52 protein-coding genes, 1 other RNA gene and 1 pseudogene (2 of these 54 cut by a window edge) are annotated in these 57208 nt (G+C 63.1%); 20 read left to right on the forward strand and 34 right to left on the reverse strand.

Going from position 1 to position 57208, the window contains the following annotated elements; translation table 11 throughout:
• Positions 1-575: the 3' portion of a DMT family transporter gene (locus IB267_RS27535; protein ID WP_192450683.1), read on the forward strand. It extends 307 nt beyond the left edge of the window; 575 of the gene's 882 nt are visible here — the last part of the coding sequence; its start codon lies off the left edge, out of view; the stop codon is at positions 573-575.
• 125 nt (positions 576-700) lie between these two features.
• Positions 701-2515 (forward strand): methyl-accepting chemotaxis protein, encoded by a 1815-nt coding sequence (locus IB267_RS27540; protein WP_192450684.1) that lies wholly within the window; start codon positions 701-703, stop codon positions 2513-2515.
• A gap of 44 nt (positions 2516-2559) precedes the next feature.
• On the opposite strand, the gene IB267_RS27545 is transcribed toward IB267_RS27540, so the two are convergent.
• From IB267_RS27545 to tolQ, 14 genes are all read right to left on the reverse strand, one after another.
• The gene (locus tag IB267_RS27545; RefSeq protein ID WP_192450685.1) at positions 2560-3066 is read right to left on the reverse strand and encodes an N-acetyltransferase; all 507 of its coding nucleotides are present in this window, start codon (positions 3064-3066) and stop codon (positions 2560-2562) included.
• Between the two features lie 119 nt (positions 3067-3185).
• Positions 3186-4781: a phosphoglycerate dehydrogenase gene (gene serA / locus IB267_RS27550; RefSeq protein ID WP_192450686.1), complete on the reverse strand. Its 1596-nt coding sequence runs from the start codon at positions 4779-4781 to the stop codon at positions 3186-3188.
• 131 nt (positions 4782-4912) lie between these two features.
• Positions 4913-6091 carry a phosphoserine transaminase gene (locus IB267_RS27555; protein WP_192450687.1) on the reverse strand — a complete coding sequence of 393 codons (1179 nt, stop codon included), beginning with the start codon at positions 6089-6091 and terminating at the stop codon, positions 4913-4915.
• A 252-nt stretch (positions 6092-6343) separates the two neighbouring features.
• Positions 6344-7177: an outer membrane protein gene (locus IB267_RS27560; protein ID WP_192450688.1), complete on the reverse strand. Its 834-nt coding sequence runs from the start codon at positions 7175-7177 to the stop codon at positions 6344-6346.
• 187 nt (positions 7178-7364) lie between these two features.
• Positions 7365-8189 (reverse strand): outer membrane protein, encoded by an 825-nt coding sequence (locus IB267_RS27565; protein ID WP_192450689.1) that lies wholly within the window; start codon positions 8187-8189, stop codon positions 7365-7367.
• A gap of 373 nt (positions 8190-8562) precedes the next feature.
• A complete protein-coding gene (gene glmM, locus IB267_RS27570; RefSeq protein WP_192450881.1) occupies positions 8563-9915 on the reverse strand; it encodes a phosphoglucosamine mutase in 1353 nt (450 codons plus the stop codon).
• 316 nt (positions 9916-10231) lie between these two features.
• Positions 10232-12175, reverse strand: a complete 1944-nt coding sequence (gene ftsH / locus IB267_RS27575; protein WP_077959806.1) for an ATP-dependent zinc metalloprotease FtsH — start codon at positions 12173-12175, stop codon at positions 10232-10234.
• Between the two features lie 100 nt (positions 12176-12275).
• Positions 12276-13616: a tRNA lysidine(34) synthetase TilS gene (gene tilS, locus IB267_RS27580; protein ID WP_192450690.1), complete on the reverse strand. Its 1341-nt coding sequence runs from the start codon at positions 13614-13616 to the stop codon at positions 12276-12278.
• Positions 13606-14634 (reverse strand): tol-pal system protein YbgF, encoded by a 1029-nt coding sequence (gene ybgF, locus IB267_RS27585; protein WP_192450691.1) that lies wholly within the window; start codon positions 14632-14634, stop codon positions 13606-13608. Before ybgF ends, tilS begins: the two co-directional genes overlap by 11 nt.
• 263 nt (positions 14635-14897) lie before the next feature.
• Positions 14898-15431 (reverse strand): peptidoglycan-associated lipoprotein Pal, encoded by a 534-nt coding sequence (pal, locus tag IB267_RS27590; protein WP_034806256.1) that lies wholly within the window; start codon positions 15429-15431, stop codon positions 14898-14900.
• Between the two features lie 296 nt (positions 15432-15727).
• Positions 15728-17014 (reverse strand): Tol-Pal system beta propeller repeat protein TolB, encoded by a 1287-nt coding sequence (tolB, locus tag IB267_RS27595; RefSeq protein WP_245281720.1) that lies wholly within the window; start codon positions 17012-17014, stop codon positions 15728-15730.
• 106 nt (positions 17015-17120) lie between these two features.
• Positions 17121-18200 carry a hypothetical protein gene (locus IB267_RS27600; RefSeq protein ID WP_192450692.1) on the reverse strand — a complete coding sequence of 360 codons (1080 nt, stop codon included), beginning with the start codon at positions 18198-18200 and terminating at the stop codon, positions 17121-17123.
• Between the two features lie 9 nt (positions 18201-18209).
• On the reverse strand, positions 18210-18662 hold the full coding sequence (gene tolR / locus IB267_RS27605) for a protein TolR (protein ID WP_034806246.1): 453 nt from the start codon (positions 18660-18662) through the stop codon (positions 18210-18212).
• Positions 18663-18689: 27 nt separating this feature from the next.
• Positions 18690-19412 (reverse strand): protein TolQ, encoded by a 723-nt coding sequence (gene tolQ / locus IB267_RS27610; RefSeq protein WP_034806243.1) that lies wholly within the window; start codon positions 19410-19412, stop codon positions 18690-18692.
• Positions 19413-19847: 435 nt separating this feature from the next.
• Between tolQ and ligD the strand changes: the two are divergent.
• Positions 19848-20849: pseudogene (gene ligD, locus IB267_RS27615) on the forward strand (non-homologous end-joining DNA ligase); the annotation flags it as partial.
• 18 nt (positions 20850-20867) lie between these two features.
• On the opposite strand, the gene ybgC reads toward ligD, so the two are convergent.
• Complete coding sequence (gene ybgC / locus IB267_RS27620; protein ID WP_043624113.1) at positions 20868-21323, reverse strand: tol-pal system-associated acyl-CoA thioesterase; 456 nt, start codon at positions 21321-21323, stop codon at positions 20868-20870.
• Positions 21324-21447: 124 nt separating this feature from the next.
• On the opposite strand from ybgC, the gene IB267_RS27625 reads away from it, so the two are divergent.
• From IB267_RS27625 to IB267_RS27640, 4 genes are all read left to right on the forward strand, one after another.
• The gene (locus IB267_RS27625; protein ID WP_192450694.1) at positions 21448-22668 is read left to right on the forward strand and encodes an NAD-dependent epimerase/dehydratase family protein; all 1221 of its coding nucleotides are present in this window, start codon (positions 21448-21450) and stop codon (positions 22666-22668) included.
• Complete coding sequence (locus IB267_RS27630; protein ID WP_192450695.1) at positions 22665-23525, forward strand: glycosyltransferase; 861 nt, start codon at positions 22665-22667, stop codon at positions 23523-23525. Before IB267_RS27625 ends, IB267_RS27630 begins: the two co-directional genes overlap by 4 nt.
• Positions 23522-24412, forward strand: a complete 891-nt coding sequence (locus IB267_RS27635; protein ID WP_192450696.1) for an NAD(P)-dependent oxidoreductase — start codon at positions 23522-23524, stop codon at positions 24410-24412. The genes IB267_RS27630 and IB267_RS27635 overlap by 4 nt, the downstream gene beginning before the upstream one ends.
• A 179-nt stretch (positions 24413-24591) precedes the next feature.
• Entirely contained in the window at positions 24592-25800 is a 1209-nt protein-coding gene (locus IB267_RS27640) for a hypothetical protein (protein ID WP_043624101.1), read from the forward strand.
• A 123-nt stretch (positions 25801-25923) separates the two neighbouring features.
• Here IB267_RS27640 and IB267_RS27645 read toward each other — a convergent pair whose 3' ends face one another.
• The 4 genes from IB267_RS27645 to ruvC form a co-directional block, all read right to left on the reverse strand.
• On the reverse strand, positions 25924-26826 hold the full coding sequence (locus tag IB267_RS27645) for a metallophosphoesterase (RefSeq protein WP_192450697.1): 903 nt from the start codon (positions 26824-26826) through the stop codon (positions 25924-25926).
• The gene (ruvB, locus tag IB267_RS27650) at positions 26827-27870 is read right to left on the reverse strand and encodes a Holliday junction branch migration DNA helicase RuvB (RefSeq protein WP_192450698.1); all 1044 of its coding nucleotides are present in this window, start codon (positions 27868-27870) and stop codon (positions 26827-26829) included. It lies immediately after the preceding gene.
• A 96-nt stretch (positions 27871-27966) separates the two neighbouring features.
• Positions 27967-28584 (reverse strand): Holliday junction branch migration protein RuvA, encoded by a 618-nt coding sequence (gene ruvA / locus IB267_RS27655; RefSeq protein WP_192450699.1) that lies wholly within the window; start codon positions 28582-28584, stop codon positions 27967-27969.
• 66 nt (positions 28585-28650) lie between these two features.
• On the reverse strand, positions 28651-29163 hold the full coding sequence (gene ruvC / locus IB267_RS27660; RefSeq protein WP_043625534.1) for a crossover junction endodeoxyribonuclease RuvC: 513 nt from the start codon (positions 29161-29163) through the stop codon (positions 28651-28653).
• Between the two features lie 170 nt (positions 29164-29333).
• Between ruvC and IB267_RS27665 the strand changes: the two genes are divergently transcribed.
• Entirely contained in the window at positions 29334-30335 is a 1002-nt protein-coding gene (locus tag IB267_RS27665) for an LLM class flavin-dependent oxidoreductase (RefSeq protein WP_192450700.1), read from the forward strand.
• 10 nt (positions 30336-30345) lie between these two features.
• On the opposite strand, the gene IB267_RS27670 is transcribed toward IB267_RS27665, so the two are convergent.
• From IB267_RS27670 to IB267_RS27705, 8 genes are all read right to left on the reverse strand, one after another.
• A complete protein-coding gene (locus IB267_RS27670) occupies positions 30346-30975 on the reverse strand; it encodes an HAD hydrolase-like protein (protein WP_192450701.1) in 630 nt (209 codons plus the stop codon).
• 71 nt (positions 30976-31046) lie between these two features.
• Entirely contained in the window at positions 31047-31793 is a 747-nt protein-coding gene (locus tag IB267_RS27675; RefSeq protein ID WP_192450702.1) for a YebC/PmpR family DNA-binding transcriptional regulator, read from the reverse strand.
• Positions 31794-31878: 85 nt separating this feature from the next.
• Positions 31879-32361 (reverse strand): hypothetical protein, encoded by a 483-nt coding sequence (locus IB267_RS27680; RefSeq protein WP_246764953.1) that lies wholly within the window; start codon positions 32359-32361, stop codon positions 31879-31881.
• 18 nt (positions 32362-32379) lie between these two features.
• Entirely contained in the window at positions 32380-33216 is an 837-nt protein-coding gene (locus tag IB267_RS27685; RefSeq protein ID WP_192450883.1) for an MBL fold metallo-hydrolase, read from the reverse strand.
• Between the two features lie 284 nt (positions 33217-33500).
• A complete protein-coding gene (locus IB267_RS27690; RefSeq protein WP_192450703.1) occupies positions 33501-36677 on the reverse strand; it encodes an efflux RND transporter permease subunit in 3177 nt (1058 codons plus the stop codon).
• Positions 36674-37828, reverse strand: coding sequence for an efflux RND transporter periplasmic adaptor subunit (locus IB267_RS27695; protein WP_192450704.1), 1155 nt, complete (start codon positions 37826-37828; stop codon positions 36674-36676). Before IB267_RS27695 ends, IB267_RS27690 begins: the two co-directional genes overlap by 4 nt.
• Positions 37829-38310: 482 nt before the next feature.
• Positions 38311-39135, reverse strand: a complete 825-nt coding sequence (locus IB267_RS27700) for a YmdB family metallophosphoesterase (RefSeq protein ID WP_034806196.1) — start codon at positions 39133-39135, stop codon at positions 38311-38313.
• A 210-nt stretch (positions 39136-39345) separates the two neighbouring features.
• Positions 39346-39918, reverse strand: a complete 573-nt coding sequence (locus tag IB267_RS27705) for a 5-formyltetrahydrofolate cyclo-ligase (protein WP_043625555.1) — start codon at positions 39916-39918, stop codon at positions 39346-39348.
• Positions 39919-40280: 362 nt separating this feature from the next.
• Between IB267_RS27705 and IB267_RS27710 the strand changes: the two genes are divergently transcribed.
• Entirely contained in the window at positions 40281-40478 is a 198-nt protein-coding gene (locus tag IB267_RS27710) for a transcriptional regulator (protein WP_234798710.1), read from the forward strand.
• Between the two features lie 19 nt (positions 40479-40497).
• Here the strand turns inward: IB267_RS27710 and IB267_RS27715 are convergent, their stop codons facing one another.
• Positions 40498-40722 (reverse strand): hypothetical protein, encoded by a 225-nt coding sequence (locus tag IB267_RS27715; RefSeq protein ID WP_192450705.1) that lies wholly within the window; start codon positions 40720-40722, stop codon positions 40498-40500.
• A gap of 112 nt (positions 40723-40834) precedes the next feature.
• Here IB267_RS27715 and IB267_RS27720 point away from each other — a divergent pair, with 112 nt between their 5' ends.
• Positions 40835-41704: a LysR family transcriptional regulator gene (locus IB267_RS27720; RefSeq protein WP_192450706.1), complete on the forward strand. Its 870-nt coding sequence runs from the start codon at positions 40835-40837 to the stop codon at positions 41702-41704.
• 24 nt (positions 41705-41728) lie between these two features.
• On the opposite strand, the gene ssrS is transcribed toward IB267_RS27720, so the two are convergent.
• The 3 genes from ssrS to IB267_RS27735 all read right to left on the reverse strand — a co-directional run bounded on the left by ssrS (position 41729) and on the right by IB267_RS27735 (position 42601).
• Positions 41729-41886, reverse strand: a non-coding RNA gene (ssrS, locus tag IB267_RS27725) — 6S RNA.
• A 56-nt stretch (positions 41887-41942) separates the two neighbouring features.
• Positions 41943-42320: a cell division protein ZapA gene (locus IB267_RS27730; RefSeq protein ID WP_034806187.1), complete on the reverse strand. Its 378-nt coding sequence runs from the start codon at positions 42318-42320 to the stop codon at positions 41943-41945.
• Positions 42321-42331: 11 nt separating this feature from the next.
• Complete coding sequence (locus tag IB267_RS27735; RefSeq protein ID WP_034806184.1) at positions 42332-42601, reverse strand: DUF4164 domain-containing protein; 270 nt, start codon at positions 42599-42601, stop codon at positions 42332-42334.
• Between the two features lie 350 nt (positions 42602-42951).
• On the opposite strand from IB267_RS27735, the gene tkt reads away from it, so the two are divergent.
• The 6 genes from tkt (at position 42952) to IB267_RS27765 (ending at position 50231) form a co-directional block, all read left to right on the forward strand.
• Positions 42952-44934: a transketolase gene (gene tkt / locus IB267_RS27740; protein ID WP_043625569.1), complete on the forward strand. Its 1983-nt coding sequence runs from the start codon at positions 42952-42954 to the stop codon at positions 44932-44934.
• A 72-nt stretch (positions 44935-45006) separates the two neighbouring features.
• Positions 45007-46017, forward strand: coding sequence for a type I glyceraldehyde-3-phosphate dehydrogenase (gap, locus tag IB267_RS27745; protein ID WP_034806178.1), 1011 nt, complete (start codon positions 45007-45009; stop codon positions 46015-46017).
• 5 nt (positions 46018-46022) lie between these two features.
• Positions 46023-46613, forward strand: a complete 591-nt coding sequence (locus IB267_RS27750; protein ID WP_192450707.1) for a putative glycolipid-binding domain-containing protein — start codon at positions 46023-46025, stop codon at positions 46611-46613.
• Positions 46613-47809 (forward strand): phosphoglycerate kinase, encoded by a 1197-nt coding sequence (gene pgk / locus IB267_RS27755; RefSeq protein WP_192450708.1) that lies wholly within the window; start codon positions 46613-46615, stop codon positions 47807-47809. The genes IB267_RS27750 and pgk overlap by 1 nt, the downstream gene beginning before the upstream one ends.
• Positions 47810-48055: 246 nt before the next feature.
• A complete protein-coding gene (locus tag IB267_RS27760; protein ID WP_192450709.1) occupies positions 48056-49081 on the forward strand; it encodes a class I fructose-bisphosphate aldolase in 1026 nt (341 codons plus the stop codon).
• A 214-nt stretch (positions 49082-49295) separates the two neighbouring features.
• On the forward strand, positions 49296-50231 hold the full coding sequence (locus tag IB267_RS27765; protein ID WP_192450710.1) for a PhzF family phenazine biosynthesis protein: 936 nt from the start codon (positions 49296-49298) through the stop codon (positions 50229-50231).
• A gap of 14 nt (positions 50232-50245) precedes the next feature.
• Here the strand turns inward: IB267_RS27765 and IB267_RS27770 are convergent, their stop codons facing one another.
• Positions 50246-50797 (reverse strand): TetR/AcrR family transcriptional regulator, encoded by a 552-nt coding sequence (locus IB267_RS27770; protein WP_192450711.1) that lies wholly within the window; start codon positions 50795-50797, stop codon positions 50246-50248.
• A 109-nt stretch (positions 50798-50906) separates the two neighbouring features.
• Here IB267_RS27770 and IB267_RS27775 point away from each other — a divergent pair, with 109 nt between their 5' ends.
• Positions 50907-52421, forward strand: coding sequence for an MFS transporter (locus IB267_RS27775; RefSeq protein ID WP_192450712.1), 1515 nt, complete (start codon positions 50907-50909; stop codon positions 52419-52421).
• A gap of 40 nt (positions 52422-52461) precedes the next feature.
• Here the strand turns inward: IB267_RS27775 and IB267_RS27780 are convergent, their stop codons facing one another.
• Positions 52462-54399: a tetratricopeptide repeat protein gene (locus tag IB267_RS27780; protein ID WP_192450713.1), complete on the reverse strand. Its 1938-nt coding sequence runs from the start codon at positions 54397-54399 to the stop codon at positions 52462-52464.
• A gap of 111 nt (positions 54400-54510) precedes the next feature.
• The gene (locus IB267_RS27785) at positions 54511-54888 is read right to left on the reverse strand and encodes a hypothetical protein (RefSeq protein WP_192450898.1); all 378 of its coding nucleotides are present in this window, start codon (positions 54886-54888) and stop codon (positions 54511-54513) included.
• A 71-nt stretch (positions 54889-54959) separates the two neighbouring features.
• On the opposite strand from IB267_RS27785, the gene IB267_RS27790 reads away from it, so the two are divergent.
• The 3 genes from IB267_RS27790 to IB267_RS27800 all read left to right on the forward strand — a co-directional run.
• Positions 54960-56261, forward strand: coding sequence for an MFS transporter (locus IB267_RS27790; protein WP_192450884.1), 1302 nt, complete (start codon positions 54960-54962; stop codon positions 56259-56261).
• Positions 56248-56436: a DUF1192 domain-containing protein gene (locus IB267_RS27795; RefSeq protein ID WP_043610601.1), complete on the forward strand. Its 189-nt coding sequence runs from the start codon at positions 56248-56250 to the stop codon at positions 56434-56436. The genes IB267_RS27790 and IB267_RS27795 overlap by 14 nt, the downstream gene beginning before the upstream one ends.
• A 353-nt stretch (positions 56437-56789) precedes the next feature.
• Positions 56790-57208 carry the 5' portion of a DUF1465 family protein gene (locus IB267_RS27800; protein WP_043610604.1) on the forward strand. 100 nt of this gene lie beyond the right edge of the window, so 419 of the gene's 519 nt are visible here — the first part of the coding sequence; its start codon is at positions 56790-56792; its stop codon lies beyond the right edge, outside the window.

Below are 57208 nucleotides of genomic sequence, written 5' to 3' on the forward strand. Positions count from 1 at the left end.
TCCCGATGCTGATCTTCCTCTTCAACTTCGTGCTGTTTCGAACGAAGGCGTCGATCGCCCAGGTGATCGGCTTTACCGTCACCCTCGTCGGCGTTCTGGTGACCGCGGCCCATGGCGACGTCACCAGCCTGCTGTCGCTCGAATTCAACTTCGGCGATGCGCTGATGATCGCGGCCTGCGTCGTCTATGCCGGCTACACCGTGGCGCTTCGCTACAAGCCGACGATGCACTGGCAGAGCTTCATTGCAGCCCCCGCCTTCGGCGCGCTCTCGAGCGCCATCCCGCTGTTGTTCTGGGAGATCGGCACGGGCACCGCGATCGCGCCCGACACCACCGGCTGGATCATCGTTCTCTATGCCGCGATCTTCCCATCGCTGATGTCGCAGGTTCTTTATGTCCGCGGTGTCGAGATGATCGGTGCCAACCGCGCTGGCCTGTTCATCAACGCCATTCCCGTTTTCGGCACGCTGCTGTCGGTGATGCTGATCGGCGAGACCTTTCACCTCTTCCACCTTGTCGCGCTGCTCCTGGTGCTCGGCGGGATCGCGATCGCCGAAAAAGGTCGCCCGCGCTAGAGAAGTCTCGCGCCTGCCGGGCAAGTTTCGGGCGATGCAATCGCTAGAACTCGGGAGGCGACTTAAGGCTTGATTAGCAGATGGGTGTTTCTGTCGCCGCCAGGATTTTCCTTGGGGCTAAGGCAGTGAAAAATATTAGAATTTCGACACGTATCTACTTATTGACGGCGATGGCGCTGGTCTTCATGGCGGCCGCCATGGCCTACAAGACTCAAGTCGCCAACGCGGAAGTCAGCGACGAACGCCGGCAGATGCTGCGCAACGTCACCGAAGCGGCGATCTCGACGATCGCAAGCTTCGAGGAACAGGAGCGCAGTGGCACGCTCTCGCGTGAGGAGGCCCAGAGCCGCGCCATTTCCGCGGTCATGTCCATGCGCTTCGGCCAGGACGGCTACTTCTTCATCAACGGCTTCGACGGCATGATGATCGCCCACCCGCTCGCCAAGAAGCTCGTCGGCACCGACGTGCGCGGCCTCAAGGATACCAACGGCAAGGCCTTCAACGTCGAACTCATCGCGCTGGCGCAGAACCCGGGTAGCGGCATCGTCAACTACTACTGGGACAAGCCTGGCCACGAGGAGCCGGTCGAGAAGTACTCCTATATCCAGGGCTTCAAGCCCTGGGGTTGGGGCGTCGGCACCGGCGTCTACGCCGACGATCTCGCCGCCAAGTACAATGCGTCGCTGCTGATGACGATCATCACCACGGCGATCGCCGCGATCGCGACGCTTGCCGCCGCCATGGCGATCGGCCGCTCGATCAGCCGGCCGATCAACCGGCTGAAGGACGTGATGCTCGAAGTATCGAACAATGACACCCGTTCGGAAGTCCCCGATACCGACCGCCGCGACGAGATCGGCCACATGGCCGACGCGCTCGTCGTGCTGCGCGCCTCGGTGATCGAACGCAACGCGCTTGAGGTTCGCCAACGCGAACAGCAGGTGGCGCTCGACGGTGAGCGCAGCGCCAACGAGGAAATGCAGCAGGCGACCGCCCGCGTGCAGGCCCATGTCGTCAGCACCATTGGCGGTGCGCTCGAGCGGCTGGCGAGCGGCGACCTCACCACCCACGTGCCGGATCTCGGCGCCGACTACGAGAAGCTGCGCCAGGACTTCAACACCGCCGTTGCGGCCCTTCGCTCGACGGTGAGCGCGATCGCCGATTCCACCTCCGTCGTTACCGGCAATGCCAATGAGATCAGCCGGGCAGCCAACGACCTGTCGCAGCGCACCGAGCAGCAGGCAGCGTCGCTCGAAGAAACCGCAGCCGCCCTCGACGAGATCACCTCGGCGGTTCAGAACTCCACCAACCGCGCCGAGGAGGCGACCCGCATGGTCGCTGAGGCTCGCAAGGGGGCGGCCACCTCTAGCGAGGTCGTTCGCGACGCCATCACTGCCATGGGCCGCATCGAGAACTCGTCTTCGAAGATCGGCGAAATCATCGGCGTGATCGACGACATCGCCTTCCAGACGAACCTCCTAGCGCTGAACGCCGGCGTCGAGGCGGCGCGCGCGGGGGATGCCGGCAAGGGCTTTGCCGTCGTCGCGCAGGAGGTGCGGGAATTGGCGCAGCGCTCGGCAACGGCTGCCAAGGAGATCAAGGGCCTGATTACCGCGTCCGGCGTCGAGGTTTCGGCCGGCGTGCGCCTGGTCGAAGCGACCGGTTCGGCGCTCGGCGACATCGAGCGGCGGGTCAACGAGATCAACGACCGCATCGTCGCGATTGCGACGGCAGCGCGCGATCAGTCGGTCGGGCTGCGGGAGATCAACACCGCCGTAAACCAGATGGACCAGATGACCCAGCAGAATGCCGCCATGGTCGAGCAGACCTCGGCCGCAAGCCAGGCGCTCGCCGGCGAAAGCAACGTGCTTTCCGGCCGGCTTGCCCAGTTCACCGTCGAGGAAAAGGTATGGCGGCCCGCGACGCAGCGGGCGGCCTGATCCAGCACAAAATGAAAATGGCGCCGATCGGCGCCATTTTCATTTTAGACAAGGTGCCGCTCCATATAGAGCGCGTCGTCACCATAACTTGAGAGCTTCTGCGCCAGCCGTTCGTCCATGCGGACCTCAAAGCCCTGTCTTTCCCAGAAGCCGCGGGATCCGTTGACGGATACGAGCGACATCGACCGGAACCCTTCCGTGCGTGCGACATCCGCAAGCATCGGCAACACGCCGCCCCCTGCCCCGGAGCCCCGCATTTCCGGCAAGAGCGCGAGGTCATGGATGTACCACGTGTCGGCGGCCTCAGGGATTTCGCCAAGCATGCTGTTCAGCGACGGCGGCGCACCGCGAAGCCATGGATGGCTCAGCACATAACCGCGTGACAGACCTTTCGCATCCAGCATGAAGCAACCGGCAGGGCTGAGCGCGATGCGGTCGGCGAGAACGGCGTCATCCTCGGGAAAGGCCTGGTGAACCACGAGCTGGATCTCCGATACGGAGGCGAGGTCGGGCAGGCTTGCCTCGCGCCAGCGGAATGTCATTTCGGTCATTTCTCGTCACATGCGTTCGAAACAGGAAAACGCACCGGCGGTCGGCCGGTGCGTCCTCGATATGTCCCGTGAGTGGGTCGGCAAAGTGGCAGACGGTGCTGCCACTTGCTGGGCTGGTCTCAATCGATGTTGAAGACCAGCGGCTTTGCCTGGCGAATTGCCGGATTGGCACGCAGCTTGTCAAGCACATCGTCAGAAACCGCACCATCGACGTAGAGCAGCGCGATCGCGTCGCCGGCTTCCTTCTCGCGGCCGAGCTGGAAGTTCGCGATGTTGACGCCGGCATCACCGAGCGTCATGCCGATGAAACCGATCATGCCGGGGACGTCGGTGTTGGTGATGTAGACCATGTGGCTGCCGACATCCGCATCGAGGTTGATGCCCTTGATCTGGATGAAGCGCGGCTTGCCGTCCGAGAACACCGTGCCGGCAACCGAACGCGTCTGGTTCGCGGTCTTCACCGTCAGCTTGATGTAGCCGTCGAAGACACCGGTCTTGTCGCGCTTGACCTCGGACAGGATGATGCCCTTCTCCTTGATCATGACCGGCGCCGAAACCATGTTGACGTCGGCGACCTGCGGGCGGATCAGACCGGCAAGCACGGCACTCGTCAGCGCCTTGGTGTTCATGCCGGCGGTCGAGCCGTCATAAAGGATCTCGATTTCCTTGATCGCGCTTTCCGTCACCTGGCCGACGAAGGCGCCGAGAACGTCGGCAAGCCGGATGAACGGCTTCAGGATCGGCGCTTCCTCAGCAGTGATCGACGGCATGTTGATGGCGTTGGAAACGGCTCCCTTGACCAGGTAGTCCGACATCTGCTCAGCCACCTGCAGCGCGACGTTCTCCTGGGCTTCCGTGGTCGAAGCGCCGAGATGCGGCGTGCAGACGACGTTCGGCAGGCCGAAGAGCGGGCTTTCGGTCGCGGGCTCGACCTCGAAGACGTCGAAGCCGGCACCGGCGACATGGCCCGACTTGATCGCTTCGGCAAGCGCCTTCTCGTCGACGAGACCACCGCGAGCGCAGTTGACGATGCGCACACCCGGCTTGGCCTTGGCAAGCGCTTCGGCGCTCAGGATGTTGCGGGTCTTGTCGGTCAGAGGCACGTGCAGGGTGATGAAGTCGGCCTGGGCGAGCAGTTCGTCGAGCTCGACCTTGGTGACGCCCATTTCCTCGGCGCGCTCCTTGGAAAGGAACGGGTCGTAGGCGAGAACGTGCATCTTCAGGCCGATGGCGCGCGAGCAGACGATCGAGCCGATATTGCCGGCGCCGATGACGCCCAGCGTCTTGCCGGTGATTTCGACACCCATGAAGCGGGACTTTTCCCACTTGCCGGCCTGCGTCGAGGTATCGGCGGCCGGAAGCTGGCGGGCAACGGCAAAGAGCAGCGCAATCGCATGTTCGGCGGTCGTGATCGAATTGCCGAAGGGCGTGTTCATCACGATAATACCGCGGCGCGAAGCAGCCGGAATGTCGACATTGTCGACGCCGATGCCGGCGCGTCCGATGACCTTGAGATTGGTCGCAGCTGCGATCAGCTTTTCGGTCGCCTTGGTGGCCGAGCGGATGGCGAGGCCATCGTAGTTACCGATGATTTCGGCAAGCTTGTCCTTGTCCTTGCCGAGCTTCGGCTGGAAATCGACTTCGACGCCGCGATCGCGAAAAATCTGGACGGCGGTTTCCGACAGTTCGTCGGATACGAGAACGCGAGGTGCCATGGAAGGCCTCCTTAAAGATCAGGTCTGAATGGAAATGCAGTTAGCCAGGCTTCGCTCCCATCGGGAGCGAAGCGGATCACTCAAATCAGTGTGAGATGCGGGCGAAGTTCATTGTCCTCACCCTTGTCCGATCAGGCCGCGGCCTGTGCCAGCGTTGCCTTCTGGGTCTCGAAAGCCCAGGTCAGCCACGGCATCAGCGCCTTCATGTCGGCCGCCTCGATGGTGGCGCCGGCCCAGATACGAAGACCGGACGGTGCATCGCGGTAGTGGCCGATGTCGAAGGCAACGCCTTCCTTTTCGAGAAGCGCAACCACGCCCTTGGCAAAGGCTGCCTGTCCGTCGGCGTCGAGCGCGAGCACGTCCTTGTCGACGATCTTCAAGCAGACCGAGGTGTTGGAGCGGGTCTCGTCGCTGACCGCCAGGTTCGCGATCCAGTCATTGGCGGCAACAAAGTCGAAAATCGCCTGCGCGTTGGCATCGGCACGCGCCATCAGGCCCTTGAGCCCGCCGACCTGCTGCGCCCAGACGAGCGCATCAATGTAATCTTCGACGCAGAGCATCGATGGCGTGTTGATGGTTTCGCCGGTGAAGATGCCCTCGATCAGCTTGCCGCCCGAGGTCATGCGGAAGATCTTCGGCAGAGGCCAGGCCGGCACGTAGGTCAGCAGGCGTTCGACGGCGCGCGGCGACAGGATGATGACGCCATGGGCGCCCTCGCCGCCAAGAACCTTCTGCCAGGAGAAGGTAACGACGTCGAGCTTGGCGAAATCGAGGTTCTGCGCGAAAGCGGCCGAGGTCGCGTCGCAGATCGTCAGGCCCTTGCGGTCTGCCGGGATGAAGTCGCCGTTAGGCACACGCACACCCGAGGTCGTACCGTTCCAGGTGAAGACCACGTCGCGGTCGAAATCAACCTTGGAAAGATCGGGAAGTTCGCCGTAGGCGGCTTCGAACTTGCGAACGTCGGCGAGCTTCAGCTGCTTGACCACGTCGGTCACCCAGCCGGCGCCAAAGCTTTCCCAGGCGACCATGTCGACGCCGCGCGGACCGAGCAGCGACCAGAGCGCCATTTCGACGGCGCCGGTATCGGAAGCGGGCACGATACCGATGCGGTAATCAGCCGGCACTTCAAGAATGTCACGGGTAAGATCTATGGCCTGCTTCAGCTTCGTCTTGCCGATCTTGGCGCGGTGCGAACGACCGAGCGGAGCATCGGAGAGAGCGTCGAGCGTCCAACCGGGGCGCTTCGAGCAAGGGCCAGAAGAGAAATGGGTATTATTCGGACGGAGGTCCGGCTGTGCAGGCTTTGCCATGTGCTATCCTTCCAGATAGATAGCCCTTCGTTGGGGAAGGGTGTCCCGCCGTCGTCGATATTGAGGGCGGGACCGGAAGTCAAGCGCTTTGTCGCAATCGACAAAATTTATGGCGTCGCGAGCAACATATGAAAAGGCAGGCGACCACCGCAGAGCGATTGTTGCCGGACGCTGCCTTCATGTGGGCAACATGCTGAATCACCTGAGGACAGAACGCGGCAAACCTGCCCGATCTTTCCGTGGCCGATGGTTTTAGAACGAGAAGCGCAGGCCCCCCCGGATTTCGTGACGCGAAAGACCATCGTCAAAGCCCTTGTCGCCCCGCGCGCCGGCAAGCGCCTCAGTGCCAAAGCCGAACATCTCGCCATCGGCGATATGGGAGTAGCGGTAACCGACATCGAGCTTCAGCTGATCACTGAGATCGTAGGAAACGCCGGCCATCAGGGCGTAAGTAAACCGCCAGCTATCGCGCCCCGCGTAGGAGGTGGAGCCGGCCGCTCCGGCGCAGGCGCCGCCACCCGCAACGCAGGTCGCCCGTTCGACCGCCGTATCCCAATTGAGACGCGTCGCGCCGAGACCGGCGCCGACATAGGGGGTGAAGCCCGCGAGCGTGCCGAAATCGACATAGGCGTTCGCCATCAGGCCAAGAGCGGAATAATCAGCCCCGGTTGAAAATGCACAGGACGTACCCGCCCCCTGCCCCGCGCACGGGGCGGTCGACGATGACGAACCGTTGAACCGGCCCTCGAAATACTCCGCCGTCAGGTCGGCACGGAACGTGTCGGTAAACTGGTAGCCGACGCCAAGCGCCCCGGAGAACGGCTTGTCGAAACGGGCGTTGTCGAAAGTGGTGCTGTCGTATGTCGACGCGCCTGCATCGAAGGTTCGGGAATAGGGATCGCCCTCGCTACGCCAGGGCGCATAACCGATATCGCCGCGCAGGTAGATCGCGCTAGCGCCAGCGGCTTCTTTTTCGATGGTGATCTCCGGCGCATTCAGGAGCTCCTCATCGGCGGCGAATGCCGCACCGGAAAGCAGCAGGCCGGCACCAAAAGCGGCCCCGCAGAACCCGTTTCGCCAATCCATGCCCATGCCCTCTCACCACTGCTATCGGTGCGGGATGGCGCACTGCCGTCACCGCTTCGTTCAGCGTTAACTATTGGCAGCGACTGGTTAACCCCCGGTTAACCATGCCCGTTAGGAAACCAGCAAAGATTGGCGGCAACGAAAAAGGCCACCCGAAGGTGGCCTTTGTATCAACTGGTCTGGTCGATCACTTGTAGACGATCGGCTCCGGCTCGTAGGGAACTTCGCAGACACTGCCGAACGAGTAGCGCAGACCGGCGCGTGCCTCATGGATGTAGAAGCCCTTGTCGAAGCCCGGGCCGCCACCATTGGCGTAGCCGAACATGTCGCCATCGTCGACCTGGCGGAAGCGATAGCCGACGTCGGCCTTGAGGTTGCAAGTGAGGTCGATGGCCGTACCGGCCATCAGTGCATAGGTGAAGCGCCACTTGCTCTCGCCGTCATGACCCGTCGTCGGGTCGCATTGGCTGGGATCGGCGATGCTGCAGCTGGTGTTGCGCAGTTTGTCCCACTTGACGTGGGTGGCACCGATACCGGCACCGACGTAAGGCGTGAAGGCGCCGTAGGTGCCGATGTCGACATAGGCGTTGGCCATCAGGCTCCAGGCAGAAACCGAGGTCACGTCGCGCGACCGGCACGGACCGACCACGCTGCCGCAGTTGCCGAGTGTCGAGCCGGCGAAGTCGGCGCTGCCCCAGTAATCGGCGGTAACGTCGGCACGCAGGTAGTTGTTGAACTGGTAACCGACGCCGACGCCGGCGACCCAGGAATCATCGATATCGGCCGTTTCGAAATTGGTGATGGAGCCGCCGGGGCCTCCCTGGTAGTAGTTCGCACCGCGCAGGTCGTTCCAGGCGTAGCCGACGTCACCGCGCAGGTACCAGCCGCTGGTCTGGATGACCTCGACCGGCTGTTCCGGCACCGGCTCCATTGGCGGTTGATAGACATCTGCAGCGTAAGCTGCCGTGCCGCTGAGCAATATAGCAACAACGCCACTCAAAATTCTCTTCATGGCCCACTCCAATACATTTCGTTGCTTGGCTCACCATGAAACCGGTGCCCAAATCCCGTTGTTGGTTATGGATAATGAGGAGCAAAGGTTAAGTTCCGATTAACTACAATCGTTTACCGAGTTTGTTAAACATCGGATCTATTCTTGTAGTTGTCACGCGACGTTACTGTCGGCAACCGAGCATCCGTAAGGCACACCTAAATAATTTGGCAAGACAAAGCGCTAAGAGTGCGCATGGCTGGAAGCACATGCTCGGCAAGTGGGCGCCCGCACGGGGAAAAGTCTCCGACGCGGCGCATGGCTGACGCACCATCCGCACAAAAAAGAGGCCGGTGCAACGCACCGGCCCTGGAGGGAAGCCGAGGTCTGACGCTTAAGCGGCGTTGCGCACGCTGCCGATGACGTTGACCAGTTCGTCGACGATGCGCTCGACCTGGCCGCGATCGTCGCCTTCCGCCATCACGCGGATCAGCGGCTCGGTGCCGGACGGGCGGATCAATAGACGACCAGATTTCGCAAGCTCCGCCTCCGCGTCCGCAATCGCCTGGCGCACGGTCGCGTCTTCAAGCGGCTTGCCGGCGGAAACACGCACGTTCTTCAGCACCTGCGGCACCGGCTCGAAGCGATGGCAGACCTCGCTCACGGTCTTGCCCTGGCGCTTGATCACCGCAAGGATCTGCAAGGCCGCAACAAGGCCATCGCCCGTCGTGCCGAAATCCGAGAGCACGATGTGGCCCGACTGTTCGCCACCGACGTTCAATCCGTCCTGACGCATCTGTTCGACCACATAGCGGTCGCCGACCTTGGTGCGGCGCAGGTCGATGCCGCGCCCCTTGAGGTAACGTTCAAGACCGAGGTTCGACATGACCGTGGCCGCAACCGCGCCACCGCGCAGCACGCCGTCCTCGGCCCAGCTGTCGGCAATGACGGCCATCAGCTGGTCACCATCGATGACGGTGCCGTTCTCGTCGACGATCAGCACGCGGTCGGCGTCGCCGTCGAGCGCAATGCCGATATCGGCGCGCACTTCATGGACCTTCTTGGAAAGAGCAGCCGGATGCGTCGAGCCGCAGTCGAGGTTGATGTTGAGACCGTTCGGCTCGGTGCCGATGCTGACGACCTCGGCTCCCAGTTCCCAAAGGGCGGTCGGAGCCACCTTGTAGGCCGCGCCATTGGCGCAATCGATGGCGATCCTCAGACCTTGAAGGGTGACGTCGCGTGGCAGCGTGCGCTTTGCGTGTTCCAGGTAACGATAGATGTCGCCATCGACGCGCTTCGCCCGGCCGATGTCTTCGGACTTTGCCAGCTGTCCAGAGAGGTCCTGATCGAGCAACGCCTCGATCTTCTGTTCGATATCGTCGGAGAGCTTGTAGCCGTCAGGGCCGAAAAGCTTGATGCCGTTGTCCTGGAAGGGATTGTGGGACGCCGAGATCATCACGCCGATATCGGCACGCAGGGAGCGGGTGAGCATGGCCACGCCCGGCGTCGGGATCGGCCCGAGCAGGAAGACGTCGAGGCCGGCGGCGGTGAAGCCCGCCACCATCGCGTTTTCGAGCATGTAGCCGGAAAGACGCGTGTCCTTGCCGATCACCACCCGGTGGCGATGGGCGCCATTGCGAAAGATCGTACCGACGGCGATGCCGACCCGCATCGCCAGATCCGGAGTCATCGGAAACATGTTGGATTGGCCGCGAATACCGTCGGTGCCGAAATACTTGCGCTTCATAAGAGCTCCATCGTTCTGCCGGGTCAGCGCTGGCTTTGCCAGCTTCGCCTGTCTGCGGGGTGCGCGACTGGGTTTCATTGACCGGACCTCATTTCATATCGGCGGTTGCCGTACGCCTCGGATCGTCATGCCCACCCATGGCCATGCGATCGCAACACATGAGTCTTCTTTGACACAAAAGCGCAGCAAACGGCAGCGAGCCTAGCATCAGAAATCATTACATCCCGTTACCAAATGCCAGGTACAAAATCGCCAACGAAAAACCGCCGCTCCACTCAAGGAACGGCGGCTCCAATACATGGCCGACAGGCGTCGGTTATTGCGGTTGCGGCTCGAACCCGCCTTCGGACTCTTCGCCCTTGTTGCCCGCCGAGCCTTCCTTCTTGGCGCCGGCCGAGGGAACGGCCGAGCCACGATGCGGCGGCGTGTCGTCGCCGAGATCGCGTGCCGGCTTCTCTCCGCGGATCAGCGCCTTGATTTCTTCGCCGGTCAGCGTTTCGTATTCGAGCAGGCCTTCGGCAAGCGCCACGAACTCATGGTTCTTTTCCGTCAGGATCTTGCGGGCGGTCTCGTAGGCCTCATCGATCAGACGACGGATTTCGTTGTCGATCTTCTGGGCGGTCGCCTCCGACACGTTCTTCTGCTGGGCAACGGAGTGGCCGAGGAAGACTTCCTGCTGGTTCTCGCCGTAGGAAACCTGGCCGAGCTGGTCGGAGAAGCCCCATTGCGTCACCATCGCACGGGCAAGCTTGGTGGCCTGCTCGATATCCGACGATGCGCCAGAGGTGATGTTCTCCTTGCCGAAGGTCAGTTCTTCGGCGACGCGTCCACCCATCATGATGGCAAGACGCGAGACCATCCACTTGTAGCTCATCGAGTAGCGGTCGCCTTCCGGCAGCTGCATGACCATGCCGAGTGCGCGACCGCGCGGGATGATCGTCGCCTTGTGCAGCGGATCGGCCGAGGGAACGTTGAGCGCGAGGATCGCGTGACCGGCTTCGTGATAGGCGGTCAGCTTCTTCTCGGCCTCCGTCATCGCCGACGAACGACGCTCCGCGCCCATCATGATCTTGTCCTTGGCATCCTCGAACTCGAGCATGGTGACAAGACGCTTGTTGCGACGGGCGGCCATCAGGGCAGCCTCGTTGACGAGGTTCATGAGGTCGGCACCGGAGAAGCCGGGCGTACCACGTGCGAGCACCTTGAGGTCGACATTCGGCGCCAGCGGCACGTTGCGCACATGCACCTTGAGGATGCGTTCGCGGCCGTTGATATCCGGGTTCGGCACGACGACCTGGCGGTCGAAGCGGCCCGGACGCAGCAGCGCCGGGTCGAGAACGTCAGGACGGTTGGTCGCAGCGATCAGGATGATGCCTTCATTGGCTTCGAAGCCGTCCATCTCGACCAGCAGCTGGTTGAGCGTCTGTTCGCGCTCGTCGTTGCCGCCGCCGAGACCGGCGCCGCGATGGCGACCGACGGCGTCGATTTCGTCGATGAAGATGATGCAGGGTGCATTCTTCTTGGCCTGCTCGAACATGTCGCGCACACGGCTGGCGCCGACGCCGACGAACATTTCAACGAAGTCCGAACCGGAGATCGTGAAGAACGGCACGTTGGCTTCGCCGGCAACCGAGCGGGCAAGCAGTGTCTTACCGGTACCGGGAGGACCGACGAGCAGCACGCCGCGCGGAATGCGACCGCCGAGGCGCTGGAACTTCTGCGGGTCGCGCAGGAATTCGACGATTTCTTCCAGGTCTTGCTTGGCTTCGTCGACGCCGGCGACGTCGTCAAAGGTGACGCGGCCATGCGCTTCGGTCAGAAGCTTGGCCTTGGACTTGCCAAAGCCCATGGCGCCGCGCGAACCGCCCTGCATCTGGCGCATGAAGAACAGCCAGACGCCAAGGATCAGAAGCATCGGAAGCAGGGTACCGATATAGCTGAGGAACCCGGACGAACCGTCGGTTTCCGGGCGAACCGTGACCGTCACGTCCTTGGCTTCAAGGCGCTCGGTGAGCGCCGTATCGACTGAAGGCGCGTAGGTCTGGAAGGTTGCGCCGCTTTCGGAATAGCTGCCGATCACTTTCGAGCCGGTGATCACGACTTCCTTGACGCGGCTCGCATCCACGTCTTTCAGGAACTGCGAGAACGGAATCTCGCGCGAGCCGGTGCGCTCCGTCGGCTGTTGGAACATGCTGAACAGCGCGATCAGCAGAAGCGCTATGATTGCCCAAAGGGCAAGATTACGAAAATTAGGGTTCATCGAACTCCCCGGAACCTGTCACGACCCGCGCATTTCGCGAGCCGCTGTCTTGCTCCCTAACATAGGGTTCTGGTGACGTATTGCCAAGGCAAACCGCCGGCTACCGTTCCATTTCTGTCAACAGATCGTGAACCGGCGGCGGAGGATAAGGCTCTCGTCCGAACAATCCGGCGATCCGGTCGGCCATGATCCGGTCGAAACCCGGCAAAAAGGTGTCGTACAGCCCGATCCGCGGCTCGATTGTGACGGATGCGACACTTTCGCCGTTCCCATACAGGACCTTCGGTGCCGAAAGCGATGCACGGCCGGCAACGCCCGGTGGCAGACCTGCGGCAATAAGTCTCTGCTGTTGTGGCCCGCCCCTGCCTTCTGCCGCGACGGAGATGGGCGTACTTGCGCCGTTGTGCACATGGAAACGGCCGTCCCATGTTCCGGTCTTACCGCCCGCAAGCGTCAAGGTCGCCAGGCCGCGCGCCTCGCGATAGAGGTAGAGTCCGCCTGCGCGCAGGTCGAAAACGCATCGTCCGGCCGTCATCCTGCCGGGCGTTGCCTCTTGCAGAAACGCCGCTACCCGCTTCACCGTGTCGGCTGCGGGGATATGCGCGCGGCCGCCGACGACGGCCACCAGCGCGAGCAGCGCCCGCTGCCAATCGACGTTGTCGCGGCGGTTGGCGAGAGCAAGCGGGATCTCCACAACCAGGCCCGCATGCACGCGCACCTGGCGGGTGAGGAAGCCGGCAGCCCTCGCCGACGACCAGGCCCTGGCTCCAGCATCCCATGCCCCCTCCTCCACTCGCGGCGATTGCGCCAGTTCAGTCCGGACGCGGACCCGCTCGAAAGTCGGATTAGCGTTGCTCGGGTCATCGAACCAGCTCAAGTCGCGCGTCTGAAGAAAGGCGCGGATCGACGCCCTATCAAGACTAAGGAACGGCCGCAGCACCCAGACCCGGCGGTCGTAAAGCATGGCGCTCGCCATGCCGGAAGCACCCGGCCCTTGCGTCCTTTGCATCCGCATCAGGATCGTTTCGCGCTGGTCGTCGCTGGTGTGGCCGGTGACGATGCAGCCGGCCTCAAATCGCTCGGCGGCATCCGCCAGCAACCGGTAGCGCGCCTCGCGCGCTGCCGCCTGAATGCCGGTCGACGGCTTCGCGCCATCCCAGCGCATGATGAGGTGCGGGACGTCGATGCTAGCGCAGAACGCGGCAACACCGCGCGCTTCCTCAGCCGATTCCGGCCGCAGCGCATGGTCGACCGTACATGCGGCCAGGGAAAATCTCTTGGGTTCGGCTGCCTCGATCGCCTCGTTCAAGGCGAGAAGCAAGCCCGTGGAATCGCTCCCGCCGGAGACGGCGACGAGGATGCGCGTTGGGCGAAGAAAGGAGGCAAGAAATCGTTTTGCCGTTTCGACAACGGCTGTCGGCGCGGGAGCCTCAGCAGCCAAAGCGGCTCTGCTCGCTCGTCACCTTCGCCTTCACCGCAGGCGAGGCCTTGGGATAGCGCTTGTTGACCTCGCCCAGCGTCGCGCAGGCGGTTTCCTTGTTGTCGAGCGCGCCGAGCGACATGCCGAGTTTCAAGAGCATCTCGGGCGCCTTCGGCGATTTGCCGTGGGCCTGATGCGCATTCAGGAAGGTTTTTGCGGCGTCGCTGTATTTGCCCTGCGAATATTGGGCTTCGCCCAGCCAGAAGCTGGCATCGGCTGCCTTGTCGCCCTTCGGAAAGGCGGCCAGGTAATCGCCGAATTCCTGTTCGGCGGTGCTGTAATCGCCCGACAGCACATGGCCGTAGGCCGACTGGTAGAGGTCGCCGGGATTGTCGAGAGACGCGGTCTGCTGGCTACCGGGATTGCTGTTCAGGCCGCCATCGGCGGGTGCGCCGGAATCGACGCCGGGAAGCGTGGCGTTTGCGCCCGGCCGCCCATCGGTCGTCGCTGCGACCGGATTGCCGTTCTCGTCGAAGACGATCTGCCCGAGTGTCGACGGCGGGGACGCGCCATTGCCGCCCTGGCCTGCTCCGGGCGAAACGCCGGAAGACGCCATGTCGTTGCCGCCGGCTGCCGGCGCCATGGTCTGGCTATCCGTCACCCCCGGGGTGACGGACGCCTGATCGCTGGTTTTCGGCGTCTGCAGAGCGCCGCTCTTCTTGGGGGAGGCCTTGCCGCTTTCCAGATCCTGGAAGCGGAACTCGTTGTCCTCCTGGAACTTCCGGATCTGCTCCTGCATCTGCAAGAGCTGGAAGCTCATTTCCTCGATACGCCCGTTGAGCGAGCGGATCTGTTCTTCGAGCTGGCCAATCCGTGCGGTTTCGGCCGACTGCACCTTCACGACGGGCAGGTTCTGCACGCCGCTGTTGGTCTCAGCCGTTCGGGCCAGCAGCCCTGAAAGAGGCATGGCGTTCGCCGTCTGGCCGAGACCCGCAAGGGTCGCAAGACCGATCAGGCCCGCCACGACAAATTTCTTCATTTCATTTGTCCTGTTCGAATACCGGTTGTCCCACCCTTGACCAGGGGCCCGCAATACATCTCGCCGAGTCATCTGGGTGATTGCCGCACAGTTTTCCAATTGCCCTGAAAAAGCAACGGAGTTCGGCCAAAGTGTGGTAAAAAAGCAAAGGGCGGCCGAGGGCCGCCCTTTTAATTTAGCGATCTGTGATCTGCGGAACACGCAGCGCCTCCTCGGATCACGTCGTGATTCCGGGCCACGCGATGCGCGCGGCCGCGGCATCATTACATGCCAGCGCCACCGAGAACGGTAACGGCGCGGCGGTTCTGCGACCAGCAGGAAATGTCGTCGCAAACGGCGACCGGCTTTTCCTTGCCGTAGGAGATCGTCTTCATGCGGTTCGACGGCACGCCCTGGCTGATCAGGTAGTCGCGGGTGGAAGCCGCACGGCGGGCGCCGAGCGCCAGGTTGTATTCGCGCGTGCCGCGTTCGTCGGCATGACCTTCGATGGTGATCGCGTAGTTCGGGTACTTGGCGAGCCACTGGGCCTGACGAGCGAGCGTCTGCTGTGCGTCGGCGCGGATCGAGGTGGAGTCGGTGTCAAAGAAGATGCGGTCGCCGACATTGACGGTGAAGTCCTGCTGCGAGCCCGGCGTTGCCGAACCAGCGCCACCGAGGCCGAGTTCGCCAGCACTGCCCGGCAGGTTCTTCTTCGATGCACAGCCAGCCAGGGCAAGCGTCATGACCAGAGCGATCATGACCGGGTTGCGAGCGATGGTCTGCATGCGGCCTGCGGCCGGGGTGTCAATTCGGCTCATACGCCGGTCTCCTTGAGAAGTGTCTGAATTCACGGTTGCCAGACTGTAACCGGAAGCGGTTAATCGCTATTCAACAGTTATGGTTAACAAATCGATAATTTCGGCTCGGGCCCTGCTAGACCAGCACTTTGCGGCGAGAAAGCGGCATCATTGCCACATTTTCCCGCCGCAGATCGGATCAGCCTGCAGCGGGATCAGGAAATAAGGACGAGGCTTCCGCGGGCCTCCCGCCCCCAAGCAAACGAGAGGCGATCACGTCAACGTCTTTGGATCGGGCGACCCAAAGCCGTCGTGAACTACTCGAGCAGCGGCGACCAGGCCGGGTCGGATGCGAAGCCCTGCGTCTGGATCAGTTGCTCGTTGTAACCCGACAGATCGATCGAGTAGAGCTGCGGTCCGCCGGAACCGGCACCCTGACGGAAGAACATCAGGACGCGGCCGTTCGGCGCCCAGGTCGGGCCTTCGTTGTGGAAGCCGGTGGTCAGGATACGTTCGCCCGAACCGTCGGTCTTCATCACGCCGATCGAGAACTTGCCGCCCGACTGCTTGGTGAAGGCGATGAGGTCGCCGCGCGGAGACCAGACCGGCGTCGAATAGGAGCCGTCGCCGAAGGAGATGCGGCGCTGGCCGGAGCCGTCGGCACCCATGACGTAGATCTGCTGGCGGCCGCCGCGGTCGCTTTCAAAGGCGATCTGGCTGCCATCCGGCGAATAGGACGGTGCGGTGTCGATCGCCGCGGTGTTGGTAAGGCGCGTCGTGGTGCGCGAGCGCAGGTCCATGGTGTAGATGTTGGCGTTGCCGTCCTGCTGCAGGCTCATGATGACCCGCTGGCCATCCGGCGAGAAGCGCGGCGAGAAGGTCATGCCGGGGAAATTGCCGACCACCTCGCGCTGTCCGGTTTCCAGCTGCAGCAGGTAGACGCGCGGCTGCTGGTTTTCGAACGACATGTAGGTGACTTCCTGGCGGTTCGGCGAGAAGCGCGGCGTCAAAACGATGTCGTTGGAATTGGTGAGCGCACGGGCGTTGAAGCCGTCCTGGTCCATGATGGCGAGCTGACGCTTGCGGGCCGTCTTCGGGCCGCTTTCGGCGACATAGACGATGCGGGTGTCGAAATAGCCCTTTTCACCGGTAACGCTCTGATAGATCGCGTCGGCGATGATGTGGGCCACGCGGCGCCAGTTTTCCGGCTGGGTGAAGAACTGCTGGCCGGTCATCTGCTTGTTACCGAACGTGTCCCACAGGCGGAACTCGGCCTTCAGCCTGCCGTCGCCTTCCTGTGTCACGCGACCGGTGACGAGCGCCTGGGCGTTGATGACCTTCCAGTCCTCGAAACGCGGTGTCGCATCCGGATTGCTGATCTTCTCGATGAAGGCGCCCTTGTTGATCGGCGCGAACAGACCCGAACGCTTCAGGTCGGCTGCGACCACGTCGGAGATCTTCTGGCCGAGTTCGCCCTGGAGGAAGTCGGTAACAGCAATCGGCAGCGGTTCGACGTTGCCCTTGTTGATGTTGATTTCGACTTCAGCGTTCGCCGGCGTCACCGCCGCCACGACGGCGACTAACATGCCCGCGGCCACCATCATGGCGCGGATAAGAGAGACCTTGATCATAGAGACAAGCCTTTCAGCTTCGTACGAAGGGTTTGCAGGGGTGGTTTGCTATCCGGCATGGGTTCCAATCCCGGCAGCTCTAGAGTGCGAATTCCGAGGGGTCGAAATTCAGCACGAGGGTATTCCATCCTTTTTCGCCCTCATATTTTTCAGGCGGCAGGTTCTGTAGCGGGGCCGAACGGCGGATCGCGCGCAAGGTGCTGCTTTCAACGGCGCGGCGCGTACCTTCCGGACCGCCGGTTGCGGTAACCTCGGGTGTGCCGATGATATTACCGGCCTGATCGAGCTGCACGCGGACGGTGACGCGGACCTCCTCGACGCCGGTCAGGCCGGGGGTCAGCGACCAGTTGCCCTGGATCTGGCCCTTGACGCCGTCGATCTCGTTGGCGCTGAGGCCAACCCCGATCGTCTTCTTGCCACCGAGCGCGGCCTCCTGCGTCGAACGCTTCGCGCCGCCGGCAGACGGATCCTGCCGGTTGAGCAGAGCGGCGATCTCGTCGGCGTTGAACTTGCTTTCCTCGGTGGAGGCGGCCTTCTTCTGTTCCTTCGGCGTTGCCTCGTTCTTGCGCTCAGGCGTCTTGGCGCTCTGAGCGGGCTTTTCGACCTTCGGCTTCGCAGCGGGCGTCGGCACCTTCTCGGGCAACGCTTCGGCTTCCGGGTTTTCGGCCGGCTTTTCTTCAGCCGGGGCCGGATCGGGCTTCGTCTCCGGCTTCACTTCCTGCTTGGGTTCCGGCAGGGCCGCAACTTCGGTCGCAGGCTCGGAAGCGGGCTTGGATTCCTCGACCTTCTTGATCTCCTGCTCGACCGGATCGGGCGTCGGCTCGGGCTTCTCGTTCTTTTCCGGAGAGGCCGTGGCTTCGCTCTTCGACGGCTTGGCGTTCGGCGTCGGCGGGGTCTTCAGGTCGGTATCGTTGTCGCCGACATTTTCAGCCGGCTGGTTCGTCTCCGGACGCTTGGTCGGAACCGGCGACGAATGCTCCTTCTTCGGTGCCTTCTTGTCGCCCTGCTGAACCTGCGTCATCTCCGAATAGGGAACGATGTCGACAGGCAAAGCCTCGACGTCGGCGACCTGGAAGTCAGCCGGGCTGCCAAGCGACACCAGCGCCCAGGTCAAGACCATGGCGTGGAGGACAGCAGATGTAGCGAGACTGCCCTTCATCGTGGACGATCACTTTTCCTGTTCTTGCAGCGTGACGAGGCCGAGGTTCTTGAACCCGGCGGCAGAGATGCGGGCCATGACCTTCATGACCGTGCCGTAGTCGGCATTGGTGTCGCCGCGCACATAGATGCGCTCGTTGTAGCCGGTGGTGGCAATCGCCTCGAGTTTCGGCACGACTTCATCGATGGCGATCGCGGTTTCCTGCAGGTAGATTTCGCCGGCCGGGTTGACCGAGACGGTGATCGGCTGCGTATCGGAATTCAGCGCCTTTGCCTGCGTTTCCGGCAGATCGATCGGCACGCCGACCGTCATCATCGGTGCGGCCACCATGAAGATGATCAGGAGCACGAGCATGACGTCGACGAACGGCGTCACGTTGATCTCGCTCATCATGGCTTTCTTGCCGCCGCGGCGACGACGTCCGCCACCCGAACCTTTGGCTCCGCCAACCGACATACCCATCAGCGTGGTCTCCGTACTCTCTGGCGATTACTGCGCGGCCTGGCGCGGGTTCTGGAGCTTCTCGTCGATCTGCCGCGACAGGATGGCGGAGAACTCGTCGGCGAAAGCTTCCATGCGTGCCGACAGCTTGCCAGCGTCGGCCGAGAACTTGTTGTAGGCGATAACCGCGGGGATAGCGGCGAGAAGGCCGATCGCGGTCGCAAGCAGCGCTTCGGCAATACCGGGCGCCACGACCGCAAGGTTGGTCGACTTCGAACCGGCGATCGCCTGGAACGAGGTCATGATACCGACGACCGTACCGAAAAGACCGATGAACGGCGCTGCCGAACCGATGGTCGCGAGCGAGCCGAGGCGGGCCTCCAGCGATTCCGATTCCCGGGCGAGCGTCACGTCCATGGCGCGGTCGATACGCATCTGCAGGCCGATCGGCGAACGGGCACCGCGCTCGAAGCTCTTCTTCCATTCGCGCATGGCGGACACGAAGATCGCACCCATGCCGGCCGTCTGGCGGTCGGCGAGCGTGCGGTAGAGTTCTTCCAGCGACTGGCCGGACCAGAACACCTGCTCGAAGCTGTCGAGCTGGCGACGAACGCGACCGTAGTTGAGCGTCTTGTCGACGACGATCGCCCAGGTCCAGACGGAGGCTGCGACCAGCCCCAGCATGACCAGCTTCACGACGAAGCCCGCTTGCATGAATAGCGACCAAAGGCTCACATCGTGTGTTGCCGCGGCCAATCCAACCTGTTCCATCGTCTTCAGTCCCCGAATCCAAACACCCGGCAAGAGCGGTTCATGCTCGTGACCGGGTAGCCCAAACGTCCTGTTTGCAAGAGTGCCCGGCACCGCCGCAGATCGCACCATCGCGACCTTAATTAGCTTTAGGTTGCCTTCTCTCCGTCAATTTTGGTCAAAGGATGACGTGCACTGCACAAATCCTGATGCGATGATTAAGACACCATTATGGTTAAGAGACCGTTACCGCTGTGTGTCTTTACAGCGTCACCTTCGGGGCGGAACTTACCCGCTAGCGCCACGTTTCTTGACCACGACCCGATCCTCGACCGGACGTTGCGACAAGTTGCCATTCTCGCGATATCCTGGCCTTGAAGACATCGGGCATGTCGATCTCCAGACAGGCCAGGGGCCGAGAACCATCCAATCGCGCTGCGGGTGACGAGAATGACCGAAACGGAAGACACCGCCACCAATCGGAACAAGGGCAAGCCGGCCCCCGGGACATCGAAGGGGTCCGGGGCGACACCCGCTAAGTCCCGTCCGGCCGCCCCTGAAGACACGGTTGCCGGCGTCACGATCACGCATCCCGAACGGCTGCTTTTTAACGGCGGCATCAGCAAACTTGATCTTGCCCGCTACTACGCGGTGGTCGCCGATCGCATGCTGCCCTACGCTGCCAGGCACCTGCTGTCGCTCGTGCGCGCGCCGCAGGGGCTGAAGGGACCGCGCTTCTACCAGAAGCATGCCGGGGATGGTTTTCCCGAAGAGATCAAGGAAATCGCGATCACCGAAAGTTCCGGCGAAACCGAAAACTACATGTACGTGCAAGATGCTGCCGGCCTGGTCGCCGCGGCGCAGATGGGATCGCTCGAATTCCACATCTGGGGTTCGCGGGTCGATGCGCTTGAAACACCGGACCGGCTGGTCTTCGACCTCGACCCGGACGAGGGCCTTGATTTCGGCATGGTCAAGACCGCAGCGACGGCGCTTCGCGATGCGCTCTCCGCCATCGGATTGGCATCGATGCCGATGGTTACCGGCGGCAAGGGCGTGCACGTGATAGCACCCCTGGCAGAGCACGCTACCTGGGCGCAGGCCAAGGCCTTTGCCAAGACCTTTGCGCAAGGCTTTGCCGATCGCGAACCGGACAAGTTCATCGCCACCATGTCGAAGGAAAAACGGAAAGGGCGGATCTTCATCGACTGGCTGCGGAACGAACGCGGCTCGACGGCGATCGCCCCCTACTCGACCCGCGCACGGGACGGTTGCCCGGTCGCCACGCCCGTCAGTTGGGAGGAGCTTGCCGGTCTTGACGCCGCCAATAGCTTCCGCATGGCCGACAGTCTCGAACGGATCGAACGCGGCACGGATCCCTGGCGGGACTTCGCGAAGGCGAAGCAATCGCTCACCGACGAGATGCTGAAGCAGCTCGGCGTGGAAGCGGCGGACTAGGCCCGCGCGCGTGCCGGACTAGCCGGCGCTCTCCTTGGCATGCTGGAACTTGTAGGCCAGCGCCTCCGGCAGCCGCCGCGGGCGGCCCTGAGCATTGATCACGGCGATGATCACCTTGGCAGCGATCAGCAACTGTTCGCCGCGGCGAATTTCCTGCTGCAGCACCATCTTGGCGCCGCCGGCCTTCTCCGTGACGGTCGTGATCGTCAGGATATCGTCCATGCGCGCCGGCGCCTTGAAGTCGATCTCCATGCGGTGGACGACGAAGACGAGGCCCTCGCTGTCGCCCTCGATCGCCAGTGTCGCCTGTTCGACGCCGAGCAGCCGCAGGAAATCGGTGCGGGCGCGCTCCATGAAGTGCAGGTAGCGGGCGTGGTAGACGACGCCGGAAAAGTCGGTGTCTTCGTAATAGACGCGCTGGATCAGCTGATGGCCGTTTTCGGTCAGTTCGCCTGCGAGCGAAATCAGGGACATACTTTTCTCCGAAAGAATTTCCCGTTTCCTGTGCAGGAACAAAAAGTCGTTTGCAAGCATTGCAGCCTTGTCACAATCCTATCTTATCACGTGACGGACTTCCTTTGCGATCAGGAGAACGTGCATGAAGATTGCGATTCTCGGCGGCGACGGTTTCGTCGGCTGGCCCACGGCCCTTCATTTGTCCGATGCCGGTCACGACGTTCATATCCTCGACAATCTCTCCCGCCGATGGATCGATACGGAACTGGGCGTGCAGTCGTTGACGCCGATGGATTCGATCCAGGAACGCACCCGCATCTGGCATGCCGAAACCGGCCGCCGCATCCATTTCAACCTGATCGATCTTGCCCGCGACTACGAGCTTCTGAAGAACTGGCTCGCCGAGCACCGCCCTGACGCGATCGTGCATTTCGCCGAACAGCGCGCCGCCCCCTATTCGATGAAGAGCGACCGCCACAAGAACTACACGGTCAACAACAACGTCAACGCCACCCATAATCTGCTGAACGCGCTGGTCGAACTCAGCCTCGACGCCCACCTGGTCCATCTCGGCACCATGGGCGTTTACGGCTACTCCACCATCGGTGCGGCGATCCCCGAGGGTTATCTGCCTGTCGGCGTCGAAACGATGGGCGGCGAGACTGTCAGCCAGGAAATCCTCTACCCCGCCAATCCCGGCTCGATCTACCACATGACCAAGTGCCTGGATCAGTTGCTCTTCCAGTTCTATGCCAAGAACGACGGGCTCAGGATCACCGATCTGCACCAGGGCATCGTCTGGGGCACCCACACCGAGCAGACGCGCCGCCACCCGCAGCTCATCAACCGCTTCGATTATGACGGCGACTACGGCACCGTCTTGAACCGCTTCCTCATCCAGGCGGCGATCGGCTATCCGCTGACCGTGCACGGCACGGGCGGCCAGACCCGCGCCTTCATCCATATTCAAGATTCGGTCCGCTGCATCGAGCTGGCGCTCACGAACCCGCCGGCGCGCGGAAGCCGCGTCGAGATCTTCAACCAGATGACCGAGACCCACCGGGTGCGCGACCTCGCGGAGATGATCGCGTCGATATCGGGCGCCCAGGTCGCCTGGCTGCCGAACCCGCGCAAGGAAGCCGCCGAGAACGAGCTCGTCGTGCACAACGAGAAATTCCTGAGCCTCGGCCTCAACCCGACCCGGCTGCAGGATGGGCTTCTCACGGAAATCGTCGATGTCGCCAAGAAATTCGCCTATCGTGTCGACCGAACGCGCGTGCCCGCCGTCTCCGCCTGGACCAAGGACATCGCGCCGCTCATCAACCACGACCCAGAGGGCAAGCGGCTGAAATCCGTTTCATGAGATCGACCGATCCTTCGGAGGGGCTCCGCCCCTCCTCGCCTCCCCAAGCCGACCATGCCTATGTGACGCTCATCACCAATGGCGATTACGCGCTCGGCGCCCGCGCGCTGGCGCGCTCCATAAGGCTGACGGGCACGAAGGCCGATATCGTCGTGCTCCATACCGGCGGCGTTTCGCGCGAGGCGCTGGCGCCGCTCGCAGAATTCCAATGCCGCCTGGTCGAGACCGACCTGCTGCCGCTCTCCGACGCCTTCAACGCGCGTCATCAGCGCCGGAACGTGCACGAAATGGCGCCCTTCACCAAGGGCCGCAAGCCCGACTTCCACTCGCCGCTCGACAACTTCTGCAAGCTTCGGCTCTGGCAGCTTGGCGAATACCGACGCTGCGTCTTCATCGACGCCGACGCCATCGTTCTCAGGAACATCGACCGGTTGTTTGCCTATCCGGAATTCTCCGCCGCCCCCAATGTCTACGAAAGTCTCGCGGATTTTCACCGGCTGAATTCCGGCGTCTTCGTCGCCGAACCGTCATGGGCGACCTTCGACAGAATGCTCTCTCAGCTTGACGCACCCGACGCCTTCTGGCCGCGCACCGACCAGACCTTCCTGCAAGCCTTCTTCCCGGACTGGCACGGCCTGCCGGTGACCATGAACATGCTGCAATATGTCTGGTTCAACCTGCCGGAACTCTGGGACTGGAGCGCGATCGGCGTGCTGCACTACCAGTATGAAAAGCCCTGGGAGAAGAATCATCCGCGCCGGGAGGCCCTGCAGCCGTTGATCGATCTCTGGCACGGCTATCTTACAGGAGAGGCTATTCCGGACATCCCATCGCTCGCCAACCCGGTCCGCCGATGACCCGGGTGCTTGTCTCCGGCGGCACGGGCTTCGTCGGCCGCTTTATCGTCGAGCATCTGCTACAGGCCGGGTACGAGGTGGTGGTCGGCGGGCGCACGCGGCCCCCAGACACCTTCTTTGGCGGACCTGTTGATTTCGTGCCCCTGTCGCTCGGTCCGACCATCGATCACAGAGCGGCCTTCGACAATGTCCAGTGTTTCATCCATGCCGCCTTCCAGCACATCCCCGGCCGATATCGCGGCGGCGAAGGCGACGACCCCGAGGGCTTCCGCCGCGCCAATCTCGATGGTTCGGTCCGCCTGTTCGAAACGTCACGCGAACAGGGCGTGGAGCGCTGTATCTTCCTGTCGAGCCGCGCGGTCTATGGAGCACACCCGGCGGGCACGGTGCTGACCGAGGGGTCGGCCTGCCACCCCGAGAGCCTCTATGGCACGCTCAAGCTTGAGGCGGAGCGGCAACTGGAACTGCTCGGCACTAACGACTTCAAGACAGCGAGCCTGCGCGTCACCGGCGTCTACGGAGCGCCGGGCAATGGGGCGTCGCACAAATGGCAGACCATGTTCGACGACTATCTCCGGGGCCGCCCGGTTGCACCGCGGGCCGGCACGGAAGTGCATGGCGACGATGTCGCAACCGCCGTGCGCTTCGTGCTTGAAGCGGAAGCACGCCGCCTGCCGGCTTCGGTCTTCAACGTCTCCGACATCCTCGTCGACAGCCGCACCATTCTGGAAATCGTGCGCGAAATCAACGGTTGCACGAATGACCTGCCCGAACCGGCCGCATTGGCTGATTTCAACGCTATGGACTGCGACCGCTTGCGCGCGCTCGGCTGGGTGCCGGGCGGGCTGCCGCGGCTGCGCGAGACGATCGAAGAGCTGCTCGGCTGAGGCCGCAGCACAGAGCCGTTCTGTGTCGATCAAGGACTCCTTTAAGGAGTATTAATTTACAATTTAACACCCCAGGTTGCTTTCGAAAATCCGCGCTATGTTGGCTGTGCGGAACGGTTCCGCTCCGCGCAAAAGCTCAACCCTCCCGTCGATCGACGGCGCTTCGAAGGAAATCAATCATGCCTATCGAGACGTTGAATCCTGAAGTCTGGAAGCTTGTCGGCACTTTGAACGGTGAATGGAAAACGAATGGCGGCAATGATTTTGGCTGGGGTACGGTCAAGACCTCATCGCAAACCTTGACCGCAAACGCCTTGCTTTCGGTTTACAAACTGATGCGCGGCAACCAGAACCTGACGCGTGACTACTATCTCGTCGTCGGGGATGTCTATCACGGCATCCAGGGCTCGCCGTCCAACCCGTCGTCCAACTGGGTGTCGGTCGGCTTTTACGCCAATCAGATGAAGCTGCGCCTCGAAACGAACTCGTCGCAGGCGCGGCTGGTAACGTTCGGGCCCAACAGCACCGTCGAGCAGGCGACGATCAGTTTCTCGATCGGCGGCGAACTCAGCGCCGAATACAGCAAGGAAGGTCCGAAGGGCGGCGCCTCGCTCAGCGCCAATGTGGGTGTCAGCTTCACCGCCTCCGAGGTTTCGTTTGCGGCGCGGCCCGCAACGCAATCGATCGAGTGGCAGGCGCGGCTGCCCCATGTCGGCTGGGTGTCGCCAGGAGTACCGGCAAATCCCGGTCGCCCGTCCTATGCCGGCTACATCTGGAATGCAGCCGCGATCATCGAGGTGCCGCAAGGCGCAACCCCCAACTTCAAAGGGCGCTTCGAAGTGGACTTCGAATTCAATTGGACGCGCGGCATTCGCAAGCGGTCGTTCACGCCCGAGATCGATCTCGTCTACCAGTCTCTTACGAGGACCGGCACCAGCGACATCGAGGTCGTTCCGCCGCTGCCGACGATACTGGAGACCTTGCGCTCCCTCGCTTCTTCGACCGGCCGGGACGGCAAGACCGACACCTTCCTGGCAGCGCTGGAAAACTCTCGCGTGATCGATGCCCTCGGCGACAGCAATCTCGACCAGATCGTCATCGCGCCGACCAACTTGGCCGTCCAGACCTACTTCGATAAGCACCCGCAAATCGCGCTCGAGGCGGTTTCGCCGGCAAACCAGGCCTGGCTCGATAGCTGGGTCGCCGAACGGATCATCAGCACACCGCCCGGCTCAGTTGAACTGGCAACGCTCAGCCCTTCGGTGAAGAGCATGAGCGAGGGAGAATGGTACCAGTGCGCCGACGGCCTGCTGTTGGTCACCGACACCTATGAGGTCGCGTCCGGCCTGCGGGGCGCACTGCGAAGCGGCGCCATCCGGGCCGCCTGAGGCCACGTGATGAACGGGCGCCAGCTCGGCTCAACGGAGCGAGCCGGCGGAGGAAAACGGGTCTGGCGTCGTCTTGACGCCAGGCTCTTTCAGAGCGAGACCAGCAAGCTTGGAATTTGTCGCTCAGCCGAGATCGATCACCACGATCTCCGGTGGCATGCCGAAGCGAACCGGCGCAAGCGAGCAGCCGAGACCGCCGGAAACGATCAGATTGCAATCGTTCTCGGTCACATGGCCATAGGCGTAGCGCTCGCCGAAACGCGAGGGCACGACCGGCGCATAGCCGAGAAACCGCACCTGGCCGCCATGGGTATGGCCCGACAGCGTCAGCGCGACACGCGATGGAACGCGCGGGAAGACATCCGGCTCATGCGCCATGAGGATGACCGGATCGGCATCGCTCACCTGGGCGAGCGTGCCGTCGAGATCGTCGAGACCACCCATGTGCCTGCGCTTCCATTTTTTACCGGGCAACAGCGCCAGCTGATCTTCGAGGCCGGCGACCCAGAAACCCTGCCCGTCCTTCTCGAAGCGGGCAGCCCGGTTGCTGTAGACGTTGATGCCGACGTCCTGCAGCGCCTTGTGCCCAAAGGTCGGTCCGCCACCGTTCGTCTGCGCCGTCCTGTCCTCCCACCAGTCGTGATTGCCCATGACGGCGTGCACGCCGAGCGGTGCCTCGAGGACTGCGAGCGCCTTCGACCATTCGCTGGAATGCACATAGCTGGTGACAAAGTTCATGCCGGCCACATAGTCGCCGAGCAGCAGCGTGATATCGCCGCCAAGCGAGTTGGCCTGCCGGCAAATCGAAGCGATGCGGCTCGCCGGCATCCAGGGCTCGCAGGCGTGGATGTCGGTAAGCACGACGACGCGCAGCTTCAGCCCCGGCGTCCAGTTGGGCGGCCTCAATTTGTATCGGGTGACGTTCAGCCGGGCCAATGGTTCGACGGCAAAGGCGTAACCGCCAAGTGCTGCCATACTGGCGATACCGCCGCCGATCAGTTTCAACAATCCGCGGCGGCTGATCATCTAGTCGTCGTCCTCTAATGTCAGGCGAAACTGGGTCGCCTCCATTTCCTTGGGGGGATTAAGGCCGATATGTTTCCAGGCATTGGCGGTCAAAATACGGCCGCGCGGTGTGCGTTGGATGAAGCCCTGCTGGATAAGATAGGGCTCAATGATATCTTCGATCGCATCGCGCGGCTCCGAAAGGCCGGCGGCGATGGTTTCGATCCCGACAGGACCGCCGCCGAAGTTCTGCGCGATCATGAAGAGATAGCGCCGGTCGAGCTGGTCGAGGCCCATATTGTCGACGAGCAGCCGCGTCAGCGCCTCGTCGGCGAGTTCCTTGGTAACGGCTTCCGCACGCGCCACTTCGGCGAAATCGCGCACCCGGCGCAACAGCCGGCCGGCGATGCGCGGCGTGCCGCGGGCGCGACGGGCGATCTCGCGGGCGCCGTCGTCGGTCATGCCAAGCCCCATCAGCCGGGCGCCGCGCCGGACGATCGATTCCAGTTCCTCGACCGTGTAGAAATTGAGCCGCACCGGAATGCCGAAACGGTCGCGAAGCGGCGTCGTCAGAAGGCCAAGCCGGGTGGTCGCCGCCACCAACGTGAACTTCGACAGATCGATCTTCACCGACCGTGCCGCCGGGCCTTCGCCGATGATGAGATCGAGCTGGAAGTCCTCCATCGCCGGGTAGAGGATTTCCTCGACCGCCGGATTGAGCCGGTGGATTTCGTCGATGAAGAGCACGTCGCGCTCTTCGAGATTGGTGAGCAGGGCTGCGAGATCGCCGGCCTTGGCGATCACGGGACCGGAGGTCGAGCGGAAATTGACGCCGAGTTCCTTGGCCATGATCTGCGCCAGCGTCGTCTTGCCGAGACCGGGCGGGCCGACGAAGAGCACATGGTCGAGCGCCTCGCCGCGGTTCTTTGCGGCCTCGATGAAGATCTTCAGGTTGGCGCGCGCTTCCGCCTGGCCGGTGAAATCGTCCAGCGTCTGTGGGCGCATGGTCGCATCGATGTCTTCACCGCGCTTTTCCGGCGTTATCAGGCGTGCGGCGTCAGTCATGCGTTCGTTCCATTCGGTCGGGCAGCTCAGCGCTGCAACCCGTCATCATGCCGGGCACGATGCGTTCTGCCTTCTGCACCCGGCCAAGGCAAGCGTTCATCGCGCCAGTTCTTTCAGGCCCAGGCGAATGAGTTTGGCGCTGTCGCCGCCTTCGCCGCCGTTCCTCAGGGCCGCCGCAACGGCATTGGCCGCTTGGTCGCGCGAGTAGCCGAGATTGGTGAGCGCCGAAACCGCATCGGAAACCGGCGCGGAGGCGACGCCCTCGCCAAGCTCCTGCTTGAGGCCGATCGACGCCGACATCTCGCCGGCAAAGGACGGCGCCTTGTTCTTCAGTTCCGTGACGATGCGCACCGCCACCTTGGGCCCGACACCGGGCGCACGGGAGACGGAGGTCTTGTCCTGCAGCGCGATCGCATTGGCCAGTTCGCCCGGCGTCAGGGTGGATAGCACGGCCAGCGCCACCTTCGAGCCGACCCCCTGCACGCTCTGCAGCAGACGGAACCACTCCCGCTCCAACGCTGTCAGGAAGCCGAACAGCTTCAGCTGGTCCTCGCGCACATAGGTCTCGATGAAGAGGATAGCCGCCTCGCCGGCAGACCCGAGCCTGGACAAGGTGCGCGCCGAGCAAAAGGCAACGTAGCCGACGCCATGCACATCGAGCACGACGTGATCCTCGGCGATCTCGTCGATGGTACCCTTCAATTTGCCGATCATGTGGCGTCTCTCGCGGTGGGTTCTGGATGGTCCCCGGACCATCGGAAATTATCGTGTCGGGCGCAACTACGCCATCAATGCGGCAAGCCGGCTCGTCACCGATTGCCGGTTGTGGGCATGGCAGATGGCGATCGCCAATGCGTCCGCCGCGTCGTTGCCCTTGAACTCGGCCTTCGGCATCAGAACCTTCAGCATCATGTGGATCTGCTGCTTCTCGCCGTGGCCGACGCCGATCACCGCCTTTTTGACGGCGTTCGGCGCGTATTCGGCGACCCTCAGGCCCGCGCGTGCCGGCACCAGCATGGCGATCCCGCGCGCCTGGCCGAGCTTCAGTGTCGCCGTCGCGTCCTTGTTGACGAAGGTCTGTTCGACCGCCGCCTCATGCGGCTGATAGCCGTGCACCACCTCGGCAAGCCCGTCATGCAACTGGCAAAGTCGGGAGGCGAGATCCATGTCACCATCCGAGGTCACCGTGCCCGAGGCAACGAAACGCAGCGAATTGCCGAGCGTCTCGATGATGCCCCAGCCGGTACGGCGGAGCCCCGGATCGATACCGATGATACGAATCGTGGTCTGCATGGATTTCACCCTATGATGTCAGCCCGGACGCTGCCAGCAAAAAGTGAACAAAACAAAAACATACGCACAGTTGAGACGCGGACTCAGGTTTTCTTCGGCAGCGCCCTTGGATTGAGGAAAATTGAGCTTACATAGCCTTGCATCAATTTCTCTCAATGAAGGCCTTTGCCATGGCGACTTTCTCCGTCCTCGATCTTTCCCCGATCACTGAAGGCGGCAGCGTCGCCCAATCGCTGGAGAATTCGCGCCGACTGGCCCAGGCGGCGGAGGAGAACGGCTACACCCGTTTCTGGCTGGCCGAGCATCACGGCATGAAGGGTATCGCCAGTGCCGCGACCTCGATCGTGATCTCGCATGTGGCGGCTGCCACCAAGACGATCCGCGTCGGCTCCGGCGGCATCATGCTGCCGAACCACTCGCCGCTTGTCATCGCCGAGCAGTTCGGCACGCTCGCCGCTCTTTACCCCGGCCGCATCGACCTCGGTCTCGGCCGCGCTCCAGGCACCGACATGCGCACCGCCCAGGCGCTTCGCCGCAACATGGAAGCGAGCGGCAACAACTTCCCGAACGACGTCGTCGAACTGCAGGCGCTGCTCGGCCCGGTCGCCGAAGACCAGAAGATCATCGCCGTGCCGGGCGCCGACACCAATGTGCCGATCTGGCTGCTCGGCTCCAGCCATTTCAGCGCCCATCTCGCCGGCATGCTCGGCCTGCCCTTCGCGTTTGCCTCGCATTTCGCACCCGACATGCTGCTCTCGGCGCTGGAGATCTACCGCGAGCGCTTCACGCCCTCCGAGACCCTTGCCAAGCCGCAGGTGATGGTCGGCGTCATGGGGGTCGCCGCCGAAACGGACGAGGAGGCGAACTACCTCTTCACCTCCATGCAGCAATCCTTCGTGGCGCTGCGGCGCAATGCCCGCGGGCAGTTCCCGCCGCCGGTCCAGTCGATGGATGGGCTGTGGAGCTACGACGAGAAGATCTTCGTCGACCATTCGATGATGTATGCGGTCGTCGGCGGGCCCGAGACGATCCGGCGCAAGATCGGGGCGTTCCTGGAACAGACGAAGGCCGACGAGCTGATCATCTCGATGCCGATCTTCGACATGGACGCGCGGCTGAATTCGCTTCGCCTCTTCGCCGACGCTCAGCGCGATCTCGCCAAGGCGGCCTGAGGCGGGCCGATCAGATCGCCCCGAAGGCGGGTGCGATCTCTTCCAGATTGGCAAAGAATCGATCCGGCCCGAGCCCTTGCAGGAAAACCGGGTCGGCATAGCCCCAGGCGACGGCCCCTGCCGCCACACCGGCCTTTCGCGCCGCCTCGATATCGCGCGCCTCGTCGCCGATCGCCAGGATGCGAGCCGCATCGAGGCCGGAGTGCCTGATCGCCCGCTTGAAGTGCTGCGCCTTGCCGAAGAGCGCGGCCCCGCATTCGAAGAGATCGACAGTCGCAGCCGCTTCGCCGAGCGCGGCACGAATCCCCTCTTCCGCATTCGAGCTGACAATCGCAATGCCGATGCCCGCCGCCTTCAGTTTCCAGAGAAGCTGAGCGGCGCCCGGAAACAGCCGGACGCTTGCGGCTTCCGCTGCCATGGCCCGGCGCATGAAGGTGGCGATCTGCGGCAATTTCCAAACGGGCACGCCGAGTTGCGCGATGATCTCGCGGCTGCCCATCGCCCGCAACGACTGGAACTCCTCGACAGAGAGTTCGCGGAAACCGTAGCGCCGCGCAGCCGCATTGCACGCCGTCATGAAGCTTGCCGCCGTATCGGCAAGCGTGCCGTCGAAATCGAAGATCGCGAACTGATAGGTCATCGGGCCATCCAAAGAAAAACCCGCGCCCTTTCGGACGCGGGTAGGAAATCTTCAAGCGACGGTCGCCCCAATCAGGCCGACAGCTTCGCCAGGATCTCGTCCGACACTTCGAAGTTCGAGTAGACGTTCTGGACGTCGTCGTCGTCTTCAAGGATGTCGATGAGCTTCATCAGCGACTGTGCCTTTTCTTCGTCGACCGGAACGGTGTTCTGGGCCTTCCAGATCGCCTTGACCGTTTCGGCTTCGCCGAGCGCGTCTTCGAGCGCCTTGGAGACTTCGCCGATCGCTTCGAAGCCGCAGATGATCGTGTGGCCGTCCTCGTCGGTGGTGACGTCGTCGGCGCCAGCCTCGATTGCCGCGTCCATCACCTTGTCGGCGTCACCGACGGAGAGCTTGTAGGTGATCTCTCCGACGCGATCGAAGGAGAAGGAGACCGAGCCGGTTTCGCCGAGCGCGCCGCCGGCCTTGGTGAAGGTCGAGCGCACGTTGGAGGCGGTGCGGTTACGGTTGTCGGTCAAGGCTTCGACGATGACTGCGACGCCGCCCGGGCCATAACCCTCGTAGCGGACTTCTTCGTAGTTCTCCGCGTCGCCGCCGGAGGCCTTCTTGATTGCCCGTTCGATGTTGTCCTTCGGCATCGACTGCGCCTTGGCGTTCTGGATCGCCAGGCGCAGGCGCGCGTTCATTGCGGGATCGGGCATGCCCGACTTGGCGGCAACCGTGATTTCGCGCGCGAGCTTGGAAAACATTTTCGAGCGCACCGCATCCTGACGGCCCTTGCGGTGCATGATGTTCTTGAACTGTGAATGGCCAGCCATGGCACCCTCTGCATGCATTAATTTGAATGGAATGGGGCGCCTTATAGTTTTATTGCCGCTTTCCGTCCAGCCGGGGGGCGGTTTTTCAGTTGGCCGAGACCTGCGCGCGGCTGAGGAGGAAGCTGTGCCCGTCGTCACGACGACAGGAAAGACCGGTGCGTTCCGACACGCAGGAGAACGGCCCGCGCGACCAGCTTTGTCCATAGTCGAGAACGGTTCCGACCGAGCAACAACTCGGATCGCCGACGGCGTGATTGATCGTGGCGGCCCCCGCCCGGCCAAGTGTCGCCCTGACATAACGCGGCGCGACGATATCGCAGGCCAGTTCCGGACCACCGTCGGCGGGCTGATAGACGGACGTGCCGCCAGCCGGCGTATAGATGCAGCCGATATTGCCCGAGGGCATCGCGAAAATCTCCTGCTCAGTTGCCGGTTTGACCGCGGTCTCCGATTGGCTTTGCGGCTGTTGTCCCTCTGGAGACGGCATGCGCGGCGGCGGCACGCCACCGGCCTCGGCAAGAGTTGAAAAGGAGAGAAAGAGCGATACGCCAACCACGAGCAACTTCATCGGGCGATCCCAGGATGTTCAAACGCCCTTGAGAATATAAATCAGTGGTTTGCTTGGCAAGGAACGCAGGGATACTTTGATACCGGCGCTGTCCGCATAACGCTTGTCGTAGTCGTCGCCGAACATGTCGAGGAAAGCCTCGATCGGCGGGCCGCGGCGATGCATCGGCAGAATCAGTGACGAGCGCAGCCGGCTGACGACCCGGCTCATGCTTTCCGCCCCCATGGTCAGGCCGCCATCGACAGGCACCATCAGCACATCAAGCCGACCGATCTGGCCATAGTGGATGTCGTCGAGCTCATGGTGCAGATGGCCGAGATGCCCGATGCAGAGATCCGCCACCTCGTAGATGAAGATCGAGTTCCCGTCGTGCTCCATGGCGCCGCCACCGGCGCGAATGTCCGTCGTCACGTTGCGGATGTAGGCGTCGCCGACCACGAGATCGTGGCGCGCCGGTTGGCCGCTGTCGCTCCAGCCGTGCAGCACGGTCTTGATCGCCGGATCCGGCGTCAGCGTGTAGTGGCTCGAATGCGCCTTGTTCATGGTCGCGACCGTCGGCGGCGCCGACGGTGCGTACCAGCCGCTGTAGTCGGTTGCGATCGAGACGCCGCCGGGCGTCTCGATCAGGAAAGTGGAATGGCCGAGATAGCTGATCGTCACTTCGCCGGCCGTCGTCTGCCCCTTGGTGGCGGCAGCAGGCGTGAAACTGGCGAAGGTGGCCTGGGGGATCGTCTCGGCGATCGCCTGGCATTGGCTGACAGGGCGCGGCTGCTGCTGCGCATGGGCAACCGATGGCCAGGACGCGTGGATGATCCATATGGCGGCGAATGTGTAGACAAAGTACCGGAGCATCAGCCTTCACCTCTCTCACTTGCCGCCCGACCTCGGGCCCTGGGGGCACGCAGCAGGCAGGTATTGAACAGCGAATGGAAGCCTTTGCCTTCGCTCGACCGAACGGTGGCGTCACGGGGCCGGGAGAGAATTGTTCAAGGGCCGGGCCACGTCCAGTTACAAACGGCAGGCGGTGCTCACGTTTACGTCACCGACCCCGGGGGACGATCAAGAAACTATAACCTCTTCAAAGCCAAATGCCCCGGCATTGCTACCGGGGCATCTGTCCGATTGTCGTCAGGCCGGCGTTACTCGGCCGGGTGCGGTGCCGGCTCGCTCACGGCCACCTTGCGTCGCCGGAATGACCGGAGCGCGACGTAGAACACCGGCGTCAGGAACAGGCCGAGGAACGTTACCCCGAGCATGCCCGAGAAAACCGCGGTACCCAGCGACTGGCGCATTTCGGCGCCCGGGCCGGTCGCGATCATCAGCGGCACAACGCCGAGGATGAAGGCGAAGGCGGTCATCAGGATCGGGCGCAGGCGCAGCTGGCTCGCTTCCACCGCCGCCTCGATCGGCGTCTTGCCCTCGTCCTCGCCCTGCCGCGCGAACTCGACGATCAGAATCGCGTTCTTGGCCGCAAGGCCAATCAGCACGATCAGCCCGATCTGCGTCAGCACGTTGTTGTCGAGCCCGCGGATGAACACGCCGACCAGCGCGGCCAGCACGCCGAGCGGCACGATCAGGATGATCGCCAGCGGCAGGACCCAGCTTTCGTACTGGGCCGAAAGCGCCAGGAACACGAAAACGACCGACAGTGCGAAGATGAACACCGCGGTGTTGCCTGTCTGGCGTTCCTGGTAGGCGAGTTCCGTCCACTCGAAGGTCGTGCCCTGCGGCAGGATCTGGGCGGCGAGCGCCTCCATCTTGTCGAGAGCCGTACCCGTCGAGACGCCGACCGCGGGGTTGCCCTGGATCGGCACCGAAACGTACATGTTGTAGCGCTGCACCAGTGTCGGACCGGCCGTATCCTGGATCTCGACAAGCGTACCCATCGGCACCAGCGCACCGGTTGCCGAGCGCACTTTCAGCGCCAGGATGTTGTCACGCTCGACTCGGTACTGCTGGTCGGCTTGCGCCCGCACCTGGTAGACGCGGCCAAAGGCGTTGAAGTCGTTGACGTAGGACGTACCGAGGTTGATCGACAGCGCTTCGAAGATGTTGGGGATCGGCACGTTGAGCGTGCGTGCCTTGTCGCGGTCGATCGCCAGGAAGTATTGCGGACTGGAGGCCGAGAAGGTGGTGAAGACCCCTGTCAACCCTGCCGTCTGGTTGGCGGCGCCCATCATCTGGTAGGCAAGCCCGAGCGCGCGGCGCATGTCGGAGCTCTGGCGGTCCATGATCTGCATCTTGAAGCCGCCGGAGTTGCCGATGCCGCGCACCGAGGGCGGCGGCACGGCGATGATGAAGGCTTCCTGGATGCTCTGCAGGCTGCCATAGAGCTGGCCGATGATCTGGTTGGCCCCCTGCCCGTTCTTCAGCCGCTCTTCGAAGCTTTCGAAGGAGGCGAAGACCACGCCCGAATTGGACGCGTTGGTAAAGGTCGCACCGTTGAAGCCGGCAAAGGCAACAGCACTTTTCACGCCCGGCACGTCCTGGATGATCTTCGAGGCCCGCTTGACGACGGCGTCCGTCCGGTCGAGCGAGGCGCCGTCCGGCAGCTGGATCACGACGATCGCATAGCCCTGGTCCATGGTCGGCACGAAGCCGCGCGGCACGATCTGCGCCATGTACCAGGTGGCCCCCAGCAGCCCGACGAAGACGAGAAGGGCCGCGGCCAGCGCCGCCTTCGTCGAGACGAGCTTGCGCACGACCCATCCATAGCCCGACGCCATTCGGTCGAAGCCGTTGTTGAAGCCGTTCGCCAGAGCCTTGCCGAACCGCGTCAGCGGATTGCGGCTTTCATGATGGCCGTTCTCGTGCGGCTTCAACAGGATGGCCGCCAGCGCCGGTGACAGCGTCAGCGAGTTGAAGGCGGAAATCACCGTTGCGACCGAGATCGTCACGGCGAACTGCAGGTAGAACTGGCCGGCGATGCCGGGGATGAAGGCCGTCGGCACGAAGACCGCGGTCAACACCAGCGAGATCGCGATGACGGCCGCCCCCACCTCGTCCATGGTCACATGCGAGGCCTCGCGCGGGGTCATGCCGCGCGCGAGATTTCGCTCGACGTTCTCGACCACCACGATCGCATCGTCGACGACGATGCCGATCGCCAGCACCAGGCCGAACAGCGTCAGCATGTTCAGCGAGAAGCCGAAGGCATAGAGGAACGCGAAGGTACCCACGAGTGACACGGGGATGGCGACGATCGGGATGATCGCCGTTCGCCACGACTGCAGGAAGACGAGCACGACGATGGCGACGAGAATGGCCGCCTCGGCGATCGTCTTGTAGACCTCGTTGATCGATTCCGAGATGAACTCGGTCGGGTTGTAGACGATCCGGTATTCGAGCCCGTCGGGGAAGTCCTTGGAAACGTCGGTCATCACCTTCTGGATCTGCTCGGCGGCGTCGAGCGCATTGGTGCCCGGCCGCGAGAAGATGCCGAGCGCCACCGCCGGGCTGCCATCGAGATAGCTGTTGTTGACGTATTCGCGGGCGCCAAGCTCGACGCGGGCGACGTCCTGCAGCTGCACGAGACGCCCGGTTTCCGTCGCCTTGACGATGACGTAGCGGAACTGCCGCGCATCGCTGAAGCGGCCGTCCGTCGTGACCGTGTACTGGAACGCGCTGTCACCCGGCGCCGGCGGACCGCCGATCGAGCCGCCGGAGACCTGCACGTTCTGCTCGCGTAGCGCCTGCACCACGTCGCCGGCCGTCATGCCGTAGGCCGACAGTTTCTCCGGATCGAGCCAGACACGCAGCGCATATTCGCGCTCGCCGAACAGGATGACGTCGCCGACGCCGTCGAGCCGCACGAGCAGATCGCGGATGCGCGTGCGCGCATAGTTCGAGACGTAGAGCTGGTCATAGCGTTCGGTCGGTGAGAGCAGATGCACGACCATCATCAGGTCGGGCGAACTCTTGGCCGTGGTGATGCCGATGCGCCGGACTTCTTCCGGCAGCCGGGGCTCAGCGATCGACACGCGGTTCTGCACCAGCACCTGCGCCTGGTCGAGGTCGGTGCCGAGCTTGAAGGTGATCGTCAGCGCCATCGAACCGTCCGCGGTCGAATAGGAGGACATGTAGAGCATGTTCTCGACGCCGTTGATTTCCTGTTCGAGCGGCGTCGCGACGGTGTTGGCAACGGTATCGGCGTCGGCGCCCGGATAGGCGGCGCGAACGACGATGGTCGGCGGCGCAATTTCCGGATACTGCGCTACGGGAAGCTGAAAATAGGCGATGCTGCCGACGATCAGGAGCACGATCGACAGCACCGACGCGAAGATCGGCCGGTCGACGAAGAAGTGAGCAAACCTCATTGCGCCGCCCCCGCTGCTTGCGCTTCGGGGGGAAGCTGCACCGTCTCGGGCTTCACCTTGGTGCCGGGGCGTGCCCGCATCAGGCCGTTGACGACAATGGTCTCGTCGCCGGTCATGCCGGAGCGGATGACGCGGTAGCCATGCAGCTTCGGGCCGAGACGGACAGGCTTGGTCACCACTGTTCCGTCCCCGATCACCTCGTAGACAATGCGCTCGTTCTGGTCGGCGCCGATCGCCTCGTCCGGAATGAGGACCGCCTTGTAGGTGTTCGAGCCTTCGATCTGGACACGGCCGAAGAGACCGGGCTGCAGCACGAGGCTCGGGTTATCGAGACGGGCGCGGACGCGCATCGTGCCGCTCTGCGGATCGACGCGGTTTTCGGCGAAGTCGAGCTTGCCCTTGAACGGCTCCTCTTGCGAGTCGGCGATGGTGACCAGCACTTCGAGCGAGCCGCCGCCTTCCTGCAGCGCGCTGCCGCGCTCGCGCGCAACCCGGGCATAGGAAAGCAGCCGCCGTTCGTCGACGTCGAAGTAGAAATCGATCGGGTCGAGCGACACGATCGTCGTCAGCACTGTCTGGTCAGCCTGAACGAGATTGCCCGTCGACAGCAGGCGCCGGTCGACGCGGCCGCTGAGCGGCGCGGTGATGGTGGTGTAGTCAAGGTCGAGCTTGGCGCGCTCGACCGCCGCTTCCGCGCCGCGCACCAGCGCCTGCGCCGACAGGAGTTCGCGGCGGTGATCGTCGAGCGTCGAGACCGAAAGCGTGCCGGTGCCCGTCAGCGATTGCGTCCGCTTGAACTGGGCCTCGGCGAATTCCAGCGAGGAGCGCGCCGATTCCAGCGTCGATTCGGCCTGGGAGAGAGACGTGCGATAGGGCCGCTGGTCGATGACGAAGAGCTTGTCGCCCTTCTTCACCAGGGCGCCGTCGGTGAAGTTGACCTCGTCGAGATAACCGCCGATGCGGGCGCGGACCTGCACCTCGTCGACAGGCTCGAAGCGGCCGATGAACTCGTCGCTGTCGATGACATCCCGCACGACCGGCTTGGCGACGGTCACCACGGGCAGTTGCGCGTCCTGCGCCTGGGCACCGATTGCGGATAGAAGGGAAAGAGAAGCGCCGACGATCATCGGCAAATGCCACTGAGACAACATGCATGCCCTCCGAATGCACTTGGATCACGAGGGGCAGCCAATCGACCAGACCACCGCAATCGCTTTGAACATTTCAGAGCGGGGCCCGTGCGCAAAACAGCCGCATTACCCGTCCCGCTCCGCACAAATCCTCGGATCGGCAGCGATCCGAGAGGCAAAGTCACACAAGCAATCAAATGATACAGCGGCCTTGCGCCCTTCGGCCCGCGAACGCTGTCAGGTCAAAACCGCCCGCAGCGGGCATCGGCCCGAAACGCGGCGACAACAGCACATGCCCGCAATCCAGGACTGCGGACACCATTCATTCTGCAAAAACCCACGAATACATCACGCCCCGGCCCGGCGTGATTTCGCGATAACCTGCCATCATTTGATGGGGTTGTCACCTTGAAAAAAATCAATTCCGATAAGGCGATACGGGACAACCAAAGGTGCCCGCGCGCAGTTTTGCGCTGCGCCTCAGGACGCCGCCTGCCCTGGCCTTAAGACCAGAAATCCGGGATCGTTTCCGCCAGTCTCGGCCCAAGTCGCAGCGGCGCGATCTTCTCGGCAAGCCCGGTGCGATCGGAGATCTCGACCCCGAGACCGCAGATGGTGGCCGGACCCGACGCCGCCTCGAAGCGCCCCTTCGGCATCTTCGAGATGAAGCGGTTGAGCGGCTCTTCCTTGTCCATGCCGAGCGAGGAATCGTAGTCGCCGCACATGCCGGCATCACTCATATAGGCGGTGCCGCCGTTGAGGATCTGGTGGTCGGCGGTCGGCACGTGCGTATGCGTGCCGACGACGAGGCTCGCGCGTCCGTCGACGAAATGGCCGAAGCACTGCTTTTCGCTGGTCGCCTCCGCATGAAAGTCGAAGACGATCGCATCCGCCTGCTCGCCGAGCGGGCAGGCATCGAGGATCGCCTCGGCCGACTTGAAGGGATCATCGAGTTCGGGATGCATGAAGACGCGGCCCATGACGTTGGCGACCAGCACGCGCGCGCCGTTACGTGCAAAGAACAGGTTGGAGCCGCGGCCGGGTGTGCCGGCGGGATAGTTGGCCGGGCGCAGGAACTGGTCGTGCCGCTCGCAGAAGACCACCGCTTCCTTCTGGTCCCAGACGTGGTTGCCGGTGGTCACCACGTCGGCGCCGGCGTTGATCGTTTCGAGGAAGATGTCTTCGGTGATGCCGAAGCCGCCGGCGGCGTTCTCGCCGTTGACGATGACAAAGTCGAGCTTGAGGTCGCCGATCAATCCCGGAAGCCGCTCCCAGACCGCCGTACGGCCCGTCTTGCCCACCATATCTCCCAGAAACAGAAGCCTCATGCTCGCTCAAATCCTACCAAGGCAGCTCCGGCGGAAGCGCGTAAGCGGTAGTTGCGGCCGGACCTGCGTAAAACAAAGAGGTAGAGCGTCTACACGATCCTGGCCCGACAGGAAACGCCCAAGATCGATTCCGCCGGAATCGCGAACCGATCGTCGGCCGCGGCCTGCACGATTTCAAGGCGCAGGGCCGTTCCTCGGCTACGTCATCAATTAGAAATGCCGGAACCCGCTCTCGGTGAGCACGGCATCCAGCGCCACATCATGCGGTTCGGCCGGCACGGTGGCGACTTCCTGGCAGTCGAAGGCAATGCCGATCAGCTTCGGCAGGTGCCCCTTGTTGCGCAGCCGGTCGATCGCCCGGTCATAGTAGCCGGCGCCGTAGCCGATCCGGTGACCGGTCGCGTCGAAGGCCGAAAGCGGCACGAGCATAATATCCGGGTCGAGCACCGGTGCATCCGGGCCAGGCCCGGTGGTGCCGAAGCCGGTGGCGATGATGTCGACGCCATCGAGCAGCTCGCGAAAGACGATCGTCTGCTTGTCCATGATCACGGGCAGGCAGAGCCGGGCCCCGCGGCTTTTCAGCCGCGCCATCAGCGGCCGGATATCGACCTCGGAGCGGATCGGCCAGAAGCCGGAAACGATGTGACCGGGATCGAGCGCAATGACGTCGCCCGCATGGTCGGCCATGGTCAGGCTTGCCTCGATCCGTATCTCCGCGGGCATCGCATCGCGCAATGCCAGCCGCTCGTTGCGCAGCGCCGCCTTCAAGTCCTTCGGTGACATCGTGCCCTCTCCTGCCTCATGCCATCGTCGCGGACGAATTTTCTTCCCGAAATGGCACAACCCGTCACTTTCTCGCCGATTCCCGGCTCAATCACCAGCCTATACACCCGATGTCGCCCATGCATAGCCACCCGCTTCGCCGCTTTTGCCGCGGTTTGCGACAGCACGGCCAGCGCCTTCCCGGTTCGGCACAGCATTAGCGTTCCGTTCATCATGGACGACGGTTCCGCTTTCGCGCATCGGCGACCGCATGCAAATAAAGACGCGATTTCAAATAATTAGCAGGAACTAATGCCCGCGTTCGATGTATGGACGCGCTCCTGCAGGCAGCAGTGGAAAAGCCGACGTCCATGAAGGACCAGATGAAAGAACTCGAACCGTTGGAACTGCGTTGCCTGACGCTCGCCGCCCGCGGCCGCACGCGCCAGGACATGATGCGCGAAACCGATATTCCCCTCGACCGGATCGACCGGGCGCTGGAAGACGCCATGCGCAAGCTGCAGGCCGGCAATCTGGCCGAAGCCGTCTTTCGTGCCGCAAGGCTCGATCTCATCTCGTAAGGATTGGCGCGGGGACTGCCTAGAGCATCCAGTGCGACCGATAGACCGCCTGCTCCAACATCCGCTCCCGCCGTCGAAGGTCGAAGTCGACTGCCGGGATCCCGGCGTCGCGCAGCAGCAGCGGCCTGTCCGCCGGCACCTCGGCAGGCGCCTCGACAAGCAGCAAATCGGCGGCCCATCGCCTTGCCCTGCGTCGGGCGGCAGCGAACGTGTCGGAAAAGGCGAGAACGGCAAGTACGCTCATGGCAGGGACTCGAGCCTAGGATGATCTGACAGAACGATCTTCGTCCTCGCGTTGACATTTGACAAACGAATTGCAAGCATGACTGTCATCAGAAATTCTGATGGTTGACGCCATGCCCCTCCCCCTTGATAGCGATCTGCTCAGAACCTTTCTCGCAGTTGTCGATACCAGCAGCGTCACGCGCGCCGCAGACATCGTCGGGCGTACCCAGTCGGCCGTCAGCATGCAGATCAGGAAGCTCGAGGATGTGCTCGGCGACGCCCTGTTCGAGCGCCATTCGCGCGGTGTGGTGCTGACTCCGCAAGGACTGCGGCTCGTCGACAATGCCAGGCGCATCGTCACCCTGCTCGACGACACCGCCGCCGCGCTGCGTCAGCCGGCGCTCGACGGCGCCGTTCGGATCGGGCTGCCCGAGGAATACATCAACTCGACCTTGCCGAAAGCGCTCGGCAGTTTCGCGGCCATCCACCCGGGCGTCGAAGTGACCGTGCAGCAGGGCGCCTCGATGACCAATGTCGCGGCACTGGAGGCGGGAGAGATCGACCTTGCCGTCGTCTTCGAGCCCGGCGGAAAGACGAGGAACGAGGTGCTGATGATGGATCCGACCGTCTGGGTGACGTCGGAGCAGCACCGGACCGACGAACGCCGTCCGGTACCGATCGCGACCTATACCTATCTTGAAGGCGGCTGGTGCGACGACCTTGCCCAGCGCAATTTGAGGAAATGCCGCATCGACAACCGCGTCGCCTATGTCAGCCGCACCAGCGGTGGCCTGATGGCGGCGGTGGTGTCCGGCCTTGCCATCGCGCCACTTGCCCGCAGCAGCATCCCGTCCGGCTGCCGCGAACTGACGGCCGATGACGGCTACACCGTGATCGACCACTCGAATGTCGTGCTGCGGATTTCAAAGGCCGGGAACGGCAAGGACCGGATCGTCGAGGCCATGGCCGACGCCATCCGCCGGGCTTTTGCCGGGGACTGAGCGAGCAGTCGAAAGGAGGGAGAAGTGCGATCCACACAACCGATGGATATTTTACGATCCCGGGTGCCTACAAAGTAGGTGGGCGCCATGTGTCCGAACCCACGGGTCCGGACAGGGACAGCTCCCTTAGGATCGAGTATGGCCCCGGGGATTGTGGTTCCTGTCGGGGAGCGCAGACCGCATTCGATATATAAAGTGTCTCGGTGCTTCGCGCCAGTGGCTCGCCGACGAAACCTTGTCAGCTCGACGGCGTCGTGGGGCGGCCGTTCAGCTTGGCGGCGATACCGTGGATCTGCTGGGTCACTTCGCTGAGCGCCGAGGCCAGCGCCTCCTCGTTCTTCAGCTGATCCGAAAGCGCGGCGTCGCGCCCATTCGTCAGGTTGCCGACCTCGGCTTCGAGGTTCTTCAGCCGGCGATTGACCTCGCTGAGCTCGTCCATGACCATGATGCCGGCCATGACGGTCAGGCGCAGATCGCCGATCTCGCCAAACTGGGTCTTGAGGTGTCCGACATACTGATCGAAATTGGTGGCAAGCTCGATCAGATGATCTTCCTGCCCTTCCTCGCAGGCCATGCGATAGGCCTTGCCGTCGATCGAAACTGTCACCTGCGCCATGTCGCTTGTTCCTAGCGGTCGAGCACCGCCCGAATGGTTTCCATCGCCGTCACGAGGCGACGGGAAACCTCACGGTTGACCTCCTCGAGCCGGTTTGCCCGGAACTGCGACTGATCGAGTTCCTGCGCCAGTCGCGACCGGTCGGTGTTGACGCGTCGCACCTCGCCCTCGAACTCGCTGAAGTCCCGCTCCCTGTCAAACCGACCGTCGATCGCATTCTCCAGGGATTGCACTGCGTTTCGCAGTTCGTCGATCGCCGCTTTGACAGTCTTTGCCGGCATGTGTTCCGAATACCTCGCCCATGAGGCCGAATCGCCCGAATCCCGTCCGCCGCTTCGGCTCGATCTTTTTTAAACCTATTACGTAAGTCTCAACAATGCCAAGTACAGCAAACAACAGCGGAAGCTGTGGATGGATTGCGTAGCCGGCTTTCTTCAACGGCAGTGCGGTAGGCTTGTTGCATTGCGGAACAAGCACCGCGGCGGGGGCCGGAGCAACCTGCCGTCAAATGGCCGCGGAAGGCCCGTATTTGTTGACTCGCACGGCGCACCTGCTATGTGTCAGCCGCTTCTTGCGCGGTCTTTGGAGGATAGAGACCGTTCCCTGACCACCGAACGCAAACGGAACAGTCATGATCTCTCGCGAAAAACACGACCGGATGGCAAATGCGATCCGTTTCCTCTCCATGGATGCCGTCGAGAAGGCAAATTCCGGCCACCCTGGCCTGCCCATGGGTGCAGCCGACATAGCGACAGTCCTCTTTACGCGCTATCTGAGCTTTGACCCCAAGAATCCGTCCTGGCCAAACCGCGACCGCTTCGTGCTGTCGGCCGGCCACGGCTCGATGCTGCTCTATTCGCTGCTCTATTTGACGGGCTACGAAGACATCTCCATCGACGAGATCAAGAACTTCCGCCAGCTCGGCGCCCGCACCGCCGGCCACCCGGAATACGGCCACGCCGCCGGCATCGAGACGACCACCGGTCCGCTCGGCCAGGGCATTGCCAACGCCGTCGGCATGGCGATCGCAGAGCGCAAGCTGCGTGACGAATTCGGCTCCGACCTGATGGAGCACTATACCTACGTGCTCGCCGGTGACGGCTGCCTCATGGAAGGCATCAGCCAGGAAGCGATTTCGCTCGCCGGCCACCTGAAGCTCAACAAGCTGATCGTCTTCTGGGACGACAACAACATCTCGATCGACGGCCCGATCTCGATCGCCGACTCGACCGACCAGCACGCCCGCTTCCGCGCCTCCAACTGGAACACCATTGCCGTCGACGGCCATGATCCGGACGCGATCGCCGCTGCGATCGACCAGGCGCAGAAGTCCGACAAGCCGACCATGATCGCGGCTAAGACGACGATCGGCTTCGGCGCACCGAACAAGGCCGGCACCCACAAGGTTCACGGCTCGCCGCTCGGCGCCGAGGAAATCGCCGCCACCCGCAAGGCGCTCGGCTGGGAAGCCGAAGCTTTCGTCGTTCCCTCCGACGTGCTCGACGCCTGGCGTCTGGCCGGCCTGCGCTCCACCAAGGCGCGCAAGGAGTGGGAAGACCGTCTTGAAAAGAGCGAGGCCGAGAAGAAGGCCCAGTTCGTTCGCCGCTTCTCCGGCGAACTCGAAGGCCGCCTCTCCTCGGCCATCGACGACTACAAGAAGAAGCTCGCCGAAACCAAGCCGTCGCCGGCAACCCGCAAGGCTTCCGAGGACGCGCTCGAAGTCATCAACGGCGTTCTGGCCGAAACCATCGGCGGCTCGGCTGACCTGACCGGCTCGAACAACACCAAGACGAGCCAGACCAAGTCGATCACCCCTGACGACTTCTCCGGCCGCTACATCCATTGGGGCGTTCGCGAGCACGGCATGGCCGCTGCCATGAACGGCATGGCGCTGCATGGCGGCGTCATCCCCTATTCCGGTGGCTTCCTGATCTTCTCGGACTACTGCCGTCCGTCGATCCGCCTGGCCGCCCTGATGGGCATCCGCGTCATCCACGTGCTAACGCACGATTCCATCGGCCTTGGCGAAGACGGCCCGACGCACCAGCCGGTCGAGCACATGGCAGCGCTTCGCGCCATCCCGAACCTGTTGATGTTCCGCCCGGCCGACGCCACGGAAACGGCCGAGTGCTGGCAGCTGGCGCTCGAAAGCCACAACCGTCCGTCCGGCATCGCGCTGACGCGCCAAAACCTGATGGCCGTTCGCACCGAGTACGAAGAAGAGAACCTGTGCGCCCGCGGCGCCTACGACCTGATCTCGGCCGCCGACGCCAAGGTCACGATCTTCGCCACCGGCTCGGAAGTCGAAATCGCCGTCAAGGCCTGCCAGACGCTGACCGCCAAGGGCATCTCGACCCGCGTCGTCTCCGTTCCCTGCTTCGAGCTTTTCGCCGAGCAGAGCGAAGACTACCAGCAGGCGATCATCGGCAACTCGCCGGTCAAGATCGCCGTCGAAGCCGGCATCCGTCAGGGCTGGGATCACTTCATCGGCAGCGATGGCACCTTCATCGGCATGTCGAGCTTCGGCGCTTCCGGCCCCTACAAGGAGCTTTACAAGCACTTCGGCATCACGCCTGAGGCGGTGGTTGCCGCCGCGGAAACGAAGCTCGCCTGATCAATCTGCGGGGCGCGCCGAAAGGTGCGCCCCGCTTTTTTCGTACCACGTCAGTCAGACAGGGAGAGACCCATGACAGTGAAAGTCGCCATCAACGGTTTTGGCCGCATCGGCCGCAACGTGCTCCGCGCCATCGTCGAATCCGGCCGCACCGACATCGAAGTCGTTGCGATCAACGACCTCGGCCCCGTTGAGACCAACGCTCACCTGCTGCGCTATGACTCGATCCACGGTCGCTTCCCGGCCGAGGTCAAGGTCGAAGGCGACACGATCACCATCAACGGCGGCAAGCCGATCAAGGTGACCGCGATCAAGGATCCGGCAACGCTGCCGCACAAGGAACTCGGCATCGACATCGCGATGGAATGCACCGGCATCTTCACCGCGCGCGACAAGGCTGCAGCCCACCTGACGGCCGGCGCCAAGCGCGTCATCGTCTCGGCCCCGGCCGACGGCGCCGACCTGACGGTCGTCTACGGTGTCAACCACGACCAGCTGACCAAGGACCACCTGGTCATCTCCAACGCATCCTGCACGACGAACTGCCTGGTTCCGGTCGTCAAGGTCCTGAACGATACCATCGGCATCAGCCACGGCTTCATGACCACGATCCACTCCTACACCAACGACCAGCCGTCGCTCGACCAGATGCACAAGGATCTGTACCGCGCCCGCGCCGCCGCTCTGTCGATGATCCCGACCTCGACTGGCGCTGCCAAGGCCGTTGGCCTGGTTCTGCCGGAACTGAAGGGCAAGCTCGACGGCACGTCGATCCGCGTCCCGACCCCGAACGTCTCCGTCGTCGACTTCAAGTTCGTCGCCAAGCGCAACACCTCGGTCGAGGAAATCACTAACGCCATCAAGGCCGCCTCCAATGGCGCGCTCAAGGGCGTTCTGGGCTACACGGAAGAGCCGCTCGTTTCGCGCGACTTCAACCATGACAGCCACTCCTCGATCTTCGCGATCGACCAGACCAAGGTCGTCGAAGGCAACTTCGTGCGTATCCTCACCTGGTACGACAACGAGTGGGGCTTCTCGAACCGTATGGCCGACACGGCGGTCGCGTTCGCCAAGCTCATCTAAGACAGATGTTTCGCGCCCTCTCCTCAACGACGGTCCGCTGGCGTCCGCTGGAAGGGGAAGGGCTCGAACACCTGACGCTGACAAAAATCGACACCACCGACGGCGCGGTCATCCGCGCCGTCGGCGTTCTGATCGGCAGCCGCGGCGGCACGCCCTATGGCGCGCGCTACCGGATCGACTGCGACGACAGCTGGCACGTTCGCAAATTGATTGTCGACACCACCGATGGCCGCAGCCTGCATCTGCGCTCGGACGTTCCGGGCGAATGGGCGACGGCACGCGGCACGCCCCTCCCCGAATTCGACGGCTGTATCGATATCGACCTCGCGGGAACGCCCTTCACCAACACGCTGCCGATCCGCCGCCTCGGGCTTGTGAGCCAGTCCGGCACCGCCAGACTGAAGATGCTCTACGTGCCATTCGACACGTTTCAGCCTGTTGTGGACGGCCAGCACTACACCTGCCTCGATGATTTCAGGCTCTATCGCTACGAGGCCGAGGACCGCAGTTTTGCCGCGGAACTGCCCGTAGACGAGGACGGCCTCGTCATCGACTACCCCACCCTTTTCCAAAGACTATCACCGGAGACTATCTGATGACTTTCAAGACCCTCGACGATCTGACCGACATCGCCGGCAAGCGCGTTCTGGTGCGCGTCGATCTCAACGTGCCGGTTAAGGACGGCGTGGTCACCGACGCGACCCGCATCGAGCGCGTCGCGCCGACCATCCGCGAGCTGTCCGAGAAGGGCGCCAAGGTCATCCTGCTCGCCCATTTCGGCCGCCCGAAGGGTGAACCGGTCGCCGACATGTCGCTGAAGACGATCGCTCCGGCCGTCGAGGACGTGCTCGACCAGCGCGTTCATTTCGGCGCCGACTGCATCGGCGACAAGGCCAAGAACGCGATCGCCGACATGAGCGACGGCGACGTGCTGCTGCTCGAAAACACCCGCTTCCACAAGGGCGAGGAAAAGAACGAGGCCGAGTTTGTCAAGGCGCTTGCCGCCAATGGCGACATCTACGTCAACGACGCCTTCTCGGCCGCCCACCGCGCCCATGCCTCGACGGAAGGTCTTGCCCATCACCTGCCGGCCTATGCCGGCCGCACCATGCAGGCCGAACTCGAAGCGCTGGAAAAGGGCCTCGGCCAGCCGAAGCGGCCGGTCGTTGCCATCGTCGGCGGCGCCAAGGTCTCGACCAAGATCGACCTGTTGCAGAACCTCGTGACAAAGGTCGATGCGCTTGTCATCGGCGGCGGCATGGCCAACACCTTCATCGCCGCCAAGGGCATCAATGTCGGCAAGTCGCTCTGCGAGCATGACCTCGCCGACACCGCCCGGGCGATCATCGCCGCTGCCGACAAGGCCGGCTGCGCCATCGTGCTGCCGGAAGACGGCGTCATTGCCCGCGAGTTCAAGGCCGGCGCCGACAACGAAGTGGTCGACATCAACGCCATTCCGGCCGATGCCATGGTTCTCGACGTCGGCCCGAAGTCGATCGCGGCCGTCAATGACTGGATCTCCAAGGCCGAAACGCTGGTCTGGAACGGTCCGCTCGGCGCCTTCGAAATCGCGCCTTTCGACAAGGCCACCGTTGCCGTTGCCAAGCATGCGGCTGCCCGCACCCGTCAGGGTTCACTGGTCTCGGTTGCCGGCGGTGGTGATACCGTCGCGGCGCTGAACCATGCCGAAGTCGCCGACGATTTCAGCTACGTCTCGACCGCCGGCGGCGCGTTCCTGGAGTGGATGGAAGGCAAGCCGCTCCCGGGCGTCGACATCCTGAAGCAGAAGTAAGACATACAACCGGCGCGCGGGAAGCACTCTCACGCGCCGGCAATCAAGAAAAAACCTTATTTATTCAAACGATTAAAAAATTTTAAATCGTTTCAGTCGATTTTCTCGCCATTTTCCTGGACAATTTCACCTGTTACTCGCGCTCCTGTTGGGAGCGTGGCGGTTGCCCCGCGCACCGTCGGCCCTGCAACTGTTTCAGTGTTCGCCTGATCCTCACGATCAGCGCTGTCTAGGGAGAGAAAAAGCATGACGGAAAAACTGGAAGACATCGCCGTCGCCATGGTCGCCAATGGCCGCGGACTGCTTGCCGCCGACGAGTCCACGGCAACGATCAAGAAGCGCTTCGATACGATCGGCCTCGAATCCACCGAGACCTCCAGGCGCGATTACCGCGAGATGCTGCTGCGCGCCGAAAAGGCGATGCGCAAATACATCTCCGGCGTCATCCTCTACGAGGAAACCCTGTTCCAGCATGCGGTCGACGGCACGCCGCTCGTCGACATCATCCGGGCCGCCGGCGCGATCCCCGGCATCAAGGTCGATGCGGGCGCCAAGCCGATGACCAACTTCCCGGCCGAAACGATCACCGAAGGGCTCGACGGCCTTGCCCAGCGGCTGGCGAGATATCACGAGGCCGGCGCACGCTTTGCCAAGTGGCGCGGCGTCGTCTCCATCTCCGATACGCTGCCCACCGCCGGTGCGGTGCGCGCCAATGCCCATGCGCTCGCCCGCTATGCCGCCCTTTGCCAGGACGCCGGCATCGTGCCGATCGTCGAGCCGGAAGTGCTGATGGACGGCGCGCCGGGCGACCACTCGATCGATCGCTCCGAACAGGTGACCGAGTGGACGCTGCGGACCACCTTCGAGGAACTGGCGGCCATGCGCGTCAAGCTCGAAGGCATGATCCTGAAGCCAAGCATGGTGATCGACGGCAAGAAGGCCCGCAATGCCTCCGTCGCCGAAGTGGCCGAGCGCACCATCCGGGTACTGAAGCGCACGGTGCCTTCGGCTGTACCGGGCATCGCCTTCCTCTCCGGCGGCCAGTCGACCGAGGAGGCGACCGCCCACCTCTCGGCAATGAACGCCAGCCACGACCTGCCCTGGAAGCTCACCTTCTCCTATGGCCGCGCCCTGCAGCAGGAAGCGCTGACTGCCTGGCACGGCAAGGCCGACAACATCGGCACCGGCCAACGCGCCTTTGCCCATCGCGCCGAGATGTGCAGCTTGGCGGCGAAGGGGACGTGGAAGAAGGAACTCGAGAAGGCCGCCTGAGCCAGGTTGACCGCATAGGAGGGGCCGCATGTCGGCCCCTTTTCCTTGCAAAGGGTTGGTGTCTGCAACGCGAACGCGACGGCTTCGTCGGCGCAGTGGAACTTGTCACCCGGACAAGTTCGGGTCTTTGTGCGGTGTGTCGGCTGTCTTAAGCCTTGACATCAGAGCCGACACGATGAGCGCCAGCGGCGCTCCACCAGCGAAAGCCACGACCATGACCTCAGACACCGCGCCGAAGTCCGTTGCCTATGTCACCGTCGACGTCTTCACCGACGAGCGCTTTGCCGGCAACCAATTGGCGGTCATGTCCGACGCCCGCGGCTTGAGCGATCGTCAGATGCAGGCGATCGCGACCGAATTCGGGTATTCCGAAGTCACCTTCGTGCTGCCGCCGCGGGACCCTGCGAACACCGCGGAAGTGCGGATCTTCACGCCGACGACGGAGATCCCCTTTGCCGGCCATCCCAATGTCGGCACGGCCTTCGTGCTCGGCCGCCAAAAAGAAGTCTTCGGCCGCGCGCCCGGCGAAATCCTGCGTTTCGAGGAAAAGGCCGGCCTCGTCGAGGCCACTTTGCTGCGGGAAGACGGTGTTGTCGTCGGCGCCACCATCGTCGTACCGCGCAGCCTGACCGTCGGCCCAGAATTCGACGCCGACACGATCGCGGCCTGCGCGTCGCTCGCGCCTGAGGCCATCAGCAGACGCGTGCACGCACCGAGCCGGCTTTCCGTCGGCCTGCCCTTCGCCGTCGCCGAAATCATGGATGTCGCGACGCTGTCGTCCGCCCAACCCAATGTCACCGCCTTCCAGGCCGCCAATGCCCGCTACAAACCCGAGGAAGACAGTTTCAGCCTGTTCCTCTACGCTCGCTCGGTGGAAGCGCCCTGGCAGATCCGGGCGCGCATGTTCGCACCGCTCGACAATGTCAATGAAGACCCGGCTACCGGCAGCGCCTCGGCAGCGCTTTCCGCCTATCTCGTCTCGCTCGTCCCGGAGCAGGATATCGATGTCGACATCACCATCGAGCAGGGTGTGGAGATGGGGCGTCGCAGCCTCATCGGCGCGCATGTCCGAAAGCAGGGTGGCGTCGTTCGCAAGGTCAGCCTTTCCGGCCATTGCGTCAGCGCCATGCGCGGCCTGATCGAGCTCTAGCGCTTTTCAACGCCTCAGGCGCGGTCGCGCTCCGGCAGAAGCTTCAAGATATCGGCAAACATATCCTGCCATTCGGCGTCTTCCATCTCGAGGAAGCCGAACCCCCGCAGCAGGAAGACGCCTTCCGTTGCGAGAAACACCATCCGCGCCCTGCGCCCCTCCTCAGTCGACAGGTCGAGACCGTCGAGGCGGGCGCGATACCAGGCGCGGTTCTTCGCCATGTGCTCTTCCCGCTGCAGCAGTGCGGCCATCATGCCGGATGTGCGGGCATTGTCGGCCGTGTTCATCCGGGCGGTCACCGCCGCATGGGCGCGCATTGCCTTGATCGGATCGGGATCGTCGCCACCCTCCGCCGCTACCGCGGCATCGAATTCATCGAACCAACGCTGCATCATCGCGTCGATCAGGCCGTCCTTGTTGCCGAAGCAATATTGCACGCCGCCCTTGGTAATCCCGGAAGCCTTGGCGACGGCATCGATCGTCAGCCCGGCCGCGCCGACTGAATTCACCACCGCCTCCGCCGCATCCAGAACCTTGTCCCGATCGATCGTTCTTCGTCGTCCCATCTTGACTTCCTATTTCAAATCCATACGTACGTATTTAAATAAACAACGACCGTGATCTAAACAAGGCCCAGCCTCCATTTCCCAAGTGGGCGGCCACCCGAGGTGTACCATGCTACCGCAAAATCGCTGGCTCATTCTGGCCATCGTATCGAGCGCCCTTTTCCTGATCGTCGTCGACATGACGGTGCTCTATACCGCCCTGCCGCGGCTGACCCATGATCTCGGCGCCACCGCGTCGGAGAAGCTCTGGATCGTCAATGCCTATGCCCTGGTCGTCGCCGGCCTTCTGCCCGGCCTCGGCACGCTTGGCGACCGCCTCGGCCACAAGAAGCCCTTCATCGTCGGCCTTGCCGTCTTCGGTATCGCCTCGCTGATCGCCGCCTATGCACCGACACCGGCGATCCTGATCGGTGGTCGCGTCCTGCTCGCCGTCGGCGCCGCTCTCATGATGCCGGCGACACTGTCGATCATCCGGCTGACCTTCACCGACGAACGGGAACGGTCGCTGGCGATCGGCGTATGGGCGGCGATCGCGTCCGGCGGCGCGGCGATCGGCCCGGTGCTTGGCGGTTTCCTGCTCGAATACTTTTGGTGGGGCTCGGTCTTCCTCATCAACGTGCCGGTCGTCGCGATCGCCCTCCTGCTCGGCCTCATCGTGCTGCCGAACAACGCCGGCAATCCGAAACACCCTTGGGACGCGATCGGTTCGCTGCAAATCATGGTCGGTCTCATCGGCCTGGCCTATGCCGTCAAGGAAACAAGCAAGCGCGAGCCGTCGCTGGAAGCGGGCCTTGCTGCCGCCGTGATCGGTGCGATCGCACTCTTTCTCTTCGTGCGTCGCCAGCGCCGCAGTCCGCATCCGCTGATCGATTTCAGCCTCTTCCGCAATGCGGTGTTTTCCTCCGGCGTCGCCGCCGCACTGGTGGCATCCGCCTCCATCGTCGGCATCGAACTGGTGCTGAGCCAGCAGTTGCAGCTGGTCGAGGGCTTTTCGCCGCTCGAGGCCGGCTTCTTCATCCTGCCGATCCCGCTCGCCGCTTTCGTCGCCGGGCCGCTGACCGGTACGCTGCTGCCGCGCCTCGGCGCCGAAGTGGTGCTGCGCTCCGGCCTCATCCTGGCGGCGCTCGGCCTCGGCGGCTATCTGCTTGTCCATGAAACCGGAGCGCTCGCCCAGGTCGCCACCCTCGTGGTTCTCGGCCTCGGCATCGGTGCGTCCATGACCGCCGCCTCCAGCGCCATCATGTTCAACGCCCCGCCGGAACGGGCCGGCATGGCAGCATCGATCGAGGAGGTCTCGTTCGAGCTTGGCGGCGCGATCGGCATTGCCGTGCTCGGCACCGTCATGTCGGTCGTCTACACCGCCTTCCTCGTCCTGCCGGAGGGCGCTGCGATCCCGGCGATGGCACGCGACAGTCTCGACGAAGCCCTGCTTCTCGCCGAGAAGCTGCCGGCGGATGTGGCGAGCGAACTGGTGACCCGTGCCCGCTTCTCCTTCGAAGGCGCGTTTACCGCGGTCGTGATGGTGGCGACAGCCATGCTGTTCGTGACCGGAGCGGCCATCTGGTGGCTGACCGCCGGGCGGGTCAGCGCCCCTCAGGGATCCCGCCAGGCGGGTCCCCACTAAGCAAGTGCGAGCCGCCGGATGGCAACGACTGTCCGGCGGTTCAGCGCAATCCGGCCTCGCATTTTGCGATCGCCTCGACCATCGCCTGGAAACGGACATGGTGGCGAACGGCGTCGAGGTCTGAATCCTGCTTGAACCAGAGCAGCTGGTAGCAGGAGCTCTGCGGCAGCAAGGTCTCGAGAAGATCGAGCGCCGCATCGATATCGCCGAGGATGCAATAGACACAGGCCGTGTTGTAACGGGCGACCACGTCATCGGGATCGATCGCCAGCGCCCGCGCTGCCCATTCCCGCGCACGGTCGGCCTCGCCCATATGGGCAAGCGCCAGCGCGCCGCGATGGGCCGGGCCCGAGTTTTCCGGATTGAGTTCCAGCGCCCGCTCCGCCCGGGCAATGCCGATGCGCGCCCACTGCTTGCGTTCGCTGTCGCGGCCGAGCGTGCGATAGGCGCTCATCAGGTGGATCGGTGACAGATAATCGTCCGGCCGGATGTCCGCGGCACGCTTGAAGAACTGGATCGCCATTTCGAATGCGCCCTGCATGAACAGGAAGCGGCCATAATGGAAGTTCGCCTCGTAGAGCCCGGCATCGAGCGTCAGCGCCTGCTCGAAGGCGGCAACCGCCTCCTCGCATTGGCCGTCCTGGTGAAGCACCAGTCCACGGGATGCGTGTGCCTCCGCGAGGTCTGGATCGAGCGCCAGCGCCCTGTCGGTGATGGACAGGATGCTTTGCAGCGGAAACTCGTCCTCGTGCCAGTCACGCAGCGCCGACTCGCAATCGGCGATGCCGGCATAGGCGCGGGCAAAATCCGGATCGAGTTCCACCGCCTTCATGAACATGCGCCGCGCGAGCAGGAGATAGGAGCGCGTCCAGGCATGCGAAAACTGCCGGCCGCGCAGATAGTAGGTGTAGGCCTCGACGCTTGTCGTCGGGTCGCTCTCGATCGCCCGCCTTTCCGCCGGCAACAGCTTGATCTTCAGCTGGTCGACGATCGCATGGGTGATTTCGTCCTGGATGGCGAAGATGTCGGTCAGGTCCCGGTCGTAGCGATCGGCCCAGAGATGCGTGCCGGTCAGCGCATCGATCAACTGGCCGGTGATGCGCACCCGCGCGCCCGCCTTGCGTACGCTGCCCTCGAGGATGTAGCGAACACCGAGTTCCTGGGCCACCTGCTTCACCTTCACCGATCGCCCCTTGTAGGTGAACACCGTGTTGCGGGCGACGACGTGCAGCTTCGATATCTTCGAAAGATCGGTGATGATGTCTTCGGTGATGCCGTCGGAGAAGTACTCCTGCTCGGGATCGTGGCTCATATTGGTGAAGGGCAGTACGCCGACCGAGAGCCCGTAGCCATCGTCGAGCACCACCGGACACGATCCGCTCGGCGCCGACGCGACCTTGGTCGGTGCACCGAGCGCCACCGAATAGACATGCACGCCGGCGGCGATGTTCTTCAGCGTGTGTTCGCCCTTGTCGATGAAGCCAACATCCAGGCGCGCGCCGACATGATCGCGCACGGAAGCCGAGACGGCGATGCCGGAGGGTTCGGCGAGGCCTTCGAGGCGCGCTGCGACATTAACGCCGTCCCCGAAGATGTCGCCATCCTCGACGATGATGTCACCGAGATGCACGCCGATCCTGAGTTCGATGCGTTTGAGCGGCGAAACGCTTTCATTGCGCAGCAGCATGCCACGCTGGATATCGACGGCGCAGGCGACCGCGTGCACGACGCTTGCAAATTCGACGAGGATGCCATCGCCGGTGAGCTTGACGATGCGTCCCTTGTGACGGGTGATCTTCGGATCGACGAGTTCGCTCTTGTGCCGTTTCATCGCGGCCAACGTACCGGTCTCGTCAGCGCCGATCAGGCGACTGTACCCCACGACATCGGCAGCGAGAATGGCAGCAAGCCGGCGTTCCAAGAAACCCTCGAAGTCATCTCCCGAATGAGGCTCGCACTTTAGCGCTTTCTTTCCCATCTGTCCTGCGCCCTTTTCTGGTTGAAACGACAGGTTTCGCAACCAAGGTAGCGGTGAGCCGCAGGCGATGGAGTTCCAAAGGTAACGGGGAGTTGCGGCGCAGCGGCCGGATCAGGGACGGATCAACACCGTCACCATCATCATCACGATGGCGAAGACCGCGATCTTCCAGAAATCGCGACGGCGGCGCAGCCCCGGAATGCCGATCGGCCAGAGGAGCTGAATGGCCATGATCAGAAGCAGAAAAAGGGCGATCGCCTTCTGCATGTTGCCCTCGTCTACCGGGAGGCTGCCTCGACCGGTGAAGCGTTCGCAACACCGGCACTCTTCGTCGCACGCAGCACCGCCTCCCCCGAGGACGAGCGATACGTTGCGCTTGGCAAAAAGGGCTAGTGTTTCCGCGGGCGATTTGCAATGACCGGCCGCCGCATGTTGCGTCATTCGTCTCCGATCGAAGGACAAAACCTGCGGCAACGCCAGGCGCTGCAATCACAAACCGGCTGGCAATTCACCAGGCACCGCCCTAACTTGCTGACGGCAGAACGAATTTCGGATGAATGATGAGAAAGAACCTGCTCCCTGTCGCCGCCCTCCTGCTCGGCACGCTGTTTCTCTTTCTGGGCAATGGTCTGCAGGGGTTGCTTCTTCCGGTGCGCGGCACCGCTGAAGGTTATCCCACCACCATCCTCGGCCTGATCGGCACATCCTGGGCTGCCGGCTTCGTGCTCGGCTGCTTCTTTGCGCCCACGGTCGTCAAGCGCATCGGCCACGTGCGCGCCTTCAGCGTCTTTGCATCGCTGATCGCCATCGTCGCGCTGCTCACCGGCATCCTGATCGACCCGACCTGGTGGCTGATCCTCAGAGCGCTGACCGGCTTTTCCACCGCTGGCACCTCGATGATCATCGAAAGCTGGCTGAACGAGCGCGCCACCAACGAGAGCCGCGGCGTCATTTTCTCGCTCTATATCGCCATCACGCTCTTCGGCGTCGTCGGCGGCCAGATGATGATCCCCTTCGGCGATACGTCCACCACCATCTTGTTCATGATCTGCGGCATCCTCTACTGCGTCGCCATGCTGCCGACGCTGATGTCCAAGGCCGCCTCGCCGCAGCCGCTGAAGAAGGTGAGCCTCGACCTGCGCGGCCTTTATCGCAACTCGCCGGTTTCCTTCCTCGGCATCCTGCTCGTCGGCATCGCCAATGGCGCCTTCGGCACGCTCGGCGCCGTCTTCGGCCGCCAGGCGGGACTTTCCGACAGCACCGTGGCGGCGATGATGAGCGTGGCGATCTTTGCCGGCGCCGTCATGCAGTTGCCGGCCGGTCGCCTATCCGACCGCATCGACCGGCGCTACGTTCTCGCCGCGCTTGCCGGCATCGGCGCGCTTGCCGGGCTTCTCATCTTCCTGATCGAGCCGAGCCAGGTCTGGATCGTGCTGACGCTGATCGCGATCTACGGCGCTGCGGCCAACGCGCTCTACCCGATCGCAGTGTCGCACGCCAACGACTTCGCGACGGCCGAAGACTTCGTCAAGGTCTCCGGCGGCCTGCTGCTGCTCTACGGCATCGGCACCATCATCGGCCCGACGATCGGCGGCCCGGTCATGACCGCGGCAGGCCCCTACGGCCTGTTCATGATCACCGCCTGCGCCCATATCCTGATCACGGCCTATGCCATCATCCGCAGCCGGATGCGCGCACCGGTTCCGGTCTCCGACCGCGACGCCTTCTCGCCGGTCAATGCCGGTGCGCCGACGACGCCGGAAAGCCTGCAGCTTTCGCCGCGCGCAGCCCCGTTCGAAGAAGCACACAACGAACCGGACAAGCGTCCGGAATGGGAGGATCAGTCGGATGAGCCTGTTTGACGACGACCGGCCGCAGAAGAAGGTGGCCCATGAAATCGGCAGCGATCTCGCGCTGCTGTCCGTGGATGAGCTGACCCAGCGCATCGCGCTTCTGACCGAGGAGATTACCCGGCTGGAGGCGGAGCGGACACGCAAATCCGCCAGCCGCTCGGCCGCCGAGAACCTGTTTCGCTGATCCGGCGGCGTAAGGTCGCACCGCAGCAAAACGGAGCGCGTTTAACGCGGCATTAAGCATTATCTGCGATTGTCAGGGCATCCGGAGCTTTCCGGTTTCAGACAATTTCTCCGACTGGCGAATGGGTCTGATTTTCTCCCTGTTTTACCTTGAGAGCCGCTTTCCGCGGCTCTTTTTTTGTTTTGGCATAGGTTTATCTAAAGAACTGTGGAGATTAACCCTTTCTTAAGAATGCCCTTGCGCGAAATGCGCTATCGGATCATTCTTCAAGCATAGAGACGGGCAAGGATTTATTTCCCATAGCCGTCCCCTACCTGACTGTCGTGATGCGTTTGAACCAGGGAAAACAGGTCATGTCCGAGAGAGGATTGAATACGGTCAGTTTCGCAGGACACGCGGCGTCCTCGGCACAATTCAAGACACTCTATTCGGAAGGCATGGGACTGGTCGAAGAAACGGCCACCTATCTTGACGGACCCGGCCGCGCCGCTTCCAAGGTCCTGCCGCGCATGGCATCGGTGCTCTATGCAGCCGAATCCATGCGGCTGACCACCCGCCTGATGCAGATGGCCTCCTGGCTCCTGCTGCAGCGCGCTGTCAACAATGGCGAGATGAGCCGCGACCAGGTGATGTCGGAAAAGAGCAAGGTTCGCCTCGACAGCTTCAACGTCGACAAGTCCGCTCCGGGCTGGGCCGAGCTGCCGGAATCCTTCCGTGACCTGATCGAGCGGTCGCTGCGCCTGCAGAACCGCGTCGCCCTGCTCGACCGCGA

This window comes from Ensifer sp. ENS09 (assembly GCF_014852425.1).
GTDB lineage: Bacteria > Pseudomonadota > Alphaproteobacteria > Rhizobiales > Rhizobiaceae > Ensifer.

Bases quoted from the DNA above. Each gene is read 5' to 3' on its own strand.
- tolB (WP_245281720.1), bottom strand. From the start codon at position 17,014: ATGATGGTGGCCGCGGGCATGTTAGTCGCCGTCGTGGCGGCGGTGACG.
- pgk (WP_192450708.1), top strand. From the start codon at position 46,613: ATGACTTTCAAGACCCTCGACGATCTGACCGACATCGCCGGCAAGCGC.
- IB267_RS27625 (WP_192450694.1), top strand. From the start codon at position 21,448: ATGAAGATTGCGATTCTCGGCGGCGACGGTTTCGTCGGCTGGCCCACG.
- IB267_RS27675 (WP_192450702.1), bottom strand. From the start codon at position 31,793: ATGGCTGGCCATTCACAGTTCAAGAACATCATGCACCGCAAGGGCCGT.
- IB267_RS27705 (WP_043625555.1), bottom strand. From the start codon at position 39,918: ATGTCACCGAAGGACTTGAAGGCGGCGCTGCGCAACGAGCGGCTGGCA.
- IB267_RS27715 (WP_192450705.1), bottom strand. From the start codon at position 40,722: ATGAGCGTACTTGCCGTTCTCGCCTTTTCCGACACGTTCGCTGCCGCC.
- IB267_RS27780 (WP_192450713.1), bottom strand. From the start codon at position 54,399: ATGGGAAAGAAAGCGCTAAAGTGCGAGCCTCATTCGGGAGATGACTTC.
- IB267_RS27645 (WP_192450697.1), bottom strand. From the start codon at position 26,826: ATGATCAGCCGCCGCGGATTGTTGAAACTGATCGGCGGCGGTATCGCC.
- IB267_RS27735 (WP_034806184.1), bottom strand. From the start codon at position 42,601: ATGCCGGCAAAGACTGTCAAAGCGGCGATCGACGAACTGCGAAACGCA.
- IB267_RS27695 (WP_192450704.1), bottom strand. From the start codon at position 37,828: ATGTTGTCTCAGTGGCATTTGCCGATGATCGTCGGCGCTTCTCTTTCC.
- IB267_RS27670 (WP_192450701.1), bottom strand. From the start codon at position 30,975: ATGACCTATCAGTTCGCGATCTTCGATTTCGACGGCACGCTTGCCGAT.
- IB267_RS27555 (WP_192450687.1), bottom strand. From the start codon at position 6,091: ATGGCAAAGCCTGCACAGCCGGACCTCCGTCCGAATAATACCCATTTC.
- IB267_RS27795 (WP_043610601.1), top strand. From the start codon at position 56,248: ATGAGCCTGTTTGACGACGACCGGCCGCAGAAGAAGGTGGCCCATGAA.
- tkt (WP_043625569.1), top strand. From the start codon at position 42,952: ATGATCTCTCGCGAAAAACACGACCGGATGGCAAATGCGATCCGTTTC.
- IB267_RS27750 (WP_192450707.1), top strand. From the start codon at position 46,023: ATGTTTCGCGCCCTCTCCTCAACGACGGTCCGCTGGCGTCCGCTGGAA.
- gap (WP_034806178.1), top strand. From the start codon at position 45,007: ATGACAGTGAAAGTCGCCATCAACGGTTTTGGCCGCATCGGCCGCAAC.
- IB267_RS27760 (WP_192450709.1), top strand. From the start codon at position 48,056: ATGACGGAAAAACTGGAAGACATCGCCGTCGCCATGGTCGCCAATGGC.
- IB267_RS27765 (WP_192450710.1), top strand. From the start codon at position 49,296: ATGACCTCAGACACCGCGCCGAAGTCCGTTGCCTATGTCACCGTCGAC.
- ybgC (WP_043624113.1), bottom strand. From the start codon at position 21,323: ATGTCCCTGATTTCGCTCGCAGGCGAACTGACCGAAAACGGCCATCAG.
- IB267_RS27665 (WP_192450700.1), top strand. From the start codon at position 29,334: ATGGCGACTTTCTCCGTCCTCGATCTTTCCCCGATCACTGAAGGCGGC.
- ruvB (WP_192450698.1), bottom strand. From the start codon at position 27,870: ATGACTGACGCCGCACGCCTGATAACGCCGGAAAAGCGCGGTGAAGAC.
- IB267_RS27720 (WP_192450706.1), top strand. From the start codon at position 40,835: ATGCCCCTCCCCCTTGATAGCGATCTGCTCAGAACCTTTCTCGCAGTT.
- IB267_RS27565 (WP_192450689.1), bottom strand. From the start codon at position 8,189: ATGAAGAGAATTTTGAGTGGCGTTGTTGCTATATTGCTCAGCGGCACG.
- tolQ (WP_034806243.1), bottom strand. From the start codon at position 19,412: ATGGAACAGGTTGGATTGGCCGCGGCAACACACGATGTGAGCCTTTGG.
- IB267_RS27600 (WP_192450692.1), bottom strand. From the start codon at position 18,200: ATGAAGGGCAGTCTCGCTACATCTGCTGTCCTCCACGCCATGGTCTTG.
- pal (WP_034806256.1), bottom strand. From the start codon at position 15,431: ATGAGCCGAATTGACACCCCGGCCGCAGGCCGCATGCAGACCATCGCT.
- IB267_RS27635 (WP_192450696.1), top strand. From the start codon at position 23,522: ATGACCCGGGTGCTTGTCTCCGGCGGCACGGGCTTCGTCGGCCGCTTT.
- IB267_RS27680 (WP_246764953.1), bottom strand. From the start codon at position 32,361: ATGAAGTTGCTCGTGGTTGGCGTATCGCTCTTTCTCTCCTTTTCAACT.
- ybgF (WP_192450691.1), bottom strand. From the start codon at position 14,634: ATGAAGAAATTTGTCGTGGCGGGCCTGATCGGTCTTGCGACCCTTGCG.
- ftsH (WP_077959806.1), bottom strand. From the start codon at position 12,175: ATGAACCCTAATTTTCGTAATCTTGCCCTTTGGGCAATCATAGCGCTT.
- IB267_RS27560 (WP_192450688.1), bottom strand. From the start codon at position 7,177: ATGGATTGGCGAAACGGGTTCTGCGGGGCCGCTTTTGGTGCCGGCCTG.
- glmM (WP_192450881.1), bottom strand. From the start codon at position 9,915: ATGAAGCGCAAGTATTTCGGCACCGACGGTATTCGCGGCCAATCCAAC.
- IB267_RS27770 (WP_192450711.1), bottom strand. From the start codon at position 50,797: ATGGGACGACGAAGAACGATCGATCGGGACAAGGTTCTGGATGCGGCG.
- IB267_RS27775 (WP_192450712.1), top strand. From the start codon at position 50,907: ATGCTACCGCAAAATCGCTGGCTCATTCTGGCCATCGTATCGAGCGCC.
- ruvC (WP_043625534.1), bottom strand. From the start codon at position 29,163: ATGCAGACCACGATTCGTATCATCGGTATCGATCCGGGGCTCCGCCGT.
- serA (WP_192450686.1), bottom strand. From the start codon at position 4,781: ATGGCACCTCGCGTTCTCGTATCCGACGAACTGTCGGAAACCGCCGTC.
- IB267_RS27640 (WP_043624101.1), top strand. From the start codon at position 24,592: ATGCCTATCGAGACGTTGAATCCTGAAGTCTGGAAGCTTGTCGGCACT.
- IB267_RS27710 (WP_234798710.1), top strand. From the start codon at position 40,281: ATGAAAGAACTCGAACCGTTGGAACTGCGTTGCCTGACGCTCGCCGCC.
- IB267_RS27545 (WP_192450685.1), bottom strand. From the start codon at position 3,066: ATGACCGAAATGACATTCCGCTGGCGCGAGGCAAGCCTGCCCGACCTC.
- IB267_RS27790 (WP_192450884.1), top strand. From the start codon at position 54,960: ATGAGAAAGAACCTGCTCCCTGTCGCCGCCCTCCTGCTCGGCACGCTG.
- IB267_RS27700 (WP_034806196.1), bottom strand. From the start codon at position 39,135: ATGAGGCTTCTGTTTCTGGGAGATATGGTGGGCAAGACGGGCCGTACG.
- IB267_RS27630 (WP_192450695.1), top strand. From the start codon at position 22,665: ATGAGATCGACCGATCCTTCGGAGGGGCTCCGCCCCTCCTCGCCTCCC.
- tolR (WP_034806246.1), bottom strand. From the start codon at position 18,662: ATGGGTATGTCGGTTGGCGGAGCCAAAGGTTCGGGTGGCGGACGTCGT.
- ruvA (WP_192450699.1), bottom strand. From the start codon at position 28,584: ATGATCGGCAAATTGAAGGGTACCATCGACGAGATCGCCGAGGATCAC.
- IB267_RS27730 (WP_034806187.1), bottom strand. From the start codon at position 42,320: ATGGCGCAGGTGACAGTTTCGATCGACGGCAAGGCCTATCGCATGGCC.
- IB267_RS27690 (WP_192450703.1), bottom strand. From the start codon at position 36,677: ATGAGGTTTGCTCACTTCTTCGTCGACCGGCCGATCTTCGCGTCGGTG.